Annotated in this window: 55 protein-coding genes and 3 pseudogenes; 11 read left to right on the top strand and 47 right to left on the bottom strand. The window is 28.4% G+C overall.

Annotated elements, in window-relative coordinates; genetic code table 11:
• From AB4Y15_RS10905 to AB4Y15_RS10895, 3 genes are all read right to left on the bottom strand, one after another.
• Positions 1 to 462 (bottom strand): ABC transporter permease (locus AB4Y15_RS10905; protein WP_427340384.1); only part of this gene is annotated, 462 nt, incomplete at its 3' end.
• A 7-nt stretch (positions 463 to 469) separates the two neighbouring features.
• The gene (locus AB4Y15_RS10900; protein ID WP_427340383.1) at positions 470 to 1,381 is read right to left on the bottom strand and encodes an ABC transporter ATP-binding protein; all 912 of its coding nucleotides are present in this window, start codon (positions 1,379 to 1,381) and stop codon (positions 470 to 472) included.
• Between the two features lie 143 nt (positions 1,382 to 1,524).
• Entirely contained in the window at positions 1,525 to 1,818 is a 294-nt protein-coding gene (locus AB4Y15_RS10895; RefSeq protein ID WP_427340382.1) for a radical SAM protein, read from the bottom strand.
• Between the two features lie 325 nt (positions 1,819 to 2,143).
• Here AB4Y15_RS10895 and AB4Y15_RS10890 point away from each other — a divergent pair.
• Positions 2,144 to 2,446: pseudogene (locus tag AB4Y15_RS10890) on the top strand (transposase); the annotation flags it as partial.
• 12 nt (positions 2,447 to 2,458) lie between these two features.
• A pseudogene (locus AB4Y15_RS10885) lies at positions 2,459 to 2,663 on the top strand (transposase); the annotation flags it as partial.
• A 556-nt stretch (positions 2,664 to 3,219) separates the two neighbouring features.
• Here the strand turns inward: AB4Y15_RS10885 and AB4Y15_RS10880 are convergent.
• Positions 3,220 to 3,426, bottom strand: coding sequence for a hypothetical protein (locus tag AB4Y15_RS10880; protein WP_427340381.1), 207 nt, complete (start codon positions 3,424 to 3,426; stop codon positions 3,220 to 3,222).
• 177 nt (positions 3,427 to 3,603) lie between these two features.
• Between AB4Y15_RS10880 and AB4Y15_RS10875 the strand changes: the two genes are divergently transcribed.
• A complete protein-coding gene (locus tag AB4Y15_RS10875; protein WP_427340380.1) occupies positions 3,604 to 4,137 on the top strand; it encodes a transposase in 534 nt (177 codons plus the stop codon).
• A gap of 526 nt (positions 4,138 to 4,663) precedes the next feature.
• Here AB4Y15_RS10875 and AB4Y15_RS10870 read toward each other — a convergent pair.
• The 17 genes from AB4Y15_RS10870 to AB4Y15_RS10790 all read right to left on the bottom strand — a co-directional run bounded on the left by AB4Y15_RS10870 (position 4,664) and on the right by AB4Y15_RS10790 (position 18,558).
• A complete protein-coding gene (locus AB4Y15_RS10870; RefSeq protein ID WP_427340379.1) occupies positions 4,664 to 5,611 on the bottom strand; it encodes a transketolase family protein in 948 nt (315 codons plus the stop codon).
• Positions 5,611 to 6,432, bottom strand: coding sequence for a transketolase (locus tag AB4Y15_RS10865; protein WP_427340378.1), 822 nt, complete (start codon positions 6,430 to 6,432; stop codon positions 5,611 to 5,613). The genes AB4Y15_RS10870 and AB4Y15_RS10865 overlap by 1 nt, the downstream gene beginning before the upstream one ends.
• 11 nt (positions 6,433 to 6,443) lie before the next feature.
• Positions 6,444 to 7,310 carry a YitT family protein gene (locus tag AB4Y15_RS10860; RefSeq protein ID WP_427340377.1) on the bottom strand — a complete coding sequence of 289 codons (867 nt, stop codon included), beginning with the start codon at positions 7,308 to 7,310 and terminating at the stop codon, positions 6,444 to 6,446.
• A gap of 28 nt (positions 7,311 to 7,338) precedes the next feature.
• On the bottom strand, positions 7,339 to 8,100 hold the full coding sequence (locus AB4Y15_RS10855) for a WecB/TagA/CpsF family glycosyltransferase (protein ID WP_427340376.1): 762 nt from the start codon (positions 8,098 to 8,100) through the stop codon (positions 7,339 to 7,341).
• An 8-nt stretch (positions 8,101 to 8,108) separates the two neighbouring features.
• Positions 8,109 to 9,209, bottom strand: a complete 1,101-nt coding sequence (csaB, locus tag AB4Y15_RS10850) for a polysaccharide pyruvyl transferase CsaB (RefSeq protein WP_427340375.1) — start codon at positions 9,207 to 9,209, stop codon at positions 8,109 to 8,111.
• Entirely contained in the window at positions 9,206 to 10,477 is a 1,272-nt protein-coding gene (locus AB4Y15_RS10845) for an O-antigen ligase family protein (protein ID WP_427340374.1), read from the bottom strand. The genes csaB and AB4Y15_RS10845 overlap by 4 nt, the downstream gene beginning before the upstream one ends.
• Positions 10,468 to 10,893: a hypothetical protein gene (locus tag AB4Y15_RS10840; protein WP_427340373.1), complete on the bottom strand. Its 426-nt coding sequence runs from the start codon at positions 10,891 to 10,893 to the stop codon at positions 10,468 to 10,470. Before AB4Y15_RS10840 ends, AB4Y15_RS10845 begins: the two co-directional genes overlap by 10 nt.
• Positions 10,894 to 10,907: 14 nt before the next feature.
• Positions 10,908 to 11,402 carry a DUF4330 domain-containing protein gene (locus tag AB4Y15_RS10835; RefSeq protein WP_427340372.1) on the bottom strand — a complete coding sequence of 165 codons (495 nt, stop codon included), beginning with the start codon at positions 11,400 to 11,402 and terminating at the stop codon, positions 10,908 to 10,910.
• 1 nt (position 11,403) lies between these two features.
• Entirely contained in the window at positions 11,404 to 12,525 is a 1,122-nt protein-coding gene (locus AB4Y15_RS10830) for a glycosyltransferase family 4 protein (protein WP_427340371.1), read from the bottom strand.
• Positions 12,526 to 12,691: 166 nt separating this feature from the next.
• Positions 12,692 to 13,276 (bottom strand): hypothetical protein, encoded by a 585-nt coding sequence (locus tag AB4Y15_RS10825; RefSeq protein WP_427340370.1) that lies wholly within the window; start codon positions 13,274 to 13,276, stop codon positions 12,692 to 12,694.
• 269 nt (positions 13,277 to 13,545) lie between these two features.
• Positions 13,546 to 13,896 carry a type II toxin-antitoxin system PemK/MazF family toxin gene (locus AB4Y15_RS10820; RefSeq protein WP_427340369.1) on the bottom strand — a complete coding sequence of 117 codons (351 nt, stop codon included), beginning with the start codon at positions 13,894 to 13,896 and terminating at the stop codon, positions 13,546 to 13,548.
• A gap of 1 nt (position 13,897) precedes the next feature.
• Positions 13,898 to 14,173 carry a CopG family ribbon-helix-helix protein gene (locus AB4Y15_RS10815; RefSeq protein WP_427340368.1) on the bottom strand — a complete coding sequence of 92 codons (276 nt, stop codon included), beginning with the start codon at positions 14,171 to 14,173 and terminating at the stop codon, positions 13,898 to 13,900.
• A 180-nt stretch (positions 14,174 to 14,353) separates the two neighbouring features.
• Positions 14,354 to 15,529, bottom strand: a complete 1,176-nt coding sequence (gene alr, locus AB4Y15_RS10810) for an alanine racemase (RefSeq protein ID WP_427340367.1) — start codon at positions 15,527 to 15,529, stop codon at positions 14,354 to 14,356.
• Between the two features lie 111 nt (positions 15,530 to 15,640).
• Positions 15,641 to 16,270 carry a LolA family protein gene (locus AB4Y15_RS10805; protein WP_427340366.1) on the bottom strand — a complete coding sequence of 210 codons (630 nt, stop codon included), beginning with the start codon at positions 16,268 to 16,270 and terminating at the stop codon, positions 15,641 to 15,643.
• A gap of 24 nt (positions 16,271 to 16,294) precedes the next feature.
• Positions 16,295 to 17,581 (bottom strand): NAD(P)H-hydrate dehydratase, encoded by a 1,287-nt coding sequence (locus tag AB4Y15_RS10800; RefSeq protein ID WP_427340365.1) that lies wholly within the window; start codon positions 17,579 to 17,581, stop codon positions 16,295 to 16,297.
• A 76-nt stretch (positions 17,582 to 17,657) separates the two neighbouring features.
• On the bottom strand, positions 17,658 to 17,918 hold the full coding sequence (locus AB4Y15_RS10795) for a hypothetical protein (protein WP_427340364.1): 261 nt from the start codon (positions 17,916 to 17,918) through the stop codon (positions 17,658 to 17,660).
• A 31-nt stretch (positions 17,919 to 17,949) separates the two neighbouring features.
• Positions 17,950 to 18,558 carry a hypothetical protein gene (locus AB4Y15_RS10790; RefSeq protein ID WP_427340363.1) on the bottom strand — a complete coding sequence of 203 codons (609 nt, stop codon included), beginning with the start codon at positions 18,556 to 18,558 and terminating at the stop codon, positions 17,950 to 17,952.
• A 184-nt stretch (positions 18,559 to 18,742) separates the two neighbouring features.
• Between AB4Y15_RS10790 and AB4Y15_RS10785 the strand changes: the two genes are divergently transcribed.
• Entirely contained in the window at positions 18,743 to 20,464 is a 1,722-nt protein-coding gene (locus AB4Y15_RS10785) for a 5'-nucleotidase C-terminal domain-containing protein (RefSeq protein ID WP_427340362.1), read from the top strand.
• Positions 20,465 to 20,492: 28 nt separating this feature from the next.
• Here AB4Y15_RS10785 and AB4Y15_RS10780 read toward each other — a convergent pair whose 3' ends face one another.
• The 8 genes from AB4Y15_RS10780 to xylF all read right to left on the bottom strand — a co-directional run bounded on the left by AB4Y15_RS10780 (position 20,493) and on the right by xylF (position 30,683).
• On the bottom strand, positions 20,493 to 21,062 hold the full coding sequence (locus AB4Y15_RS10780; RefSeq protein ID WP_427340361.1) for an ANTAR domain-containing response regulator: 570 nt from the start codon (positions 21,060 to 21,062) through the stop codon (positions 20,493 to 20,495).
• Between the two features lie 195 nt (positions 21,063 to 21,257).
• Entirely contained in the window at positions 21,258 to 22,592 is a 1,335-nt protein-coding gene (glnA, locus tag AB4Y15_RS10775) for a type I glutamate--ammonia ligase (protein ID WP_427340360.1), read from the bottom strand.
• A gap of 244 nt (positions 22,593 to 22,836) precedes the next feature.
• On the bottom strand, positions 22,837 to 24,369 hold the full coding sequence (locus AB4Y15_RS10770; protein WP_427340359.1) for a response regulator transcription factor: 1,533 nt from the start codon (positions 24,367 to 24,369) through the stop codon (positions 22,837 to 22,839).
• Position 24,370: 1 nt separating this feature from the next.
• Entirely contained in the window at positions 24,371 to 25,768 is a 1,398-nt protein-coding gene (locus AB4Y15_RS10765; RefSeq protein ID WP_427340358.1) for a sensor histidine kinase, read from the bottom strand.
• The gene (locus AB4Y15_RS10760; protein WP_427340357.1) at positions 25,758 to 26,717 is read right to left on the bottom strand and encodes a substrate-binding domain-containing protein; all 960 of its coding nucleotides are present in this window, start codon (positions 26,715 to 26,717) and stop codon (positions 25,758 to 25,760) included. Before AB4Y15_RS10760 ends, AB4Y15_RS10765 begins: the two co-directional genes overlap by 11 nt.
• A gap of 86 nt (positions 26,718 to 26,803) precedes the next feature.
• The gene (locus AB4Y15_RS10755) at positions 26,804 to 27,955 is read right to left on the bottom strand and encodes a sugar ABC transporter permease (RefSeq protein ID WP_427340356.1); all 1,152 of its coding nucleotides are present in this window, start codon (positions 27,953 to 27,955) and stop codon (positions 26,804 to 26,806) included.
• On the bottom strand, positions 27,948 to 29,486 hold the full coding sequence (locus tag AB4Y15_RS10750; RefSeq protein ID WP_427340355.1) for a xylose ABC transporter ATP-binding protein: 1,539 nt from the start codon (positions 29,484 to 29,486) through the stop codon (positions 27,948 to 27,950). Before AB4Y15_RS10750 ends, AB4Y15_RS10755 begins: the two co-directional genes overlap by 8 nt.
• A 105-nt stretch (positions 29,487 to 29,591) precedes the next feature.
• Positions 29,592 to 30,683 carry a D-xylose ABC transporter substrate-binding protein gene (gene xylF, locus AB4Y15_RS10745; RefSeq protein WP_427340354.1) on the bottom strand — a complete coding sequence of 364 codons (1,092 nt, stop codon included), beginning with the start codon at positions 30,681 to 30,683 and terminating at the stop codon, positions 29,592 to 29,594.
• A 263-nt stretch (positions 30,684 to 30,946) separates the two neighbouring features.
• On the opposite strand from xylF, the gene AB4Y15_RS10740 reads away from it, so the two are divergent.
• The gene (locus tag AB4Y15_RS10740; RefSeq protein ID WP_427340353.1) at positions 30,947 to 31,303 is read left to right on the top strand and encodes a hypothetical protein; all 357 of its coding nucleotides are present in this window, start codon (positions 30,947 to 30,949) and stop codon (positions 31,301 to 31,303) included.
• Between the two features lie 17 nt (positions 31,304 to 31,320).
• On the opposite strand, the pseudogene AB4Y15_RS10735 reads toward AB4Y15_RS10740, so the two are convergent.
• From AB4Y15_RS10735 to AB4Y15_RS10715, 5 genes and pseudogenes are all read right to left on the bottom strand, one after another.
• Positions 31,321 to 31,485, bottom strand: a pseudogene (locus tag AB4Y15_RS10735) (cation:dicarboxylate symporter family transporter); the annotation flags it as partial.
• 162 nt (positions 31,486 to 31,647) lie between these two features.
• Positions 31,648 to 33,336, bottom strand: coding sequence for an ABC transporter ATP-binding protein (locus AB4Y15_RS10730; RefSeq protein WP_427340352.1), 1,689 nt, complete (start codon positions 33,334 to 33,336; stop codon positions 31,648 to 31,650).
• A gap of 1,429 nt (positions 33,337 to 34,765) precedes the next feature.
• Positions 34,766 to 36,025, bottom strand: coding sequence for a dicarboxylate/amino acid:cation symporter (locus AB4Y15_RS10725; protein WP_427340351.1), 1,260 nt, complete (start codon positions 36,023 to 36,025; stop codon positions 34,766 to 34,768).
• Between the two features lie 122 nt (positions 36,026 to 36,147).
• On the bottom strand, positions 36,148 to 36,981 hold the full coding sequence (locus AB4Y15_RS10720; protein WP_427340350.1) for a DNA-binding domain-containing protein: 834 nt from the start codon (positions 36,979 to 36,981) through the stop codon (positions 36,148 to 36,150).
• Positions 36,978 to 38,255, bottom strand: coding sequence for an ATP-binding protein (locus tag AB4Y15_RS10715; RefSeq protein WP_427340349.1), 1,278 nt, complete (start codon positions 38,253 to 38,255; stop codon positions 36,978 to 36,980). Before AB4Y15_RS10715 ends, AB4Y15_RS10720 begins: the two co-directional genes overlap by 4 nt.
• A gap of 123 nt (positions 38,256 to 38,378) precedes the next feature.
• Between AB4Y15_RS10715 and AB4Y15_RS10710 the strand changes: the two genes are divergently transcribed.
• Positions 38,379 to 38,609, top strand: a complete 231-nt coding sequence (locus AB4Y15_RS10710) for a DUF1450 domain-containing protein (RefSeq protein WP_427340348.1) — start codon at positions 38,379 to 38,381, stop codon at positions 38,607 to 38,609.
• Positions 38,610 to 38,691: 82 nt separating this feature from the next.
• Here the strand turns inward: AB4Y15_RS10710 and AB4Y15_RS10705 are convergent, their stop codons facing one another.
• The 4 genes from AB4Y15_RS10705 to AB4Y15_RS10690 are packed head-to-tail and all read right to left on the bottom strand — an operon-like array spanning position 38,692 to position 41,137.
• Positions 38,692 to 38,940, bottom strand: coding sequence for a FeoA family protein (locus AB4Y15_RS10705; RefSeq protein ID WP_427340347.1), 249 nt, complete (start codon positions 38,938 to 38,940; stop codon positions 38,692 to 38,694).
• Positions 38,933 to 39,112: a hypothetical protein gene (locus tag AB4Y15_RS10700; protein ID WP_427340346.1), complete on the bottom strand. Its 180-nt coding sequence runs from the start codon at positions 39,110 to 39,112 to the stop codon at positions 38,933 to 38,935. The genes AB4Y15_RS10705 and AB4Y15_RS10700 overlap by 8 nt, the downstream gene beginning before the upstream one ends.
• Positions 39,109 to 40,560, bottom strand: a complete 1,452-nt coding sequence (locus tag AB4Y15_RS10695; RefSeq protein ID WP_427340345.1) for a nucleoside recognition domain-containing protein — start codon at positions 40,558 to 40,560, stop codon at positions 39,109 to 39,111. The genes AB4Y15_RS10700 and AB4Y15_RS10695 overlap by 4 nt, the downstream gene beginning before the upstream one ends.
• Positions 40,544 to 41,137, bottom strand: a complete 594-nt coding sequence (locus AB4Y15_RS10690) for a FeoB small GTPase domain-containing protein (protein WP_427340344.1) — start codon at positions 41,135 to 41,137, stop codon at positions 40,544 to 40,546. The genes AB4Y15_RS10695 and AB4Y15_RS10690 overlap by 17 nt, the downstream gene beginning before the upstream one ends.
• Before the next feature lie 712 nt (positions 41,138 to 41,849).
• Here AB4Y15_RS10690 and AB4Y15_RS10685 point away from each other — a divergent pair.
• On the top strand, positions 41,850 to 42,110 hold the full coding sequence (locus AB4Y15_RS10685; RefSeq protein ID WP_427340343.1) for a hypothetical protein: 261 nt from the start codon (positions 41,850 to 41,852) through the stop codon (positions 42,108 to 42,110).
• A gap of 114 nt (positions 42,111 to 42,224) precedes the next feature.
• Here AB4Y15_RS10685 and AB4Y15_RS10680 read toward each other — a convergent pair whose 3' ends face one another.
• Positions 42,225 to 42,722, bottom strand: a complete 498-nt coding sequence (locus tag AB4Y15_RS10680) for a Csac_0668 family 2Fe-2S cluster-binding (seleno)protein (RefSeq protein WP_427340342.1) — start codon at positions 42,720 to 42,722, stop codon at positions 42,225 to 42,227.
• Positions 42,723 to 42,865: 143 nt separating this feature from the next.
• On the opposite strand from AB4Y15_RS10680, the gene AB4Y15_RS10675 reads away from it, so the two are divergent.
• Genes AB4Y15_RS10675 through AB4Y15_RS10665 form a run of 3 tightly spaced genes read left to right on the top strand, consistent with a single transcriptional unit; the run spans position 42,866 to position 47,107 of the window.
• The gene (locus AB4Y15_RS10675) at positions 42,866 to 43,378 is read left to right on the top strand and encodes an NADH-quinone oxidoreductase subunit NuoE family protein (RefSeq protein ID WP_427340341.1); all 513 of its coding nucleotides are present in this window, start codon (positions 42,866 to 42,868) and stop codon (positions 43,376 to 43,378) included.
• A gap of 12 nt (positions 43,379 to 43,390) precedes the next feature.
• Complete coding sequence (locus tag AB4Y15_RS10670) at positions 43,391 to 45,289, top strand: NADH-ubiquinone oxidoreductase-F iron-sulfur binding region domain-containing protein (protein ID WP_427340340.1); 1,899 nt, start codon at positions 43,391 to 43,393, stop codon at positions 45,287 to 45,289.
• A gap of 15 nt (positions 45,290 to 45,304) precedes the next feature.
• Positions 45,305 to 47,107, top strand: a complete 1,803-nt coding sequence (locus AB4Y15_RS10665) for an NADH-dependent [FeFe] hydrogenase, group A6 (protein ID WP_427340339.1) — start codon at positions 45,305 to 45,307, stop codon at positions 47,105 to 47,107.
• Between the two features lie 127 nt (positions 47,108 to 47,234).
• Here the strand turns inward: AB4Y15_RS10665 and AB4Y15_RS10660 are convergent, their stop codons facing one another.
• Positions 47,235 to 48,026 carry a hypothetical protein gene (locus tag AB4Y15_RS10660; protein ID WP_427340338.1) on the bottom strand — a complete coding sequence of 264 codons (792 nt, stop codon included), beginning with the start codon at positions 48,024 to 48,026 and terminating at the stop codon, positions 47,235 to 47,237.
• Between the two features lie 425 nt (positions 48,027 to 48,451).
• On the opposite strand from AB4Y15_RS10660, the gene AB4Y15_RS10655 reads away from it, so the two are divergent.
• Positions 48,452 to 48,763, top strand: coding sequence for a hypothetical protein (locus tag AB4Y15_RS10655; RefSeq protein WP_163234915.1), 312 nt, complete (start codon positions 48,452 to 48,454; stop codon positions 48,761 to 48,763).
• A gap of 318 nt (positions 48,764 to 49,081) precedes the next feature.
• Here AB4Y15_RS10655 and AB4Y15_RS10650 read toward each other — a convergent pair whose 3' ends face one another.
• From AB4Y15_RS10650 to AB4Y15_RS10620, 7 genes are all read right to left on the bottom strand, one after another.
• Complete coding sequence (locus AB4Y15_RS10650) at positions 49,082 to 49,633, bottom strand: hypothetical protein (protein ID WP_427340337.1); 552 nt, start codon at positions 49,631 to 49,633, stop codon at positions 49,082 to 49,084.
• Positions 49,634 to 49,945: 312 nt separating this feature from the next.
• A complete protein-coding gene (locus tag AB4Y15_RS10645; protein WP_427340336.1) occupies positions 49,946 to 50,287 on the bottom strand; it encodes a hypothetical protein in 342 nt (113 codons plus the stop codon).
• Positions 50,288 to 50,479: 192 nt separating this feature from the next.
• Complete coding sequence (locus AB4Y15_RS10640) at positions 50,480 to 51,811, bottom strand: O-antigen ligase family protein (protein ID WP_427340335.1); 1,332 nt, start codon at positions 51,809 to 51,811, stop codon at positions 50,480 to 50,482.
• A gap of 2 nt (positions 51,812 to 51,813) precedes the next feature.
• Entirely contained in the window at positions 51,814 to 52,356 is a 543-nt protein-coding gene (locus AB4Y15_RS10635) for a hypothetical protein (RefSeq protein ID WP_427340334.1), read from the bottom strand.
• Positions 52,357 to 52,373: 17 nt separating this feature from the next.
• Entirely contained in the window at positions 52,374 to 52,865 is a 492-nt protein-coding gene (locus AB4Y15_RS10630) for a DUF4330 domain-containing protein (RefSeq protein ID WP_427340333.1), read from the bottom strand.
• 52 nt (positions 52,866 to 52,917) lie between these two features.
• Positions 52,918 to 53,697 (bottom strand): GNAT family N-acetyltransferase, encoded by a 780-nt coding sequence (locus AB4Y15_RS10625; protein ID WP_427340332.1) that lies wholly within the window; start codon positions 53,695 to 53,697, stop codon positions 52,918 to 52,920.
• The gene (locus AB4Y15_RS10620; protein ID WP_427340331.1) at positions 53,681 to 54,628 is read right to left on the bottom strand and encodes a PIG-L deacetylase family protein; all 948 of its coding nucleotides are present in this window, start codon (positions 54,626 to 54,628) and stop codon (positions 53,681 to 53,683) included. The genes AB4Y15_RS10625 and AB4Y15_RS10620 overlap by 17 nt, the downstream gene beginning before the upstream one ends.
• Positions 54,629 to 54,971 lie beyond the last annotated feature (343 nt).

The following is a 54,971-nucleotide window of genomic DNA, read 5'->3' as shown; positions in this document are numbered from 1 at the left end:
TGTCAATCCAGATAATATTAATCCTAGTCCATATAAACCAACTAGAGTTACAAAAAGAATTGGCAAAATTTTAATGTTAAAAGGTAGAATAATTCCTATTGTCAACATTACAATAATCATAAGTATAGTAACCTTGACTAAGGATACTATAAACCATACTAATGTTTTTACAGATAATATACATAATATATGTGTTGGTTTTAGTAATAGTTGTTCAAATGTACCTGTCTGTTTTTCATACGAAATTGAAATTGATGCTTCTGAAATGATTGTTGATGCAAAAAACCAAAATATAAATCCTATATGTAAATTTTCTTGTCCGAGTTCAGTTTTAGATAATCCAATGAAAAAACCCATAAAAAAAATATATGTTACAATCAAGCTAACAATTTGGTCAGGATAATAGCTCTTTATTTCAGCTAAATATTTATGTAATTCTGCTTTAAAAGTATTTATAATCATAACAACCTCATCTCCATATTTTTGTAATAATATCTTCCAATGATGAACCTTGCCTATTAATACTATATATAGTGCATTCATTTTTCGCTAAGTAGTTAGAAACTTCCATAACAACTTTAAAATTGTCTGACACTTCAATTGTAGACCATCCATTATTTAACTCTTCTATTACATTTATAGGTACATCCAATTTTGTTAAATCAACACTACCAAAAAAACTAATTTTATAAGAACCTCCTGCATGTAGCTTTTTCAATTCACCAATTGAATCTAAAAATGCAATCTTCCCTTGTTCAAGCAATAAAACTCTATCAGCTAATTCTTCAACTACATCTAACTGATGTGAAGTTAATATTATTGTAATTTTTTCTTCCTTTGATAGCGTTTTAATTTCTTCTATCAAAATATTTTTAGATAAAACATCTAAACCTAATGTTGGTTCATCTAAGAAAAGTACTTCAGGTTTGTGTAACATTCCAATTATGATAGATAATTTTTGATGCATTCCTCTTGAATAGTGAGCTACCTTTTCATTTCTTGCATCAAAGAGATTAAATTTTGCTAAAAGTTCTTCTGCTCTTGTTAAAATCTCACTTTTACTTAATCCATATAACATACCAAAATATTTTATATTTTCTATGCCTGTCATGTACCAATATGTATTCCTTTCCCCTTCTAAAACTACTCCAATATTTTTAAAGTACGAGTTCCCTAAAGATTTTATATTACTATTTTTAAAAAACACATCCCCTGAGTTAGCTATCAAACAATTTGACATAATCTTAATTAATGTAGTCTTACCTGCACCATTATTACCAAGAATACTAAATATTTCACCCTTATTTATTTCAAAACTCAAACCTTTTAATACTTCTTTATTTCCATATCTCTTTTTTAAATTTTCAACTCTATATATCATATACATCCCTCTCAAATTGTTTTGCAATAATTGGTATATCATTTGTTTCTATTTCTTTTTTATAGCAATCTTTTTAATGTCATCATGTTTAAATTGACATTGTACTCCACAAATCACCTTATAAGTACACATTAAACATTTATCTAAAATAATGTATGTTGATATCTTTGTTTGGCATGATCGAATACTAAGCTAAAACCTAAATGTCCTAAAATACAACTAACACTATCTTTATTAATACTATTCAAGTTAATATTTAATACTATAGGCAATTTATAAGAATACATTTTTAATGTCCTATAAACATCCTCATAACTTCCTCTATCATTTTTATATATTCTTAACTTGTCATGCGTATTTTTATCATCATCTAATGTTATTTGTATGCTTGAAAAATTTTGTTCAATAAAATATCTACACATTTCATCATTTAACAAAATACCATTTGTAACAACTGATTTATTAACATGTTTAACAAACCGACAATCAACCTCATTAACAATTTTCTGAATAGTTTTAAATTCAATCAGTGGTTCAACACCAATAAAGCATAATTCTATAGATATTATTGATAAAGCATGTACACACGCTTTTGAATAAATTTACTATATTTAAAATTTTATCTTTATAAAACTATATTTGTCAACAATGTTTTTCTACAATTTTCTATTTTCTTCTACATATTGGTTTTTGATTGGGTAATGTAAATTGAGTAAAAAACTTTTTCTGGTAAGAATGAAAAAAACAGAAATAAGTTTTTCAATGAGTACATTAAAAAAAGAATTATTAAGAGCAATGATTAATGAGGGTAATTAACTACAGCACAAGATCTTCATTCTTTTTTAAAAGACCTTTTTAAAGATGCACTTCAAAAAATATTTGAAGCAGAATTAGAAGTAGAACTAGGTTATGCTAAAGAAGATAAAAAAACAAACAAATAATCGAAAAAATGTATATACAGATAAGAAAGTAAAAACTCAGTTTGGAGAAATACAAATAGAAGTTTCAAGAGATAGAAATGGAGGATTTGAACCAATAGTAGCACTTAGAAATAAAAGAGATATATTGGAATAAAAAAAATGGATAAAAAAATACCCTTTTGCAATAAAAAAGCTGATATACTAACCGAAAAGCATTATCACCTTTCTTTAAATTTCCAGCAAAAATTAGAAAGATAATGTATACTACAAACATCATAAAAAGTTTACATTGACAATTTAGAAAAGTTACAAAAACAAAGGCTATTTTCCCTTCAGACAAGGCTTTATACAAGATACTTTTTTAGCAAGTCAAAGGGGACAAACTTTCTCTATATAAGAATTATTGCCAAAATTATACAATTTTATGTATAATAGCATATAATTTTAGCAAACATAAAAGTAAGTTTAAAAGTTTTTGTTAATATCTAGTTAATTACTTCTTGCCAGATTGGAGTTTAAAGCACAAATTTATTATAGACTCAATTTGTAGATAAAATCGTTTATGACGAAAAAAACTGGAAATTAATGCGATATAATCGAACAAGAGAGATGATCTTGTCCGTCTTTTAGTACATATAGCAGAAGCTATGTATACTAAAAGACAGAAAAATTAAATAGTTGCTTATTGACAATATTGTCATAAGCTTTTAACATACAATCTAGCTAATATCACATCAATATACAGATTCTTATACATAGTAGAAATATGTCCCTTTATATTATATTGGTACTTATTTCTTCAATAATACAAATCAAGACATATGAATCTATTAAATAACTACATTAGCATAACATATCACATTATATCTAATAAAATATAAAACATTATAACTGAAACTAATAAAAATAAAAACATCTTTAGTCATTTTTTATTATTTTTTTAAAAAATATATAATGATTTAATAAAAATAAACATATTGCTACTATCAAAATCAATAAAACAACTGTTATTTTACTAGTTAACTCATATGCTTTTTCTATAGTTATAATTCCAATTAACAATATTATTTCGTCTAACATTTTTTTTATAAATAAAGTTAACTTCCTTTTAAAACTTGTATTCATTTCCTCCCCCTATACCTAATATCGTTCTTAGTTTGTTGCAAAACTCTGCAACTATTGAAAAAACTATAATTATTCAAGTTCATTTCAAAGGGTTTCCCCCAGTAGTTATAAAATATATATTATATACCCCAAACCTAAAAGAAAGATAACTTAAATCTAAAAGAAAGGAGAAACCCTATGAGAGCCCTTGCTAAACAAATACATTTTAGCGATTTCTTTGAAGAATTCGATAATTTAACTCAAAAACCAAATATACTTAAACTTTTTGAACAATATATCGATGTTAGATCTTTTATCCCTTATGAATTTTATCAAAAATACTATAGCTTAACTGGTCATCCTAGAAAATATCCTCTTGAAGCTTTTGTTTCAGCTTTCATTTTTAAAATGTTCTTTTCTATCCCTACTGTTTCTCTATTAATAACTCTTTTGAATATTTCTAAAGATTTACGTGAAGCTTGTGATTTTACTTCTGTCCCTCATAAGTCTCAATTCTCTCGTTTTTTAATTGATTTTTACGATGAAATTTATCTTATGTTCCATAGGTTAGTCGACATTACTGACCTAATTTGTAGAAAAATTAACTCTTTTAAAGCTTCTATATTAATTTCTGATACTACTGGTTTTGAAGGTTATGTTAAAGAAAATAATCCTAAATTCTTTGAATCTTTCCTTAAAGCTAGTAATAAAATCTTCTATTTTTCTAAATAAGGTAGATTTTATTGAAATTCAGTACGGAAATTATATCTAAAATCATCTCTTTTAAAGAGGAATATAATTTCCTGTGAATTATAAAAAATATGCTAAAATGCTTAAAAAACAAAATCAAGATGATAATTTTGATGTACATAAACATGCATACTCTAAAATGCCTAAAGCATCCTCTTATTTAATTTTTATAAATATCAAACCTTATATTCCTACACTTATTTTTATTTAATATACTTATCAACTAATATTCAGTACTTAACAAAACTTTTATGTAAATAATATAAAATTATGACTGTATGATATTTTAATCCCTAATATGTAAATTAATTTTTAATATTACAATAATTATTGTATATAATTGTACATATATAATATATGGTGTGTCAACTATTTTTTTCCGTTTTTACTGTAAAAAATAAATTATCCTAAAAATATTAAATATAAAATAGAAGTATATAATTCCCTGTTCTCGCAAAAAAAATCTGGCAGATATCCCGAAGAATATCTGCCCAACATTAAATTATAATTATCCTCTTTTTCTTGCTATAACTCTCTTAACAGCCTCTACTATATTTTCTGCTGTCAATCCATATTTAACTAATAACTCATCACTATTACCAGACTCTCCAAATGTATCTTTAATTCCTATTCTTTCTACTACTACAGGATAATTTTCTACTAATACTTCAGATACTGCACTGCCTAAACCACCAATTATACTATGCTCCTCTGCTGTAACAATAGCACCTGTATCCTGTGCCGCCTTTATAATAATATCTTTATCTATCGGCTTTATAGTGTGTATATTTATCACTCTAACTTTAATTCCTTCTTCTTCTAATTTCTTTCTTGCTTCTAAAGCAGCTGACACCATCACACCTGTTGCAATAATTGTCGCATCTGTTCCATCTTCTAACATTATACCTTTACCAATTTCAAATTTGTAATCATCTTCATTAAATATTACAGGTACTTTGCTTCTACCTAATCTTATATAAACTGGTCCATAATACTTAGCAGCTTCTAATACTGCTGCTTTTGCCTCAACACCGTCAGCAGGATTTATAACAACCATATTAGGGATTGTTCTCATCAAACTCAAATCTTCAACTGATTGATGTGAAGCACCATCTTCTCCAACTGTTATTCCAGCATGAGTTGCTGCTATTTTAACATTTAATTTAGGATAAGCAACTGAGTTTCTTATTATCTCATATGCTCTTCCAGTAGCAAACATAGCAAATGAGCTAGCAAAAGGTATTTTACCTGCTGCTGCTAGTCCAGCAGCTGTTCCTATTAAATTTTGTTCAGCTATTCCAACATTTATAAATCTCTCAGGGAATTCTTCTTTAAACCAATTAGTTCTAGTAGATTTTGATAAGTCTGCATCTAATACAACAACATCTTTATTGATCTTGCCTAATTCTTTCAACGCTTCACCATAAGCATCTCTAGTAGCCATTTTCTTACTCATTACATTTCACCTCCAAGTTCAGCTAGTGCTTTTTCTGTTTCTTCATCATTAGGTGCAGTACCGTGCCAGCCTACCTTGTTTTCCATAAATGAAACGCCTTTTCCTTTAACAGTTTTAGCAATGATTATTGTAGGTTTACCCTTAGTCTCTCTAGCTTTATCTAAAGCTTCAAATATTTCTTCGAAATTATGTCCATCTATTTTTATTACATTCCAACCAAAAGCTTCCCATTTTTTATCTATAGGTTCTATATTCATAACTTCTTTATTTTCCCCATCTATTTGAAGTCCATTATGGTCCAAGAAAACTGTTAAATTATCTAATTTATAATGTGCAGCAAACATAGCTGCTTCCCAAATCATACCTTCTTGAACCTCGCCATCACCTAATAGAGCATAAACTCTATAATCTTTATTACTTAATTTAGCTGCTAAAGCCATACCATTTGCTGCTGCTAATCCCTGTCCTAGAGAACCTGTTGACATATCAACACCAGGAGTCCCTTTCATATCAGGATGTCCTTGAAGCATTTGTCCTGTTTTTCTAAGTTTCATTAACTCTTCTTTAGCAAAATATCCCTTTTCAGCTAATGCTGCATATAAAACAGGAGCCGCATGTCCTTTTGACAATACAAATCTGTCTCTATCTTCCCATTTAGGCTGTTTAGGATCAATTCTCATTTCTTTAAAATATAAAGCTGTAACAATTTCACAAGCTGAAAGAGAACCGCCAGGATGTCCTGAACCTGACTCATTTAACATTTTAATAATATTCTTTCTTAATGTTGTAGCAATTTTTTTAAACTCAGTATATTTTTCCATATAATTACCTCCTATCCAGTAGTTTTTATTTCTTTAAAACCTTCTCCTAGCACCTCATATATGTCTGCTACCATTACAAAGGCATTTTTATCTATTTGGTGAACTATTTCTTTTAATTTAGTAACTTGAGATCTGTTTACCACGCACAATAATACATCTCTATCTTTGCCTGTATACATACCTCTTCCTTTAAGAACTGTAACTCCTCTATTTAATTTCTCAAGTATAGTATTTCCAATTTTATCAGGATACTGCGAAATAATAAAGAAAGCTTTGGCATATCCTAACCCTTCTAATATTAAGTCTATTACTTTTACAATAATATATAATGCTATTACTGAATATAATGAAGTTTCTAGCTTCTTGTCAACTATACCAGCAATAGCTACAACACACAAGTCTATACTCATCATAAAAGTAGCAGTACTAAAACCAGGGAAGTATTTATTAAGAATTGCACCAGCTAAATCAGTCCCACCAGTAGTACCGCCAAATCTAAAAACTATACCTAAACCTATTCCCATCAATACTCCACCAAATATTGCAGCCAATAATAATTCATTTACTAAATTCCCATTTGGCAATGTTCTAATAAAAAATGATAAAGCTAATGTTCCATATAAAGTCTTAGCACCAAATGCCTTTCCTAAAACTATAAGCCCAAAAATAAATAAAGGTATATTTATAGCTAAGTTTGTAATATCAACATCTATGCCAACAATTTTCTTTATTACAATAGCTAGACCAGTTACACCACCTGGTGCTATAGTATTAGGTTCTAAAAATAAGTTTAAAGATAGTGCCATAATTATTGTACCAATTGTTATACCTATATATTCAACTACATATCTATACCAATTCTTCTTGATACCTTCCATAAGTAACCTCCTCCTTTCTATTTTTTATTTATTCTACAATATCATCTCTAGAAAACAATACCAGTATTGCAAATAAAGGTAATACCATCTGCCTTTTATATCTCCAAGGTTCTTTCAATAATCTATATAACCATTCTAATCCTAATGTCTGAAAAATTTTAGGAGCTCTTTTGACATTACCTGCTAAAATATCCAGAGTCCCTCCATTTCCTATTATAACCTTACAATTCAATTTATCTTTATTTTCATGAATCCATTTCTCCTGTCTTGGTGCTCCAAATCCGACAAAAAGAATATCAGGTTTAGCATCATTGATTTTTTTAATAACTTCCATTTCTTCTTTATGCTCTTTATACCCAATATGCGTCCCCTTAAAATATCCATGATGAAAACCTGCTATTTTAACGTTACTATATTTTTCTTTTATATTTTCACAAGCTTTGAGCGCAACCCCTTGTTTACCACCAAGCAAAAATAAACTAAGTCCTTCTTTATTAGCCATCTCAATTATTTTTATTGAAAGGTCATATCCAGTTACTCTTTCTTTAAGAGGTTTTTTCTTTATTCTTGACGCATAAACTAAACCTATACCATCTGGTATAACTAAGTCTCCTTCATTTAATAAGGCCTTTAATTCATCATCTTTTCTTGCTGCCATTACAATTTCGGTATTCGGAGTATATATAACATTTGTTTTGTTACTTTTTACAAATTCATACACTTTATCTACAGCAGAATCTAAAGTTACTTTATCTATTCTTATACCCATTATTTTAATAGTGTCCTTCACTATTTCACCTACTTTTTTAATAATTCTAAAGCCATAGATATATTATCTTTTGCCTTTTTTTCAAGTACATATTTTACCTCTGTAAGTAATTTATTGTACTCACTTCTATTTCTCCATACTTTTTCAACCTGTGTACATAAATCAACAATCTCAAGTGAATCTACATAACATCTAGCATCAACATTAAGCATATCTAAAAAACCTTCAACTTTAGGGTCGTATATTAAACCAACCATCGGAACTGCTTGTGTAGCAGCATATATAAGTGAATGTAACCTCATGGCTATAATCATATCTAAGTATTTAATTATTCCCATTATATCTTCAACATTATAACTATTCTTTAATATATAACAGTCTGCCTTAGTACTTTTCTTAATCTCTTGACTTATTTTTAAATCTTCAGGATAATGCATTGGAATAAGTAAAAATTTCATCCCGTAACTACTGCTTAGAAAATCTAATGTTTTAGCTAAGGTTTCCTTTAGTTTCTCTGAATTTCTCCACTCTCTAACTGCTAATCCAACTAGAGGTTTATCCTGAGGTATTCCCTCTTTTATAAATATCTCCTTTACTCTTTTTTCATTTGATGCTTCCAAAGTAAAAACTGGATCAGCTGTCACAAATATATTATCAATGTTTACACCTATATTTTTTAATGTCTCTTTTGAATTAGAATCTCTTAGAGTTATCATATCCACTTTATTTAGTATAATCTTAGTCAACAATCTATTCAACCTTTTATTTATTGGTCCAATACCATTAGCATAGATCATTACAGGTTTTCTGAATAATTTTGCTAAAAAAATTATAAATAAATAGTAAATTATAGACCTAGTACTTGTAACGTCTTGTAGTAAACTACCACCACCACTAATCAACATATCAGTATTACGCATCTCTAAAAGTATATCAATTATATTAAATCTGTTTATCGCCCTTACATTATAAGTTTTTTGTGTACTTAATGGATTCTTTGATAATACAACAATATCAATATCCTTATTAATACACTTAAAATCTTTGACAATAGCTTTTAAAATTGCATCATCACCACTATTATTAAACCCATAATATCCAGAAATCAAAACACTTTTTCTCTTTTTCATAGATATACTCCCTTATCTATATTATCAAGATTTGTCTTTTCACTCTCATTTTTAGATAATCTAACAGCAACTAATATAAAAGATATTAACAACCAAAATGTTATTATTATTCTTGGTAAATACAATATATTTTCAAATAAACCATGAAATAAAACAGATGATAGCCCTGCCAATACACCTGCAATTATAGTTTTTAAATACCTATCATTATTTTTTATCAAAGTTATTATAGCATATTTGTAAATAATAAAAATAAATAATATAAATAAGACAAATCCACCTATTCCCATCTCAGCTAATGTTTCAAGATACATATTATGAGCATGATATACATTCATAGTCCTTATATATTTTACAAATGTTTCTCTAAAAGGAATATAACCAAAACCAACTCCAGTAATTAGGTTGTCTCTAATAATATCTAATGTTATTGTCCATACCTTTATTCTATAAGCATTTGATGAATCACTTAAATTTCCAATAGTTGTAATCCTATGAATTACAGAAGATGGCATTATAAAAATCGCCAAAACTCCAGCAGGTATTAATGATAATAATAATCTCTTTTCTACTAATATAACAAATATTAATAAACCAAAAGCAAACCCTAACCATCCACCTCTAGAAAATGTTAATATCAATGTTACAATTAAAATCAAACTACTCACTAAAAAAATCAATTTCTTCAAAAGCTTTTTTGTAAACCAAAATAAAGATATTGAAATAGGAATTGACATTATTAGATATTCTGCTAATATATTAGGATTGCCAAAAACTGAAAATACTCTTGTATTTATATCAGGATTGATAGAAACATCAACCCAAGCTTTATCTAGCTTAATACCAGCTTTATATTGATACAAACCATATATAGCTACTAAAACAGCAGTAAAAACGAATAAAGTCAAAATAGAATTTAACTGCTTCTTATTTTCGATATTATTAACTACCACAATAAGAAATCCTAATGAACTAAAATGTATAACTAAATCTCTAAAACTCCCTTGCGGATTATAAGAAGTTAAAGTAGATATTAACATCACAAATGCCAAAACAAAGATAAATACACCGAATACACTTTTTTTAAAATCCTGCCTAACTATAAATATTTGTCTAAATATAAAAACCATAAATAAACATATCAAATATACAAGTGAATAGGCTTTTGGTATAAAAGGTAATATAAAAATGGCTAGGCCTATTCCAATTTTTATATCAATTATTGACAGCAATATGGCAATAGACATAGCCAATGCTTTTACCACCATTTTTCCCCTCCATTATCTTCATCTAAAGTAAATATATAAGTGATAAATCTAACAAAATAACTATTTTTAGTTATAATTTCTAAATCTAAGTTTGAGTCTCTAAAACATTTAGTATGAATTTTGCTAATCAACTTATAGCTAGAACTTTCTTTTAGACTTTTAACAAAAAAAGTATTAAGCTTTCTAAGTAAATTATTAATTATGTCAACTACTAAATAATACATTCTACACAAAAAACTACTTTCTAGTATTTCACTCTCCTGTGTTAAAAAAGCTACTAATAACGAACCACTTAACAGCCTCTTAAGAAAATTTTTTATCTTTATATAAGTCCTTTTAAACAAACTATATTCATAAAATCTATTGGCTTTTTCCCAAATTTTAGATAAAACAGTAAATGTGTAACTAGCATACACAATATCATCTCCTACTAATCTGCTTTAGTTTCAACACCTAATACAGTAGCAAAAACAGCAATATTTTTATTTTTTAATCTAAATTGAGTTCCTATTCTCGTATGTTCTCCACCAATAATAATAACTTGATCTGTTATAACAGCGTCAGCTTCAACAACTAGATCAACGACATATTTACCAGGTACATCAGCCATAACTATTCTACCATCACTTGTAGTTACCGCTTCTTTATAATTCTTAACTTTTTTCTCGACTATCTTACCAAAAATTTGACCCCTATCATAGTGATACAATAGTGCACCTTCCTTTATTCCATCTACTGTAGGTTTCCTTACATTTCTTATTTCAAGTTTAACTAAAACTTTTTGCCCTTCTGCTACTACATTAGGTTTAGATTTGAAAAGTTTATACCATCCACCTACTATTAAAAGTGCAAATATTAATAAAACCGCTAAATCAATTATATTTATTAATCCGAAAATTCTACCTTTACTATCAATAATTTTCATTTTACAACCTCCTACCTAAAATTTCTTCATATATTTTCAAATGGTCATTAGTCATTTTCTCTAATGAAAATTTCTCAACAACGTCTTTATAAAGATTTTCTCCTAATTCTTCAATTTTACTTCTATTATCTAGAAGAAAATTTATATGATTACTTAAAGATAAAATATCCCCTACTTCAAACAAATAACCATTAACACCATCTATTACTAAATCACCTAATCCACCAACATTAGTACATAAAATCGGTTTTTTCATTCTAGCACCTTCAAGCACAACATATGGAAAGCTCTCGCTTTTTGAAGTTAAAACATTGATATCAATAGCATTAAAAAATGAATATGGTTCTTTAACAAAACCTAAAAAATAGATACTCTCCTGTAGCCCATGTTCCTTAACTAATTGAAAAAGTCTTTTTTCTTCTGCTCCTGAACCAGCAACTAAAAAAATTACATCATCCCTATCCTCTAACACCTTTATAGCAGCTTTAATAAAAGTATCGTGATCTTTTACCATTTCAAGTCTACCCATTATTCCTACTATTATCTTATCTTTTGAGTCTATCCCAAAACTCTTTAAAAATAATTCCTTAGGTGTAATTTTAATTTCACTATCAAAGTCTATTCCATTATATACTGTAAAAATTTTATTTGCATTAAATCCTCTATCTACAAGCATCTTTTTAAAATTTGTAGAAATAGCTATATAATAGTCAAAAAATCTTAATGCTAGAGAATTTATAGTTGTATACACTATGTGTTTATATAAATTATCCTTAAAGTCAAGTTTATAGTCACTGTGTATAGTTGTAATAAAAGGTTTTTTAACGATTTTCTTTAATATCATGCCAACAAAATTTGCTCTAGCTCCATGACAATGTATTATATCATAATCATGATTTATAATAATATTCCTTAATCTCTTAATAACAGACAAATCATATCTCTTTTTCTGCTTAAAGACATCTATATCTATGCCTAAAGATTTACCTTCATAATAAAATTCGTCTTCTAAAAAACAAATCAATTTTACATCTATCTTTTTACTTAACTCCTTAACTAAAGACAGTACATGGGTTTTGGCTCCACCAGTGTCACCGCCACTTATCAAATGAAGTACTTTCATATATCAGTAGCTCTCAGCGAGAGCTTCCTCCTTTCAGGTAATATCTTAAATATCTATATTATTATAACACAATAGCATAACACTTTCTATTATAAACTTAACCTACAATTTTTCATATTAAAAGAGCTGCATACTTCACAGCTCCAGAACAACCCATAAAAACAAATTACTTTATCTCATACTCTCCTCTAACCATAAATATAGCATATTTCTCTACATAAACGCCTCTTCCATCATCTCTTGGAATTATCAAAAGATGATTTGGTGGAATATTTTGATCCATTTTTATGTCTACTGCTCCAGTAACATCAGATAATCCTCCTAGCTCTCCAGCTATAGCTTTAGCCTTTCCACCTCTTAAAATGATTTCCGTTCCAGCTTTACCTATAAGTTTTTGACCATTCCTTAATTCAACAACTTCCAGTTTAGGAATTGCTACATTTTTATTTTCTTCTGATTTATTTTTTTCTAATTCTGATAATCTCCTCTTTAATTCTTGATTTTCTTTAATTAAATCTTGTATATTTGTAGTATTCAAGCTCACATTTTCATAAACTTCTTGAATTTTCTGGTCTATGTAATATTTTATCTGCTCAATACGCTTTTCAATATAACTCTGTGTAACTAACGGATCTTCTAATGTTCCCGGTTCATTCAATGCAGCTTTCCCTATCCCAATAAATACAAAAAAAGCTGTTCCAACAGTTATCGCATATATTAAAGTTTTTCTTTTCTTTATTTTTTGCAGCATTAAAATCCCTCCCTTATTATACATTCGACTATTTCCTCAAGAATCCTGTCATAATATATTTTATTTTTCGATTTCCCAGGAAATATTGTCGATAGCAAATAAAATTTTCGATTTAAGTAAATGAACAAAATCTTCGATTTAAATAAATTAAAGAAGATTTTGCCTATATCCATTACGGAAATTATATTTAAAATTATCCACAAATTAATACAGTTTATAATTTCATACTTAATATAAAAAAAGCGACTGAAAGCCGCTTGATTACTATTCTAAAAGTCAATCAGTCCTAAGCTGATTTTTAAACATTCATTAACTTTTTCCATCATATCTTCATCAAAAAAACCAATTTTTTCTCTAAGCCTTTTCTTATCAATTGTTCTAATTTGTTCTAATAAAACTACTGAATCTTTGGGAAGTCCATAATCTGTAGCACTAATTTCTATATGAGTTGGCAATTTGGCTTTATTGATTTGAGAAGTTATTGCCGCTACTATAACAGTAGGGCTATACTTATTGCCTATATCATTTTGGATAATCAAAACAGGCCTTACTCCCCCCTGTTCCGAACCTATAACAGGGCTAAGGTCAGCATAATATATATCTCCTCTCTTTACAATCATTCTATTCACTTCCTGTCAATTTAGCCTCATAATTAAACAACTCTCTAACATCTTCTTCAAAACCAACTTCAGCTAAATTCAAGTTAATATGACTCATTTCCATGTACCCAGATTTAAGTTTTTCTCTTATCTCCATTTTTTTTCTTTCTCTAATGTAAAGTCTCATGGCCTCCCTTATAAACTCACTTCTATTCTTTTTCTCAATTGAAATAATACAATCAATTTCCTCTAATAAACTATTAGGTAAACTTATCATAATTCTTTTTGTTTCGGCCATTTGAGCACCTCCATACCTAGGGACCTCTATATTCATATGTCTTTAAAAGTATCTATATTTTAATATATTCTTATATAAAGCAATATATACTAGATTATATATTATTATTTATAAAAGTGTCAATAAACTATTATAGCAAGTTTCAAATAAATAAGTCTATAGCAATCAGAAAAAATATGTTTATTTCTCTAACAGATAATCAATTACTTCTACTATTTCGCCATTTTTTACATAAACTCTAGGAACTCTTCTGCTTACCATGCATACAATTTCATAGTTTATTGTACCAAGTTTTTTAGCTACTTCATCAATATGTAGAGAATTTATACCGTCACCAAATAATACTACTTCATCTCCTACATTCACATCTTCCACTTCAGTTAAATCTATCATACATTGATCCATACATATTCTACCAACAACTTTAACTTTTTTATCTTTCACCATAACTTCTGCTTTTCCTGTAAGAATTCTAGTAAATCCATCAGCATATCCTATTGGTAATGTTCCTATCTTAGATTCTTTTTCTGTAACATAGGTAAGCCCATAACTAATACCTGTCCCCTTAGGTACCGTTTTTAAATGTGATATTTTTGTTTTTAAAGTCATAGCAGGTTTTAAATCGACATTTGATTTATTAACATAATCTGACGGATAAAGGCCATATAACATAATTCCCGCTCTAACCATATCAAGATTATACTCTGGTAAATCTATTATTGCAGCACTATTCGACACATGCTTAATAGGTATTTTTATACCGTTTTTCTCTAGTTCTTCAATCAATTTTTGAAACCTACTAAACTGTTTTCTTGTAAAAGTTTTATCTTTTTCATCAGCAACTGCAAAATGTGTAAAAATTCCTTCTACTTCAATATAAGGAAGTTCACAGATTTCACTTATCTGATTTACAGTATGTTCGTTAACTTCAAAACCCAATCTGTTCATACCAGTATCAATTTTAATATGTACTATACCTGTTTTACCCAATTTTTCAGCAGCTTTAGAAAATGCTACTCCTTGCTCATAGGTATAAATTGTCTGAATTATATCATATTCAATAACTTTTTCAAATTGATATTCAGGAGTATAACCTAATATAAGTATAGGTACTTCAAATCCAGCATTTCTCAACTCCATAGCTTCTGATAATGTAGCTACAGCTAATCTATCAGCATCATTATTAAGAAAAGTTTCTGCTGCTTTAATAGCTCCATGCCCATAAGCATCTGCTTTAACTACTGCAGTTATTAAAGTACCATCTTTAACTACTCTTTTTACTTCCTTCATATTATGTGCTAAGTTATCTAGGTTAATCTCGGCCCATACTGGCCTTATATTAGTTAAAGATAGCATTTATTGTCCCCCTTTATCTGTACTTAACCGAACCTTTTTGTATTTTGTAGAATTTTGAAAATTTATAGAAAATTCTTATTAAAATCTTCTAATTAAATTTTATCACTTTTATCAATTTTTCAAAACATAAACTTCAAATTTTTCATCTTTTATATCAAGATTATATAAAAAATCTGAATAATAAATTTCAACTGTAATATATTCATCTTTGTCTAATATGTATAATTTATATGGTAAGTAAGTTTTTTTATCTACCCATAGTTTTTGATACATTCTGTATTTATTATTGCCTGGAATCATAGTTGTAATTATTAAGTAATCATTATTATCTATATTTTCCGATTCAAGATTAACCATTTCTGTTGTGTTAAGATTTCTTAAAAAGTAACCTACAAACATATTTTCATCTGGAGAATCTTTATAGTCTCTTATCAATATAGATTGGTCTATTTGTGGATGATAAATCCAAGCCTGTTCTCCATTATATATTGTCGTTATTCCTTTACTTTCTTCAGGTTCTATAATTTGTATTATATACTTATTTGGTCTCTTAAAAACTTGTTTCGCCTTATATTCTTTTGGTTCTTTACCGCCATTAATTATTATTTTAGCAAAACAACTGTAACTTTCCATTCTATTATACTTCTTTTGTATTTGATAGAAAATTTCCTCATCAGTTATTTCACTACATGCAGTTAAAAACAAAATACTTAACAGTAACAATAAGACAATACGTTTCATTCCACCAACTCCAGGCAAATTTTTTTAATTTAAAGATTTTATAGAATAAGGAACATACTCTAAAATATCCGTAGCAATCAAACCGTATTCGCCTTTATCATATTTTGCCAAATCACCAGCCAAACCATGTATATAAACTCCTGCAATAGTTGCATCTAAACATTCAATTCCTTGACCTATAAAACTTGTAATTATACCTGTTAAAACGTCTCCGCTACCTGCTGTTGCCATACCTGGGTTGCCAGTAGTATTGATATAAATTTTACCTTCTTCACTACTGATTACTGTATTAGCTCCTTTTAAAACTGTAATAACTCCAAATTTTTTTGAAGTTAATTGGGCATACCTTACTCTATCAGATTCTATTTCTTTAATACTTATGCCAAGTAATCTAGAAAGTTCTCCTGGATGAGGAGTTATAACTGTTTTTCCCTTTCTTTGTTTAAATACTTCTGTATTATTAACTAGACAATTAATTCCATCAGCATCTAAAACAACAGTTTTTTTATAGTTTAATAATATTTGTTTAACTAATTCAGTCCTCTCAGAATCTACTCCTAGTCCTGGACCTATAGCTAATACATCCATTTTTTCTATAGTTTTTAAAATGTATCCCAATTCTTCTATGCAAAAATGTCCTTTATCATTGTCTTCAACTGGAATAGTTATTACTTCTGTAGTTTTTATTTCTAGGATTTTATTTAAAGATTTTGGAATGAACAGATATACCAGCCCACTTCCACTTCTTAAACATGCAGTAGAAGTTAAATATGCTGCCCCAGTCATACCTAAACTTCCTGCTAATACACCTACTCTCCCATATGTACCTTTATGCGAATAAGCTTTTCTTCTTGGAATAATTCTAGATATCATGTCTTTATCAGTCATTATTATCCCATTTTTAACTCCTTCTTCTATTTTTACCATATCTTCATACTCTCTTTTACCTTCTGCAACAGCAAAAGCTATGGCATATGCATCACAATGACTTATTGAAAGTTGAATATTCTCTATTCCCAATTTCCTTGCTATATCTTCAGCATTGCCTGACAGAACAACAAATGGTTTACCTAAACTGTCATGTAATATCTTAATGTCAGTCCATTTATAGTTTCTGATCCCTTGACCTAATGCTTTACTGACTGCTTCTTTTCCAGCAAACATACCTGCTATTGTTTTTATATTCATATTTCTTTTTAAAAAGTACTCTCTTTCCTCTTCACAAAATATTCTTTCAATAAATTTTTCATTCTTCATAGCTTCTTTTATTCTATCTATCTCTATTATATCTATTCCATTACCTTTAATCATTATTCCATCCCCTTAAAATTTATTTAAATCGAAAATTTTGTTCTTATTGAAAGAAGCGGCATAAGCCGCTTTAAGTCTATTTAAAAATATCCAATATACCTTTGTCTAATGGGATGTTAAACAATTTTGCCATCACTTTTACAAATTCTAATAAAAAATAGAATACAGATACCATGAAAATCGCTACTGATACTAACTTAATAGCATCTTTCATTTTCTGGCTCATACTATAATTTTTTTTGAACATAGAAATAATAAAACTTATTAAATATGTAAAAATGCTAAAAAATATTTCTAAACCACTAATCAATATCAAAATCAACATAATAGATTTCATAAATCATAACTCCTTTTCTTAACAGAATATTTTATTTGTTTTCCAACAATTCAGTATCCAGTTTTTCCATTTCTTTACTGCCTAAAATTCCATGTAAAAAGCTATAAGTCTTATTTATTGCTTCCTCCTTTTCATGTTTAGTTTCAATTAATTTCTTCAATTTTTCCCTCAATTCATCTATTTGACTACATAACGAATTTAATTCTTCTTGATTAGATTTTATGTCCTTATATGCAACTTTTATAGTAGCCTTTAATAAACTTAAGTTCGCTGCTCTAATTTCTTTAGGCAACATTTCTAATTTAAATGTACAAGTTTCTATCTCTTCATTTATTGCATGTATCTCGCTTTGACATTCATCTAATTTTTCTACTGCTCTATTATTACTTTTATTATTGATTTCATGTGATAAATTTAGAATCATTGCCATAAGTCTTTTTTTCTTAGTTTTTAATTGTACTAATTTCCTACTTAACTCTCTTTGCTCTTTAATTAAATCATTCAAAATATTTTTATAATTATTGATATCTTTATTCTTAGAATTACCGAATATTTTCTTCCAATCATTATCCATTGTTAATATCGGTACTTTATTTTTAATGATTACTTCATAATCTATGTCAATATCTTTTTCGAACATAAAAATTCCTCCCAGATTGATTATACAATATTTTGCCTATTTTGTTAAATAGGTTACTGCTACTAAATAGTTAAAATATTTAACCTTAAAAAATAACCTAATTTATTGAAGGATTTTATTTGTTTTTGAAGAATTTACTAAATAATTAAATTCTAAATGACTAAATTAAAAAGGAGGATTTTGCATGAAAAGACTTAAAAGACTCAATTTAATCCTAGTACTTACTCTTCTAGTAACTCTAATAGTACCTTTAAATCTAATCAATGCTGAAGGATTTGATACAAATCCGAAAACTTACACAGTTAAACCTGGAGATGTTCTTTGGAAAATAGCAAGAAGTTATGGATTTGACTGGAAAGAAATTGCTGAATATAATAAAATGAAAAATCCACATCTTATTTTCCCTGGACAAAAAATACTTATTCCATCAACTATTAAAAGAATTGACATTCTAACTTCTAACGATTTTCATGGAAAGTTAGAAGGTGGATATGAAGCAGGTGCAGCTAAATTCGCAGCTTATATGCAGTATTACAAAAATATGAACCCTGAAGGAACAGTTATATTAAATGCAGGTGATGCTTTCCAAGGAACTCCAATGTCTAACCTATTGAGAGGTAAACCTGTAGTTGAAATGATGAATATGATAGGCTTTGACGCAATGACAATAGGTAACCATGAATTCGACTGGGGTATTGAAGCAATATTAGATACATTAAAAAATGCCAATTTTGATCTTGTAGTTGCAAATATTTATGAAAACGGAAAACCAGTTGATTGGGCTAAACCATATACTATTATCGAAAAAAATGGTGTGAAAATAGGTATTATAGGTTTAGCAACTCCTGAAACTGCAATTACAGCTCATGCTGATTATGTTGGCTCATATGAATTTAAAGATCCTGTTGAAATCTGCAATAAATTAATACCTGAAGTTAAACAGCAAGGTGCTGAAATAATAATACTTCTAGGCCATTTACCAGCAACACAAGATAAAGAGACAAAAGAAATAACTGGTGAATTAGCTGATTTAGCAAAAGGTGTAACTGGAGCTGATGCAGCTATTGGTGGACACAGCCATAGTCAAGTTGCAGGTATTATAAATGGTATACCTGTTATTCAAGCTTATAAACATGGTAGAATGATTGGTCATATAACTCTATACTATGACACTAAAGCAAAGAAAGTTGTTGGCAATAATATAGAATTAATAGAAGTAAGAAAAGGTAATCTTAATATTGAACCAGATGCTAAGGTTCAAGCTATGGTAGATAAATATAATGAAGAATTAAAACCTATTTTCGGAGAAGTAATAGGTAAAACTGAAACTGATATTGTAAGAGACTATAATAACGAATCAGCTATGGGTAACTGGATAACTGATGTAATGAGAGAAAAAGCTGGTGTTCAAATAGCTTTTACAAACGCAGGTGGTATTAGAACTGATCTTACTGCTGGAGATATAACTGTGGGTGACATTTTTGAAGTTATGCCTTTTGATAATACAATTGTTACTGGCGAAATGACTGGTGCTCAAATAAAAGCTATATTAGAGCAAAGCGTTACTCTATATAAAGGAATGTTGCAAATATCAGGAATGAAATTCACTTATGATTCAACTAAACCAGAAGGTGAAAGAGTAATTGACATTTATCTAGAAGATGGTACTCCTATTGAAATGGATAAAACTTACACAGTTGCAACAAATGATTTCCTAGCTGGAGGACAAGATGGATTTGTTACATTAAAAGAAGTTAAGTGGACTAATACTTTCATACTACTAAGAGATGCTTTAATTGAAAACGTAAGAAATAATAAAACAATCTCACCAAAAGTTGAAGGTAGAATTACTGATGTTAGTAAAAATGTAAGCTCAGTTATATTTGAACTACCTAAGATTGCTTAAAACTATGGCAGCCTAAAAAAGGCTGCCTTTACTCATTATTCTTTAATATTTCTTCTGCTAATTGCTCCATAGTAATACATCTATCCATACTTCTTTTTCTCATATATGTATATGCTTCATTTTCACTAATATTATATGTCTGCATAATAATCCCTTTGGCTTTTTCTATTTTCTTTCTCGCTCTTAGTTTATTTTCGAGCTTATCCACTTTTATCTTCAGTTCCTTAATCTTACTAGAATTAATAAGTGAAAACTCAACTATTTGATATAATTGAGATGGATTTATAGGCTTAGTAATATAAGCATAAATAGTCATGTTTTTAAGTAATTCTATAAAATTTTTATCTGGATTTGCTGTAATAAAAATAACTGATGATAAATTATCATCCTCTATTATTCTAGCTGTATTATAGGCTCCTGCTCCCAGCAAATTAAAATCCATTAAAACAAGATGAGGTTTTAAACTTCTAGCTAACCTTATTGCACTCGCACCATCACTAGCTTCATAAACAGAATATCCCCTTTTTTTTAACAGTCCACTAAGTACATTTCTAAGTTTATCATTGCTACTAACAACAACAATACTTTGCCTTACCATATTTCCACCTCATCAAAACCTTTATAATTAATTATTATACCATTATATTAGAACAAAATCTTCGATTCAAATAGATTTAGGAAGATTTTGCCCATATCCATTACGGAAATTATATTTAAAATTATCTACAATTCAATAAAGTATATAATTTCGTATGGATTATTAGAAATAGGAGCGCAATTGCGCTCCTTTAAATTAGAACTTTGTTAAATATTTTTTAATTTCCCATTGAGTAACACGAGTCATATACTCTTTCCACTCTAATTCTACTGCTTCAACAAATCTATCATATATATGTTCTCCTAAAGCTTCTTTAATTATTTCATCATTAGATAACTCATTTACAGCTTCATATATATTTGAAGGTAGACTTAATATTCCTTGTTCTTTTCTCTCTTTTTCATTCATATTATATATATTTCCATTAACTGGAGCAGGCGGTTTAATTTCTTTCTTTATTCCATCTAATCCAGCCTTCAAAATAGTAGCCAAAGCTAAATAAGGATTTGCTGAAGGGTCTGGACTTCTCAATTCTAATCTAGTAGAATTACCTCTTTTAGCTGGTATTCTAATTAATGGACTTCTATTGCTGGCTGACCATGCTACATATACTGGAGCCTCATAACCTGGCACTAATCTCTTGTATGAATTAATTGTTGGGTTTGTAATTGCTGTAAAAGCTCTACTGTGTTTAATTAAACCTCCAAGAAAATTATATGCAACTTTTGATAGCCCTAGTTCGTTATTTTCATCATAAAATACATTTTTACCATCTAGTGTTGCTAAAGACATATTTGTATGCATACCTGAACCATTTATTCCTACTATAGGCTTAGGCATAAATGTCGCATGTAGTCCATGTCTTTGTGCTATAATTCTAACTACCATTTTAAAAGTCATAATATTATCTGCTGTCGTCAAAGCATCATCATATTTAAAATCAATTTCATGTTGTCCTGGAGCAACTTCATGATGTGAAGCTTCTATTTCAAATCCCATATCTTTCAATGTTAAAACCATATCTCTTCTTGCACTTTCACCTAAATCTACAGGTGCTAAATCAAAATAGCCTGCATTATCATGTGTAATTAATGAAGGATTTCCCTTTTCATCGGTATAAAAAAGGAAAAACTCACATTCTGGCCCTACATTAAATTTATATCCCATTTCTTCAGCTTCTTTTAACACTCTTTTTAATGCATTCCTTGGACATCCTTCAAAAGGATTTCCATTTTTATCATAAATATCGCAAATTAGCCTTGCTTCTCTTACTTGAGTAGCCCATGGAAAAACTACAAAAGTTGAAGGGTCTGGTCTTAAATACATATCTGACTCTTCGATTCTTACAAATCCATCAATAGAAGATCCATCAAACATAATCTCATTGTTCAAAGCTTTTTCTAACTGTTCTATAGTTATAGCCACACTCTTCATTACCCCAAAAATATCTGTAAATTGTAGGTGTATAAACTCAACTCCTAGGTCTTTTGAAATTTTTAATACATCTTCTTTACTATATCTTCTCTTCATTTTACCCACTCCTTTATTGTTTTTTAATATATAAAATATAAAAGGCGTCAACAAATAAAAGGTCAATAACCTCCTATTTGTAGACGCCTTTGCCTACTAATCTAGTATATCTTTTTAAATATGTTTTGATATTATCAAAATAAAAATATTTTGTCAATATCTATTAAGAAATTTTTTAAACAGTTTCTATACCTTACTTATTAATGTCTAATTCTCCAGTTAAAACCAATAATAAAGTTGCAATTTATTTTTTTAAATTTTTCTTATAACTATTCGGACTCATTCCAGTTATTTTTTTGAAAACTCTGCTAAAATAATTAGGATCATTGTATCCTATGCATCTAGCTACTGCTTTAATAGACATACCTGTATCTAATTTTTTCTTAGCTTCTTCTATTCTTAATTCAGTTAAAAAATCAATAAAATTCTTACCCGTTTCTTTTTTAAAAAGCTTACTAAAATAATAAGGACTAACTGATACTTTCTCAGCTACATCTTCTAATTTTATATCTCTATTATAGTTCTTATAAATATATTCCTTTGCTTTTTCTACAATCTCATGTGATTGGTTACTAATCTCAATAAAATACTTGTTTAATTCCTCAATTATAACCCTTTTTACATTACATAAATCCAAATCGATATCTTTATCTTTTGATAATAAATCGCAAAAATACATCTTTCCTCTCTTCTCAAATATTAAAAATCTTAAAATACTTACAATTTCATATAAATTTATTATTTTATTATTCTCTGAAATGCACAATATTTCTAATAAATTGTCTAACTCTATTAAAGATTCCCTATCTCCATTAACTATTCCTTTAATTATATTTAACATTTTTTGATATTCTTCTTTTATTTCAATCAAATCTTCTTCATTTTTATCATAAAAATCACTTACAATATTTTTATTTTTTGTACTAATGATAAGCTTATTTACTTCTATGATTGCTTTTTTAAGGCTATTTAATCCTCTACCTATTTTTACACCGATTCTAATGTCTATATCATATTTTTCAATAAGCCTGTTATATATTTTATTAGCTCTCTCATAAGATATTTTCTTAATTTCAATCTCATTTGTAGTCTCTACTTCTACTAACACATAGATATTATTGTTATATTTCGATATTATAGATTTTTCTCTATGTTTAAAATACCTAAAAACCTCATCATAAAGATTTGATACCACATCACTATTTATCCTAGATTCTATACTTATCACTAATACATAATACGAATCAAATGTCATATCTAATATTTCAATTCTATTCTTTATATTTTCTTCATATTTCAATCCATCCTCTAGAATAATAGTTACGAATTTCTCTTCAAGCATATTCTTTATATCAGATAATTCTTCTCTTAATTTTAACTTTTCTTGCCTTTCAATCCTTTCTTTTTCAATTTCTTTAATAACGTTTTCCAGAGTTTCAATCAATTTTACCCTTCTTACTGGTTTTAAAAGATAATCATAAACACCTAAACTAAAACTTTCCTTAGCATAAGCAAAATAGTCATAAGCCGACAGTATAATTATTTTTAAATTCTTATATTTCCTTCTTATCTCTTTAGCTGCTTCTATACCATTTATTCCTGGCATCTTTATATCTAAAAGTAAAATATCGGGGCTTAATTCCTCAACTAACTCTATTGCTTCCCTACCATTCTTTGCTTCTCCTACAACTTGAATATCAGGTAAATTCTTATTTATAATAAGTTTTAATCCTTCCCTCTCTATAGGCTCATCATCTGCTATTAGCAATCTATACATTTTACTGTCCCACCTTTGGTATTAGTATCCCTATAACAGCTCCTTGCTCTCTATTTTTCATATACATTTGACTTCTGCCTTTAAAAAATATATTTAATCTCTCTTTAACATTCTTTAAACCAATCCCAGTTGTATGCCCTTTAGTTTTCTCAATACCTTTATCAAAATCGAAACCCTTACCATTATCTCTTACTTCTATCCTGATAAACTCATTTTCATCTTTTATTAATAACTCAATTATTCCTTTATCTTCTTTCCCTTCCAATCCGTGAATAAAAGCGTTTTCTACTAAAGGCTGTATTGTTAAAGCGGGAATATAATATTTAAGCACGTTTTCATCAATATCTTTATAAAAATCTATCCTATCTAAAAACCTAGTTCTCTGTATATTTATGTATTCTTCAACATTCTTTAACTCTTCATATATTCTAACACTACTATCAATTTTTCTTAAATTATACCTTAGTATATCAGATAGAGATTCAATTAAATCACATGTCTTTTCTCCACCTTCTAATAACGACATCTTTGCAATAACATTTAATGTATTAAATAAAAAATGAGGATTAATCTGTGATTGAAGAGCCAAAAAATGTGCTTCTTTTTCTAACTCTGCTTTTTTCTTAATTTCTTCCAGAAGAAAACTAATATTGCTAATCATCTTATTAAAAGCTTTTGCCAAAATACTTAACTCATCATTACTCTCTATTTCAATAACTCCTATGTCAAAATTCCCTTTAGAAACCTCTTTTGCCGCTTCAGTTAGTTTATTTATACTTTTAACCATATTAACAGAAAATATATAAGAAAATACCAAACTCCCAAATAGAACTATTCCCAACATAAATATCAATATATTAAATAATTTATTATTGTGCTGAATCATAATACTGTAATTTTCAAATCCACTTTTCGATATATTATAATTAATCTCTTCTAAGGCTTTGAATATATAACCATATACTTTATTTGAATTATTATAATTTTCAATGTATCTTTCATCAGCAGAAGATAGTGCTATCCTAAAAGTTTCTTCACTATATTTTTCATAACTATTTAGCAAATTCAACAAGTCCTTAGTAATCATATAATTATCTTCTGTAATATTAGTTTTTTGAAATTTTTTTATCCTCTCTCTAGCTTCGTCAATAGATGAATATATTAAATCAATATAATTTGTAGACCTAGTCAACAATAGTTTGTCCAAATTTTTTTTACTATCTCCTAAATAGCTCTGTATTTCGTTTAACATTAATATACTTTCAATAAAACTGTTATATGTTTTAGTAAGAATAGAATTGGTATATAAAATATAGCCACTCAGACAAGTTAAAATAGTAATTATTATTACATAACTAATAATTAATTTTTTCTTAATAGAAACATAGCTACTCTTCATCTAATAATAACCCCTTACTAATATATTTCAATTCAATAAAAATAGTATCATCTATAAATTCTCCTTCCTTTATCTTATACATAGTTTCTACAGCTTTATAACCCATTTTATATGGATCTCTAACTACTGTTCCTTCTATTATCCCTTTCTTAATAAATCTTAAAGTACCCTCTAAATCTCCCGTCCCAACTAATTTAATTTTACCAACTTTGTTTTGCCTAACAATAACCTGTCCAGCCATATAAGTTGCATAAGGATCAATACATATAATCCCTTTTAATTCTCTATTATTTATAACCATATCTTCTATAACTTTATAAGTATTAACTCTTTTTGTATCAATGTAACGTGTATCTACAATTGACACACCATCATGTCTTGAAACTTCACCATATATCCCTGTAAGCATAAAACTATTTTCCTCGTTGTTCATTACGATACCTATATAACCTTTGTTATCTATCGCTTTAATTATCTTTTTTGCAAGTACTATTCCTGTATAATAATTATTTGTACCTATAAAAGCATCTCTTTTACTTTTTAAAACATCAACATCTAAAGTTATAAAAGGTATTTTTTTATCTATTGAACGATTTACAATGTTTTCATATTTTTTATCGTTTAATGTATAAGAAATAATCCCATCAGGAGAAGATTCTATAGCTCTATCAATTAAATCTAAATGACTATCTATATCAAAATAATCTTCTTTTAATATACTTAGTGTCACATTATATTTTTTAGCTGCTTTTTTTGCACCATCTACCACCTTATTCCAAAATACATCATCTTCTTTTAATACAAGAATAAAATGATATTTTCCTTCTTTTACAAAATCATAGTCCTGATATTTAAAAGTTAAATAATAGCACTTTACCAGAGATGTTAAACTTATAAAACCTATTACTAATGATAAAAATATGGAAATAATTATAAAATATCTTTTCATAACATCCTCCAGAATATATACTAAAGACCCTGAAAAATACCAGGGTCTATTGAATCTCTCTCTATATATTATAACACTCATTCTATTTATTTGCTTTTCTTTTTAGTGTATATATCAACAAAAACTGCCACTACTAATATAAGACCTTTTACTATTAGTTGCCAATAAGCCTCTGTATTTAATATACTCATACCATTATCAATTGAAGCCATAACTAAAGCTCCTAATACTGCACCAAGTACAGTACCCTCACCACCTAATAATGAAGTACCTCCTATAACGCATGAAGCAACAGCATCTAACTCAAACCCATTACCTGCATCAGTTGTTGCTGTTCCTAATCTAGCAGTTAATAAAATACCTGCTATAGAAGCCATGAGCCCTGATATTATAAATATCTGAAGCGTTCTTCTCTTGATATTTATACCAGAAAGCTTCGCTGCTTCTTTATTGCCACCTATTGCAAATACCTGTCTACCGAACCTAGTTTTTGTCGTTACAAAATTCAAAACAAGTGCAAGTGCTAATACTATCATAATAGGTACAGGTATTCCTTTATATGAATTCATAACCAAAACAAATAACATAATAGCTATCACATATATTGTTAAATATATTAATTCTACTGCTAATGGTTTTACTTTAAATCCAAATTTCATTCTATCTTTTCTCTTTTTAAAAGTACTCAATATTACTACTATACAAGCAATAATTCCAAGCACAAGTCCAATAGACTTAGGCAAATATGCAGTCCCTAAAAATCTAAAAGAAGCTTGACTTACCGGTATAGACTCTCCTCTTGTAAGTCCCATTATAGCTCCTCTATATGCAAGCATTCCTCCTAATGAAGCTATAAAAGCTGGTACTCCTGCATTAACCCAAGAACCTGTTATTGCACCTAATATCGCTCCTAATAATAATGTCAATATTATTGCTAAGAACGGATTTAGACCAACTTTATACATTAATAATGCAGCAACTCCACCTGTTAAACCAACTAAAGAACCAAGTGATAAGTCTATATGCAAATCTACTAATATCATAAACATACCCATAGCCAATACAGCTGTTACAGCCATTTGCCTAAATAAATTCGATAAGTTTCTAGGTGTCAAAAATGTCCCACTTTTATCTAAAAACGTAAACAATACCCATATAGCCACAAGAGCTATTACCATTGTATACTTTCTTATATTTATATGTTTTTTCTCTTTTTTCTTTGTTAAAACATCACTCATTTACCGCTCGTCCCCTTCCTGTTGCATAATACATTATCTCTTCTTGTGTAACATTTTCATTAACAAGTTCTCCCTTAATCTTACCTTCGTGCATTACCAATATTCTATCTGACATTCCTAATATTTCTGGAAGCTCTGATGAAATCATAACTACAGCTACACCATTTTCAACTAATTTGTTCATAATATTATATATTTCATATTTAGCACCTACATCTATACCTCTTGTAGGCTCATCTAAGAACAATACCTTAGGATTAGTCATTAGCCATTTAGCTAAAACTACTTTCTGTTGATTCCCTCCAGACAGATTACCTACTTTCTGCTCTAATGATGGAGTTTTTACTTTTAGCTCTTCTACATATTTCTTTGAATAAAATATTTCTTTGTTTTCATCTAATATCCCTTTTGTCATTATCTTATCTAATGCTGCCAATGTAGTATTCATCATAATACTTTGGTCTAAAATAAGCCCGTTACCTTTTCTATCTTCAGTAACTAATGCTAAACCATGCTTTATTGCATCACTTGGAGATTTTTTTTCAACTTTTTTACTCTCTAAAAATATTTCCCCTTCAACTAAATCATCATAAGCACCAAAAATACCCATAACTAATTCTGTTCTACCTGCTCCTACCAATCCCGAAATACCCAATATCTCTCCTTTTTTAACTTTAAAAGATACATTATCAACAAGCTTTCTGTAAGGCATATTAGGATCATAAACAGTAAAATTCTTTACTTCTAAAATAACTTCCTCACCCTTGTGAGAAACTTTAGGATATCTCTCAGTCAGTTCTCTACCAACCATACCTTTAATAATAGTATCTTCATCTAATTCTTCAATAGGATAAGTGTCTATAGTTTGACCATCTCTTAATATAGTAACCGTATCCGCTATCTGAAAAATTTCTTCTAATTTATGAGTAATTATTATAAAAGTTATACCTTTTTTCTTAAGTTCTTTAATTATTCTGAAAAGAGTTTCTACTTCTGTTTCAGTCAAAGCCGCTGTCGGTTCATCAAGAATTAAAACCTCAACATCTTTAGATAAAGCCTTCGCTATTTCCACTAACTGCTGTTTCCCTACTCCTAAAGAACCTACTCTAGTTACAGGATTTATATCAATCCCTAATCTATCTAATAACTCTTTTGCCATATAATTCAATTTATCATCATCTATAGTAGTGCCTTTAAATTTCAAAGGCTCATTAGCTAAATAAATATTTTCGGCTACTGTCATTTGAGGAACTAATGCAAGTTCTTGGTATACTATAGCTATTTTCTTTCTCTCTGAATCTCTTATCCCATAAAATTTCTGAACTTCGCCTTTCAAAATTATATCGCCCTTATAAGTACCGTATGGATATACCCCACTTAAAATCTTCATAAGAGTAGATTTTCCAGCTCCATTTTCTCCACACAGTGCATGTACTTCTCCCTTTTTTACTTTAAAATTAACATTATCCAGTGCTTTAACTCCAGGAAATTCTTTAGTAATTCCTCTCATTTCCAAAATATATTCGCTCATAATTTAAGGACACCTCCAAAATAGAAAAGAAAAACTATAAGCTATAAACTTTAATCTTTTGTATTATAAAAGAGGTTAATAGTATAACCTCTTTTATTTTTCAAATTATTTTTGTTTTGGTCTTTGGTCTTCAGGCACATTTTTGTATACTTCTTCGTATGGATGATATCCATCTTTAATGATAGTATCCATCATATTGTCTTTATCAACTACTATTGGCTCAAGAAGTACTGATGGAACATCTATCTTACCATTATTTACAGTAGCATTAGTTTCAATCTTTTCTTTTTTAGCTAATTTAATAGCAACATCTAATGCGGTTTCAGCTAATTTTGGTATTGGCTTATAAACAGTCATTGTTTGCAAACCTTCAACTATTCTTTGACAAGCTGCTAATTCTGCGTCCTGTCCAGTTACAGGCACTTTTCCTGCTAATTGCTGTTCTGCCAACGCAGATATTGCACCACCAGCTGTACCATCATTAGCACAAATTACTGCATCAATATTATTTTTATTTGCTGTTAAAGCATTTTCCATATGCTTTTGTGCTTCTGAAGGCTGCCAGTCCTTAGACATCTGATCATATACTAATTTTATGTCTCCTTTTTCAATAAGTGGCTTTAAAACATTCATTGCACCTTTTTTAAATAAATGTGCATTATTATCTGTTGGAGCACCACCTATATAAACATAATTTCCTTTTGGTACTAATTTAGTTATATATTCAGCTTGTAATTCTCCAACTTTCTCATTGTCAAAAGATACATAAACATCAACATCTGAATTTTTGATTAATCTATCATATGAAAGAACTGGTATACCTTCTTCATGTGCTGCTTCAACAATAGTTGCCGCAACTTCAGCATTATGAGGTGCAACCATAAGTACATCTACACCTTGTGAAATTAAGTTCTCAGCTTGTGCAATTTGCTTATTATCATCTCCATTAGCTGCTTGGATTAAAATTTTAACTCCTAATTCTTTAGCTCTTGCCATTAAAGTATCTCTGTCTTTTTGCCATCTTTCCTCTTTTAATGTATCCATTGAAAATCCTATTACTATTTCATCATCTTTGCCATCTTTGTTCGCATCTGATGGATTATTCGTATTGCCACTTGAACATCCTGCAAAAATACCTGTAGTTAAAACTAAAACACCAACAAGAGCAGTAGCTCTCTTAAGTTTTTTTAATATCATCTAATCCCCTCCTCAATGTTTTTGAAAATGTTTTCCTCGTGATTAATTATAGCATGGTATATCAGCAAATATTTGTCCAGTTTCTTCATAATAAAGCTGATATTAATTTTTTTAAAAAATAGTTTCTTAACTTTTTTGACTTGCTAATTAATATAACAACAAAAAAAGTAAGAACATTATCATTTCTCTCTTTTTAAGTAACATTAATTTCCATTATAAATATTATATTAATTAACAGAGCTCAATCTATGGGGGAATATTAAATGTTTCTTAGAAATTTATTTAGAAAGAAAGAAGCTGTACATAAATACGAAGTCAACAATGCAATTTTAACACTTGAAAAAAAGATAAAAATACTAAAAAAAGCGAGTAACAATATGGATACTAGAAAAAAATATATCCTCCAAACCATGGAGGATATAATAGAAATATTTAAAGAAATCGATTATGAAATATATAAAATGAGCTGTCAGCTTAAAGATTTCGATAAGAAAACATATTACCATGTATTTATTGATTTTATCTATAAATACTTAAATAACATTGAAATAGAAGACTCTGAAAAATTATCAAAAGACTTAAAAAAGCTTTTAGCAATACTAATTGTACTTAAAAAATAGCTTTATACTACTTCAACTTATTCATTTTTAGCACAATATACTTCTTTATCAAATTCTCCTTCTAATTTTGAAACAACTATCGTACAAACTGCATCTCCAGTAATATTTACAACCGTTCTACACATATCCAATAATCTATCTATTCCCATTATTAATGCAATACCTTCGACTGGTAAACCTACAAGATTGAAGTACCATTAATTTTACCAAGACAAGCAACAGAGGTTTTCTTATGCCAAATTTATAAATAAATATGTATATTTAAACTAAATTATTATGTATATAAATAAAATATTACATATAATAAACTGTCTCAAAAATATGATAATATACTCAAGCAAGATTCATCTAACTGTATTATATAATGAATAAAATAACGTTTTCCTTTTCATTAACTCATCAAATGAACCTCGTTCATAAATACTACCTTTATGCATTACTATAATTTCATCATATCTTTTTAAAATGGATTCATACAGTTTATGAGTAACTGAAATAACCATAACATCATCTAGTGAAACCAAAATATTTTCAATCATTTGATAAGTTATATTATCGAGTGATGCTGTAGCTTCATCAAGCAGCAATACTTTTGAATTTTTAAGTAATGCTCTTGCGATAGAAATTCTCTGTTTTTCTCCACCTGAAATTATATTACCTCCATTTCGCAAATCAAGATTAAATCCATCATTCCTCAATTTAAGATGTTCAAGTTTAACTTGTTTTATCACATTATCTATTTCTGATTTATCGTATTCTTGATATAATGTTATATTATTCTCAAGAGTATCATTAAAGATAAATGTATCTTGATGAATCATCGTCACAATATTATGATAATTAGCTTGATTAATACTATTAATATTAAAGTTATTTAATTTTATAAAACCATCAAATTCATGTAAACTCCCGTTAATCAACTTCAATAAAGTTGATTTGCCGCTTCCACTTAACCCTACAATAGCATATTTTTTGCCTCTTTCTAGCTTAAGGTTTATATCTTTAAGAATTAAATTGTTATCATAATAAAATGATTTAATAAATACAGTTAAGTTTTTAAAATCATCTACATCTATATTATTTTGCTTATTATTCTCTTCTGTATTTTTTATTTTAGTAAAACTCTCTATAGACTTCTTTACATCTCTAATTGAGTTAATACGATTAATTTGTCCAGAAATACTCATAATAGGATTTACTAATAATTCTGAAATCTGAATCGCTGCTAAAAGTGTCCCTACAGAACTTTTACCATTTATAATTAAAATTATCCCAAAAATAATTAATGTTATATAACCTACAAATGAAAACAGCCCCGCTAACATGTCACTAAAAATCTCAGTCTTAGAATATTCATAGACGGCATTTACCGAATTATTATTTTTAGTAATAAATAAATTTTTAATTCGTGATTGAATATTATAACTTTTGATTAACTCAAATCCTTCTAGAATATCCTTAACGTTTTCACTAAACCTTTTTAATTCTAAAGAAACTTGATTCTTTTTAACCTTAAGTATTTTTCTGTAAAAGTATGGTGTTATTAATGGAATAAAACTAGAAACTATAACTATAAATGCAAGATAGACATCTAGTTTTATCATTGCTACAAAACTAAAAAATATCGAAATAATACTCTGAAATAACCTAAGTTTCATAATATAATAATCATTTGTTACTAATTCAATATCATTATTAATCATAGACATGTATTCACCAGTACTTGTTTTGCTATAATCTTTGTAATTCATTCTTAAAATCCCTGCTAGAACACTATTGCGAAGATTTTTCACGATGTTTTTACGATAATTTGCTTCAATCAGTCTCCTAAAAAATTCGCTCAATAATAAAGCAACTGTAACAACTAATAAAAAAACTATATTTTGACTTATTGACTTAATGTTTAAACTAATGCTCTCATCTATTAATTCTTTAATCAAAACTGGATATAATGTATTCAAAAAAGCTGTAATTGTAAGAAGAACAATAATTGCAGTTAATTCAAGTCCCATTGACTTCCTATTTTCGGTCATCTTCATTCTCCTATATATCTCAATCAAATTCAAACTATTTTTATTGTCAGTAATTCATAATATCTCTTATAATTAAGGAATTTAGTGCATAGCTTTTGACATAAATTGCGCTAAAAATATATTCAAAATTCGTATTTACAAAGGTTTAGGGCTTATCTCCCTTATGTTTTGACTTTCTACCTGTTAGTTGCTTAAATATCTGCATCATAATCTTTGTCAAGGTCAGACTGTAAACCTATTCATTTCAACCTTGACAAAGATTATATAAGCAAATTATAATTCTCTATTATTAGGTATAAATAGTGAATCTTCAGAATATTCTTTATGTAATTCATTTTACAATTAACATATTTTTTGTTCTTTTAGTTCCACAACCATTTAATGTAATTGGAGAAACTGGCTTGTAGTTTGTCATTTTTGTCATCCATCCTTTTTCTAGGTATTTAGTTTGCTGCAGAACTCTGCAACCATTGAAAAAACTATAATTATTTATATTTATTTCAAAGGGTTTCTCCCAGTAGTTATAAAAATACTGGTCATCCTAGAAATTATCCTCTTGAATCTTTTGTCTCCGCTTTCATTTTTTAAATATTCTTTTCTATCCCAATTATCTCTTTATTAATTACTCTTTTGAATATTTGTAAAGATTTACGTGAAGCTTACTAACCCTTTCAAAGCATCTATCTTGATTTCTGATACTATTGGCTTTAAAGACTATGTTAAAAAAATAATCCTAAATTCTTTGAATCTTTTCTTAAAGCTAGTAATAAAATCTTCTATTTTTCAAAAACTTAGTTTTTCTTTTTATATTAATCCCTCAATTAATAAAATACACCCAAGCAAGCAAAGAAAATATTATAGTTATATAGCCTAATATTATAATACTGATAACTGCAAAAAGATTAATAAAAATATTAATAACAACCTCCCATATCCCCACTTTTTTATTCCTATTTTTTAAAATACTTTTTATAAAATAACTAAGATAATTGAAATAATTAACAAGTAACACTATTAGTAGAGTTAAAAATATTATTGACGAATGCTTGGGTTTAATTTCAAGCAGGCTATTTTTCAAAATATAATTAACTAAAATAAGCACTACTGCTAGATCAATGAGAATTACTCTAATAAAACTTCTAGTCTCAATACTTAATTTTTGTAACATATTAATCATCCTCAAAATAGATTTCATCTGATAAAGATAAAAAACAATTTATAGGAAATTATATCGTTATATGGTTAATTATAGTATTTATGTATGAATAATATCATAACTTCCCCAAAATGTAAATAAAATATTTTCATTTTTAATTTATTATAGAAATCCCATTTTTTCTTTTATAAATAATTTAAGTTTCCCCAAAATCTTGTAAGTATACAATGAATATGGGGAAACTTAAATAAATGTGTTTTGTGCTACCTTATCTTATTCATTTTTAGCATAATATACTTCTTTATCAAATTCTCCTTCTGATTTTGAAACAACTATCGTACAAACTGCATCTCCAGTAATATTTACAACCGTTCTACACATATCCAATAATCTATCTATTCCCATTATTAATGCAATACCTTCGACTGGTAAACCTACAGATTGAAGTACCATTGATAGAGTAATAAGCCCTACTCCTGGCACTCCAGCAGTACCTATTGAAGCTAATGTTGCAGTCAATATTACCGTTAGAAATGCCTGTAATGAAAGATTAATACCATATACTTGAGAAATAAAAACTACAGCAATCCCCTGCATTATAGCAGTTCCGTCCATATTTATTGTCGCACCTAATGGTAATGTAAATGAAGCTATATTTTTAGAAACTCCACACCTCTGTTCTATCGTTTCAATAGTAACTGGCAATGTACCATTACTTGAAGCCGTTGAAAATGCAACACTCATCGCAGGAGCAAAATTCTTTAAAAATTGTATAGGATTTAATTTACCCAATCCACCTAGTATGCCCATATATGTTAAACCTGCATGTATAATAAGCGCTATGATAACAGCTGCCATATATTTTAACAATGGAACCATTGCCTTAAATCCAACAGTTGCAAAAGTATTAGTAATAAGCGCAAAAACTCCATATGGTGCTATCAACATTATTATCATTACCATTTTCATCATTATTTCATTTAGAGAATTAAAAATATCAATAACTGGCTGTGCTTTTTCTCTTATAAGAGCCATAGTTACGCCAGTCAATAATGCAAATACTATTATTTGAAGCATAGTGCCATTCGCAAGTGAAGCTATTGGGTTTATAGGAACCATATCAATTACAACATCAACAAATGATTTAGCAGTTCCAATTGTAGGCTCTTTTTTAATTATATTAGATAAATCTAATCCTATACCAGGATCTATTATGTTTGCCACAATCAATGCAAGTGTTATTGCAATACATGTAGTTATTAAATAAAAGGCTATAGTTTTAACACCAACTCTTCCAAGTTTATTTATATCTCCTATAGATGAAGCCCCAACAACTAATGAAACAAATACCAAAGGTACAACTAACATCTTAATAGAATTAATAAAAATTCCACCGACTAGTTTTAAAATTCCATCGATAATTATTGTATCTTTAATAAACCCTGATGGCAGTTTGTTTAAAATTATCCCAAAAAATACACCAAGTATTAAACCAATTAGTATTTTTTGAGTAAGACTAGTTTTATCTTTCATGTATTTTCCCTCCTTTTGTAATATTAATATTCTGTAATAATTATAGAGGGTAACTATCGCTAAAATACAAAATAATACAAAAATATACACAGAATTTTCTAAATAATGAATGTGTGAGTTGATTATAATTCACTATACAATAATAATCCTTCTATAAATTTAAGAACCTTAATCTTGCCGCCTATAGTTTTTTTGCCTCTTATAAGATCCATCTCTGCTTTTACATCTTCAAAATCAAATAGCGTATTTGAATATCTGATAAAGGTATCATTCATATTATCTTCTAATCCTAAATTCACAATGTTAACTAATGCTTTATTAATCGCTCTCCTAATTCTTTGTTCCATAGCCTTTGGACTATTGCTTAAACTATTGCAAATATCTCTAATCTTAATGTCCGAAGGTTTTAAATTATTGCTAATTATATAATTGCAAACATTAATTATATCTTCACTTCCCTTTTCTCCTAAAATCCCTAATTGGCTCAATATAAGTCTTATCTTTACTTCTCTATCTTTCTTCTTATATCTTTGGCTATTTAATTCTAAATTATCAAACATACGCTTGATTCTATTTAATGTTCTCTCCATCTTTATTTTTTCCGAAACATTTTTTATTACTTTAACTATCTCAATAACATTAACTGGTTTATTTATAAAAAAATCAATCCCTGCATCATAAGCTTTACCTATCATTTCTTTTGAAGACACTTGTGAAATCATAATAAATTTAATATGGTTATTATAACCTTTAATTTCCTTTACCATTTGTATTCCATCTTTACCAGGCATTAGTAAATCTATCAAAACAATATCTGGTCTTTTTAAAAGTATTTCATTTATTACATTATCTACTTTTAGTGAATATCCGACTAATTCACCTAATTCATTATCTTCTATAATGTTTTCAATAACTCTAATTACACTATAATCATCTTCAACAATGTAAAATTTCAATTTTCATCAACCTCCAATAATTTTTCTGGTATTGAGATTTGAAAAACAGTACCACCTTTATATTTTGAGCTTACTGTTATTTTACCTTTAAAATAATTCTCTACCATATCTTTAACTAATGTAAGCCCTATACTTCTATTTAAGTCACCTGTTTCTGGGTTGAATTTAGTGGAAAAACCTGGGTCAAAAATGTTCTTTATATCTCTTTCTCTAATCCCTTCACCATTGTCATAAACTTTAAATATATGATGACCATCTTTTTTATAATGAATTACCATTATAAATCCATTCTTTTCTGTCTTGTTAATCGCTTCAATAGAATTATTAATTAAATTTCTAAGTAGTGAAATAATATGATAATGCTCTTTGGTTTTAAAATTATCCCCTACTTGAAATATTAGATTTATATTCAAATTCTCATTTTCTAAGTATCGCTTAGTACTTTCTTGTAATATATAAAAAATATCTTTAAGACTCATACTTGAATATTCAATCTTTTTTACAGCAATTTCCTCTATCCCCTTTATAACTCGAATATAATCCTTTTTAATCTCATGTACATCTTTAGCTATAGAAAGTGATAAATTTTTCAAATGACTCAATGTTTTATCATTAGAAATTGCTTCATATAGCTTAAATGAATTATTCATTACTTTTTCTATATAATCAATATTTTTTTTCATGAAATATATCTCACTTTTAAGACTAGATGTTAATAAAACCAATTTCCTGTATCTATCTTCATGCTCTTCTTTTATCAGCAATAGTTTATAATACTTTATAAATGATAATAATGATATCGAAATAAACGTTCTAATTAAAGCAACTAAAAACAATATTTTTACAACTGATGCAATATTATTTAAAGTTATCTTATCTAATCTCAACAATATTTCACAAAAATTTGCGATGAAATCGCAAGCCAATATTCCTACAAACAATGACAAGAGATTATTTTCCTTATTTCTCAAATCAAATATATGAAAGCAAATTCCAAATATCATATAAAAAAATAACACAGGATAATTTGCAGCAAAACTCTGCTCAAAACTTAAATGATTAATTGAAAATAGAAAATATCTAAATAAAAATACAACTAAACTTGTAACTACTGATATAATAATAGGGTCTAAACTTTTATACCAAAAAAGTCCAAAAGTAAAGATTATTACTGCAAGAGATATTCTAAAATTTTCTACTATAAAACTAAAATAAAATTGCGATATAAGTGCAATACTAAGAGCTAAAAAAAACATTTTTTTAATTTTCGCCATACAATCACCTCTATATATATAATTTCATATTAACACAAATTTTAAATCTTGAAAAAATCAGACTGGTATAGTTTTAAATTGTTTAGCCATACTAGTACTATAATCTTTTTAGGAGGTAATATAATGGCTGACTACAAAATTCAATTCTGTGAAAATAATTTCGGATTTGGCACAGATAAAACTATAGAAATGTTAGAAAATGAAATAGATGATGATATTGAAATTGAAATTGTCTCATGCCTTGGATTTTGTGATGACTGCTTAACTTCACCTTTTGCTCTAATAAATGGAGAGATAATTCAGGCTGATACACCAGAAGAGTTGTTTGAAGAGATAAAATCTTATATTTTATAATTTCAATCATTTACTATTATGCAATAAAATCAACTATCAACTAAAAAAGTCCCTTAGTCAAAAGCTAAGAGACTTCTAAAATCTAGTTTTTATTTATCAAAATAACAGAGGCAATTTCTTTATCAACAGCAACCTGCGTATAACCTACTTGAAATACATAAGATGGAAATGTCTGTATCATTTTTATTTTCATCCCAGGTAAAATACCCATGGCCATAAGCTTTCTTAATATAGACTTACTGTCTGTATTTAACTCTGCAATAATACCTTCTTCACCGCTCTTCATTTTAACTGCAGGGATTGTTTTAGAATCATCTTGAGCTTTAGCCATTCCTTTTCCTCCATTTCTTAATAAGTTGTATTAGTTTAGGCTCTTTAGGTATTTCAAAACCACAATTAGGACATTTATATTTATTACAATTTTTATTTAAAGGACAGCTCTGGCATCCTTTTTTACTTTCATTTTCATCAAATTCGTACCCACAAAAGCTACATTTTATCATGCTAACACCCCAAACGTACCTAACATCCAATTAAGTACAAAACCTGCAACAAAAGAGAATATCAATATAAATACGCCCATTAAAACAGCAGTTTTTGTACCTCTTTCTTTAATCATCATTGCAAATTGAGCAACACAAGGAACAAATAAAGTTAATGTTGCGGCTGCAACTACAAGCTGTCTAGGGGATAAAATACCTGCCTGCTGCAAGTCATAAAGTCCTGCTGCCCCATAATCTCTTCTAAAGAATCCAAAAAGAAATACTTTAGCCACATCATCTGGTAACCCTATCATATTTACAGCAGGTTTAAGCATATTTATTAAAACATCAAATAGTCCAGTTATATTTCCAAACCAAATTAAAACACTAGCAAATATAAACAGAGGTACTATTTCAATAAAATACCATTGCATTCTAGTATAAGTTTTTATTAATATATTTGTCAATTTTGGTAATCTAAGCGGTGGTACTTCCATATAAAAACTTGGTCCTTCACCTGGCATAATCTTAGATGTCAAATAACCTATAAATAAGAATACAAATACCATAAATATTATCCAAACTAATAGTGCCTTAGGTTCCCCTGACAGTAGTGCTAAAATTACACCTAACTGCGCAGAACATGGTATTGCCAAAGCTAATAATAAAGTAGCAATAATCCTCTCTCTTTTAGTCTCTAAAGTTCTACTTACCATAGTCGCCATAGTATCGCAACCAAACCCTAAAGTCATAGGTATAACTGCACGGCCGTTTAATCCTATTTTTTTAAATACTCTGTCTACAAGCATTGCTAATCTAGGTAAATACCCACTGTCCTCTATAATAGAAAATGCAAAGAAAAATGTTCCGACTATAGGTAAGACAATAGCAGCAGCATATCTAATACCAAGTGTTATTATTCCGTAATCATTAGCGATTAAATCTTGAAGCCATTTCCAAGGTATAACCGAATTTACTATTCCATTAACCCATGGATTTACATATGCTTCAAATATTTGAGATTCTAAAAAATCTACTACTGTCCCTGCTCCAAATTCACCTACAAATTTGTATAATCCAAAATATATAACAAGCAATAAAATTGGAATACCCGTAACAGGATTCATAGTTAATTTGCTAAGAAAGTTAGATATACTACTTCTATTTTTCTCATTTTCGGTAACAACCTCGCTTGTAATATCTTCAACAACTTTTTGTCTAGAAAGAGCTATAACATAACTTAACGGTTTATCATATTTCTCCTTAGTTTTATTGATTATTTCACTTATTTTAATATAGTTACTTCCCTCTGTCTCCTTTACTTTTTCAATAATATCTTCATCTTCCTGTAATAACAGTAAAGCTATAGACCTCTTCGAAAGTACATATTCACCTTTTAAATTATCAATAATATTACTTATTGAATTTTCTATAGTTTCATCATATTTAAAATTAAGCTGCTTCAACATACCTTCCAATCCTTTCTTTTAAAGTGTCTATTCCTTTGTTTAAAGCTGCTACAGTAGGTATAACTGGTATTCCTAAATCTCTTTCCAACTTAGCAATATCTATCTTAAGTCCCATTCTCTCTGCTTCATCCATAATATTTAGAACTAATATAACAGGTAATCCACTCTCTATTAACTGAATAGTCAATGGTAACATTCTCTGTATATTTTTAGCATCTATAACATGAATTACAGCTTTAGGCTTTTCTCTAAGCAAAAGCTCTCTTGTTACTTTTTCTTCTTCTGTAATACACATAAGAGAATACATACCAGGAGTATCTATTATTTCATATTCTGTATTTCCAATTTTCCCTCTTCCTCTTGAAACCTCAACTGTCGTACCAGGATAATTTGAAACTGTAACATAAGCTCCAGTTAATATATTGAATAATACACTTTTACCAACATTTGGACTTCCAACTAAAGCAATCTTTTCTAATCCTTGTGTGTTTTGATTAACCTCACCATCACAACTATTAATCCCTAATAACGTAGAAATTAGCTTTTTATACCATGGTCTATTTTGGCAGCATTCCATATGAGAACCCCCTAAAGTTTATATTGATAATCATTATCAGTTTAAGGTTTAAATTTAGGCCCTCCTGTCTTATAAAAATACAGAGAGAGCTTTTTAAATACCATTTCTTTCTAATACATCATATGCATATATAATAAGAACTATTATCAATCTCAATAGTATTATATAATACATATTTTAATATCGCAAGTAATATTTATTTCTAATAGTATCAAAAAACTAGCAACTCTAAATTTAACTTATACATTGTATGTGTTTTTTAATACTTATTCTATTTCTCTCAAAAAATCTTGTAATTGCCTAACCAATTATATATTTTTTCTAAAGCTACAGCCTTTTCCTTTATTGATATTGGCTTATTTTTTATGATAACTTTCAGTATACAAGGAAGTTACATATATATGATACCCCTTGCCTTGAAATCCAACTTGATAATATGGATTTAATAATATGTCTTTATATTCATCAGTTACAGCTTCAGATTTTATTTTTTCGTAATAATCAACTATAAAATAACACCTCTTTTTTATTTAATAAGGAACATATAGGTCATTTGCATTGCAAAATAAATTTACTTACCTAGGCATTGAAGCTTTACCTTTGAATGCATTACTATATCACATTATTCTAAAATCTAAAATACTTTTAGTAATTTCACGCAATACACCATATTAAACATATAATATTATGAGTAAATGTAGGGGAGATTGAAATGACTACAATAAATAAAGATGTACTTAATATCCTTTCGACAGGAGTATTTAAAAAAATACTAGACTGTGATGTTATTGAAATTGCACAGCTTAATGCAGTAATAGCTTTGCTCATTAAAGCTAATATTGATTTTGATGTGTCTTTTACATCAGGTACAAGGCGTTCTTCTCCTACTGCAACTTTAACAATTTATATTAATCCTACTGCTCGTATAAGATTTTCTTTTGTATTTGATTCTAATATTATTAATATTTTCTAATTATAAAAGGGGCTTAAAACCCCTTTTATCATAAGGAAATTATATTCCTTTTAAACTGTAGATAATTTAAAATATAATTTCCGTTTATAGGTATAGGCAAAATCCTCCTTAATTTTAAATCGAAGATTTTTGTTCTATTTTCTCTAATATTCTATCAACTGTTTTCTTTACTACATCATAGCAACATTTACCTGTTGGATTCTTTATCTTGCATTGACCATTCTTCATAGCACCAGTAAATTCTATTACCTCTTTAACATTTCTAGCTCCATCTTCAATTATCGCCTTCTCTATCTGCTCTTCTGTAACCTTATTACAATAGCAGATATATTTTGGTTCAGTACCTATTTTAAACCAAATAGGCACTTTTACATCTTTCTTAGTAAACATTTTACCTTCTTTATTGTAATAAGCTATATCACATACTTCATTCATACAAATATAGTAATCGCTTTCTCCAATTTCTTTCATTTTACATTCAATTATCATGTTCCTAACAGTAATATTCTCAACATATTGCCCTTCTTTACCACATTTAGGACATATCTTATTATCTACTATCCCAGTAGATTGTGTATCATTGTCTCAACATAAATTCTTATTAAGCTTCATCATATCCACTCCCTTAATTTTTTCATTTTTATATTTTTAGTATATAAATATTATCCTCTATTTTAACGGTTTTTTGAATAATATGTTTACTTTAACAAATAATAAAATTAAATTTTGACTGATAAAGCGAGGTGTCTAAATAAATGGATTTAAAAATTGAAAAAAATTTAGAAGTAAAATATAAAAAATTAGATGAAATAATTGAAAAATACAAAAAACAAGAAGGAATGCTAATACGTATTTTACAAAAATCACAAGATATTTTCGGATATCTACCCATAGAAGTCCAATCATATATATCAGATAAACTAAACATACCTATCTCAACTATCAATGGCGTTGTTAGTTTTTATTCTTTATTTTCTCAGAAACCACAAGGTAAATATACTATTGGTGTTTGTCTAGGAACTGCCTGCTATGTAAAAGGAGCACAAGAAGTATTAGAAGCTATAAAAAAAGAATTGCAAATAGATGTAGGAGAAACAACTATGGACGGACTTTTTACATTAAAAGCAACTAGATGCATAGGTGCTTGTGGGCTAGCTCCAGTCATATCTATAAATGATGAAGTTTACGGTAGGCTAACCCCATCAGATATACCCGCAATACTTTATAAATACATAAAAACTCATAAAGAAACCATATTATCAAAATAGGAGTTGGTGAATATGGAACTACGTCCGTTAAAAACAATTTATGATATAGAAACATTAAAAGAAGAAACCTTAAAAGATATAAACTTACGTTTCAAAGAATATAAAGTAGAAAATGAAATAAAAAAATATCATATTTTAGTCTGTACAGGAACTGGCTGTACTTCTTCTAAAAGCAATATCGTAAGACAGAAACTAGAAAAAGAGATTAAAAAACGAAATCTACAAGATAAAGTCAAAGTTTTTAAAACTGGATGTTTTGGTTTTTGTAAATTAGGACCTATTATTGTAGTCCATCCTGACAGAACTTTCTATATTAAAGTAGATCAAAATGATATTGATGAGATTTTAGATAAACATATTATGAATGGGCAAATTGTCGAAAAATTACTATACAAATCGCCATCTAATAATGAAATTCAAGAAACTATTGATGAAATAGATTTTTTCAATCATCAAATGCGAATAGCATTAAGAAATTGTGGATTAATAAATCCTGAAGATATAAGAGAATACATAGCTTTAGATGGATATTTAGCTTTAGCTAATATACTAGAAAATAAAACTAATCCTGAAGAAATAATAAAAACCTTAAAAGAATCAGGTTTAAGAGGTAGAGGCGGCGGTGGATTTCTGACAGGACTTAAGTGGGAATATGCAAGAAATTATGAAGGTAATAAAAAGTATGTATTGTGTAATGCAGATGAAGGCGATCCTGGTGCTTTTATGGATCGTTCTATCCTAGAAGGCGATCCTCATAGTGTAATTGAAGCAATGATAATAGCAGGATACACTATAGGTGCTTCTCAAGGATATATTTATGTACGAGCTGAATACCCAATCGCTGTTGAAAGACTTGAAATTGCAATTGAGCAAGCTAGAAAACTAGGCCTTTTAGGAAAAAATATTTTAGGCTCATCATTTAGCTTTGACCTTGATATTAGGCTAGGTGCTGGTGCATTCGTCTGTGGAGAAGAAACTGCCCTTATACAGTCTGTAATGGGATTAAGAGGCGAACCTAGACCAAGACCTCCTTTCCCTGCTGAAGTAGGTTTATGGGAAATGCCAACATTAAATAACAATGTAGAAACTTATGCTAATATTCCAATTATATTGAGAAAAGGTGCAAAATGGTATTCGAGTATTGGAACTGAAGATAGTAAAGGTACTAAAGTTTTTGCACTTGCAGGGCAAATAAATAACACAGGATTAATCGAAGTCCCAATGGGAACTACATTAAGAACCATTATATACGAAATAGGCGGAGGAATTCATGATAATAAGAAATTTAAAGCCGTTCAAACTGGTGGTCCTTCTGGTGGGTGTATCCCAGAATCTCTATTAGATACAAAAATAGATTTCAAATCTTTAACAGATATCGGTTCTATGATGGGTTCTGGCGGTATGATTATTATGGATGAAACAGACTGTATGGTTGATATAGCAAGGTTTTATCTTCAGTTTGCCCAAGATGAATCATGTGGAAAATGTGTACCATGCAGAATAGGCACTAAACGATTATTAGAAATATTAAATAAAATAACTTCTGGCAAAGGAGAAATGGAAGATTTAGAAATTCTCGAAAACTTATGCTATGACATAAAAGACTCTTCACTATGTGGATTAGGCCAAACAGCTCCAAATCCAATATTGAGTACATTAAAATACTTTAGAGATGAGTATATAGCACATATTAAAGATAAAACTTGCCCAGCAGGCGTGTGTAATGACTTGCTTAAAGTTGTAATATCTGAAGAAAAATGCATTGCATGTGGCATTTGTGCGAGAGTTTGTCCTGTTAATGCAATAACGGGCGAACATAAAAAACCTCCATTTTATATAAATCAGGATATTTGTATAAAATGCGGTGCATGTATTCCAAAATGCCCTGTAAATGCAATTTACAAACGATAAAGGTAGGTGAAGATAATGGAAAACATTAGAGAAAAAGAAGATGCTAAACTTTCTGATAAAACTGTAACCATAAATATAGATGGTAGAGATTATCAAGTTCCTGACGGTATTACTGTTTTAGATGCTGCAAGACTTGTTAATATAGAAATTCCAAGTCTATGCTATTTAAAAGATATAAATGAAATAGGAATTTGTAGAGTTTGTGTAGTAGAAATTGAAGGTTCAAGAACTCTACAGGCATCATGTGTATATCCAGTAAGAGAAGGACTTAAAATAAGGACTAATACAGAAAGAGTTCGCAGAGCCAGAAAAACTGCTGTAACTTTACTTTTATCGAATCATCATAGAGAATGCCTAACTTGTATCAGAAACCTAAACTGTGAACTTCAAAATATAGCAGATAATCTTGGAATTAGAAATATACCATATACAGGTGAAATGAAAGATTACGGTTTCTTTGATAATAACCCTGCAATACAGAGAGATTACAACAAATGTATTAATTGTAGAAGATGTATGGCAATATGTAATAAAATACAGGAATGTTATGTATATTCTCCTATCAATCGTGGATTAGATACAATTATTGCCCCAGCATTTCAAAAAGATTTATCTGATGTAACATGTATAATGTGCGGTCAATGTGTACTCGCATGTCCTACCGCTTCATTAACAGAAAAAGAATCTATAACTGAAGTATGGGCGGCAATATCTGATCCAAATAAACATGTTATTGCACAAACTGCCCCTTCAATACAGGTTACAATAGGAGAAATTTTTGGTATGCCTATAGGCTCTTTTGTAGCTGGTAAATTAATTGCTGCTTTAAGAAGGATAGGATTCGACAAGGTTTTTGCAACTGATGTAACAGCCGATTTGACTATAATGGAAGAAGCTAGTGAGTTAGTCGAAAGACTTTTAAAACATCCTGATCATTTACCACTATTGTCATCTTGCTGTCCTGGTTGGGTAAAATTTGCTGAACATTTTTATCCTGAATTTTTACCGCACCTTTCAACTACTAAATCACCTCATGAAATGTGTGGCGCCTTGACTAAAACCTGGTATGCTAAAAAATATGGTATAGACCCTAAAAATATTGTGAATGTAGCAATAATGCCTTGCACAGCTAAAAAATATGAAGCAATGCGCCCTGAAATGCAATCAGATGGATTTAGAAATGTTGATTATGTTCTAACAACAAGAGAATTAGGTAGAATGATTAGACAAGTAGGAATTGATTTCGTCAACCTACCAGATGAAGAATATGATGAACCTTTTGACCAATATAGTGGTGCAGGAATGATTTTTGGGGCTACAGGCGGAGTTTTAGAAGCTGCCGTAAGAACTGCCCATAAATTAATAACAGGAAAAGAAATGCCCGTTCCTGATTACAAAGAAGCTAGAGGTCAAAGCGGACTTAAATATGGAAAAGTTACACTTGGAGATAAAACAATAACTATTGCTATTGCACACGGTACTGGAAATGCTAAAAGAGCTTTAGAAATGTATAAAAGTGGAGAAAAGAAATTTGACTATATGGAAGTTATGGCATGCCCTGGAGGATGTGTCGGAGGTGGAGGGCAACCTATACTAGGCAGTAGAGATCATAAATATATTTCTTTAAGTTATCGACATAACAGAAGTGATACGTTATATAATATTGAAAAGGGTAAAAAAATTAGACGCTCTCATGAAAATCCTAGAGTTAAACAGATATATAAAGAATTTTTAGGGCATCCTCTATCAGAAGTATCAAAAAAATATCTTCACACAAGTTATGTAGAAAGAGGAAAATATCCTTATTTAAAAGCGTAGCAAGAAAATTGCTACGCTTTATGTCATAGATATATATTGGTTTATGTTAGTCGAAAAATTCCCACAATATTAATTACAAGATATATATATCATACCTGTCTACTTACAGAAACCATTAAAATATTTTTTACCAACCAAAATTCTCATGCTCATCACAAAAATAATTTTTTACCGACATAGATTTACCACAACAACAATTATAGTTAACTGTGTAACAGCCACAACCTCCTGGGCAATAAAAAGTTTCTTTTTCGCACTTTTTATGTTCTAATCCGGTATGACATGGATGTATAGCCTCATACATTAGTGTTATATTTTTTGCTTCTATTGATTTAGGTAAAATAAAATGCTCGTCACAATATTCAACTTCAGAACTTACCCTTTTACCACAACAACAATGATACTCTGTATTTACACAGCCACATTTATATGAAAATTTCCACCATTCACATTCTCTATGGTCTGGTCCAGTATGACATATATGTATGACCTTATACATTGGTGAAATAATTTTTGAATTTTGTATTTCGTCTATTGTATTCTGAATTTCTTGTAGTAAAGTTTCAGACTTAAATATTGATTTAGTTGAAATATATTCTGAATCTTTATTGTATGGGGCATGAGTAGGACAAAGTTTCACTAAATCCTTAACTCTTAGAGGCATCTCCTTACCACAGCAACACTTATATAAATGATATTCGCAGCCACAACTTCTTGTAACTATGCAATATCGGTCACAATAAGCACAACTAATTCCGGAATGACATGGATGTGGTATGTATGTTGGATTAACAGTGTCTTTTTCATTCTCATGTTCATGTGTTTCATGATTATTTTGTACATCATCAACTGCATAAATTAATGACGTACTGCCAATTATTAATAATAAAATCAATAGTACTACTAAAGTTCTCTTCATTTAAAACCCTCCCTTAATAATATATTCGGTATAATATATGGGTATGTAAAGTACTTATCTACATAGGCTTCCCCCCCTTTTGTTCATACGTAGTGTCAAAAGTTTAGAGCAAATTTGACACCCAAAAATGAAATCTTTAATTATCAACTTAATAAATATTATTAGAATACTTTATGTTAATGTTAAATTACATATTATTTGATATTTATGCTATTTTGGGTAAATTTCTTAAAAATAGCACCTTAAACCATTTCCAATTTCTTTTATATTTTTTTATATTTTTTTACACTACCTATTTATATTTTAACAAACATATAATAAAAAAAATGTAAAAATTTATCGGTAAAATTTTGTATATTTTTAACTATTAATGAAGGAAAAGTGAAATTTATTGTAGAATGTATAATAGATAGGAGGTGTTTTAATTGAACAGAATAAAAATAATAATTATTATATGTATAATATTGATAACATCTGTCTGTATTCAAAACAAAGAAAATATTATTTCTCATCAAATTAAAAATCTGTTTAATAAAGAAAAAAACAACAAACTATCAGTACAAAAACTAACTAAAGATGAAAATAAGTCTAAAACAAACTATCAGTTGACAAGTGAAGATAGGGAAAAACTTGAACAGTTACTTGAGCAATTAGAAAAAGAAATACGTGAAAAGCAAAACCAAGAGAAATACGAATATCATAAAGCAAACATGCCTGAAAAAGAAAACTCGAATTAACCTAGTTTATAAAAAGGGATTACTCTTCTCTCCCATATATCCTTTAGATTCCACCTTATGATAGTTCCCCTTGCCTTTGGCTAGTAGTTGGGCATGGTCAATCCCCACAGTGCGCTTTCTCCATCTAGTTGTTACGCATGCCCGACGCACATCCATACCAAATCACTTGCGAAACAAAATTAGTGCAGTCATTAGGAGCAGCATAAACATAGTATTACGATTTTTAGTATAGTCATCCAAATATTGTACCGCTCTATTATTATCATAGGGATACTTATCATAACGAATATAAAAGATTGTAGCCTCATCTGTTTCTGATTATTTTATATTCTTAGTTCTAAATCTATCTAATCTCGTTTTATAATCTTTTCTAAGATTTTCAACATCTTTTAGTTTTTTATTAGATTTATGTCCTAGTATATCGGTATATAAATCATTTTGTATTATCCATTTACCTTCTTTTTTTATCATAATAATCTCATGTTGTCCCCAATCTAAAAATGCAGGATATATATGTTCTATTACACCATCATCTTCAACATTAATATCAACCTCTGCTTTATTTTTATTAACATCTATCTTATTAAAATAAATATTTAACGGATACTTTTCAAAACTATAATCCTTTTGATAATTCATTGCATCAATTTCATACTTTAAAAATTCTACCTCATATTGATTCCCTTCTATAGCCATATCCAATAAATGTGATATGTCTTTATATTCACCTTCAACATAAGAACTATATTTCAAATCAAAATATTGTTTTATAACCTGCTTAATATTCCTTTCTTCAATATTTTCTTTTTCACAACCAAAACTTCCAAAACTTATTATCAAAATTAAAATTAATAATAATTTTCTCTTCATGATTTAAACTTTCCCTCACTAATACTCATTTATATATCAGAAATTTATGACATTCTTATATAGCCTAAATTCCCAATCTATTTACTATATCCCTATATCAAACAGCTTATTAACTCTATTAAATTTGCTTACCAGTATCAATTTGAATTTAGTAAGCTTTTTATTTGGTGGTCTTGGATACAACATATTTCTCGCCATGCTTTTTTCTTTATTCTACTTAAAATCATCATCAATCTATGGTGTTATATCTCTATATTCCATAATTTATGCACTTACTCCAAATTCAACTAATTTCCAATCTCCATCTATTTTTTAAAATATCATTTCGTGAAATAATATACTTTTAAAATGTCTCTCCTCAATAGAAACATATACACTTATAGTATTATCATCATTTATATTATATGAATTAACTTTGATTTCTACTATTTCTACTCTCTTCTTCTTATTAATATTCATAGTGCACATTATGTAATCTAAAGCCGTATCTGTTGAGTTTTTTATCAAAATATCTTTTGCGCCATTATAAGTACATAAACTCATAGTAATTGCCTTCTGCTTAATATATTCTTCTTGCATATGTTTAAGTTGCTTATTTTTATCAAAATAAGCATAACTCGTAATTAAACACAAAACCGTTATCACTATTAACAAAGAAAATATTTTATTTCTTATAATTTTTAATCACCTCTTTCAAAATACAGTATTATCAAAAGATTAGAGCAAATCCGATGCATTAACTCTACCAAACATATCTCTATAGCATCATGGCATACTTTCCGCCATGCTTTTATCTTTATTCAGCAATATTTTTCTGTATTTACTGCCAAATATTCTTGACAATATTTAAGATCTTACATCATCACGCTTTTCAGATAATCTGATTGTAACAAAAATAAAAGCAATTACAGTCCAAAATGTAATTATTATTTTAGGCATATATAATATGTTTTCAACTAATCCATGACATAACACAGAAGATAATCCTGCTAAAAGACCTGCTGTAATAACTCTCAAATATTTATCCTGTTGCTTTGTTAAATTTTTTATTGAATATTTGTAAGTTACAAATAATATTGTTAATAAAATAATTAATCCTATAATTCCCATTTCCGCAGTTATTTCTAAAAATGTATTATGAGCATGATATGTCGGCATAGTTCTTATATATGTCTCAAATGTCTGTTTGAATGGAAGATGACCAAAACCTACTCCTACTACCCAATTATCCCGAATAACATCTAAAGTTATTTTCCATAACCTAATCCTATATGAATTCGAAGTATCATTTAAATTAACTATACTCATTATTCTATTCAAGACTGAAGTTGGAATGATAAAAACAGATATTATACCTATTGGAATTAAAGACAACAATAGTCTTTTTTCAACTAATAAAATAAATATAAATATACCAAAAACGAAACCTACCCATCCACCTCTTGAAAATGTCAAAATTAAAGCAATAGTTAATATTAAAGATGTCAAAAGAAAAATCAGCTTTTTCAAAATCTTTTTAGAAGTCCAAAATAATGATATTGATATTGGAATAGACATAATAAGATATTCAGCAAAAATATTAGGATTCCCAAAAACAGAAAAAATTCTAGTGGTAATATCAGGATTACTAGCTTTATCTACCCATTTAGCCTCAATGTTTATACCTATTTTATATTGATACAATCCATATAGTGCAACAAGAGTCGCTACAAAAGTAAACGTTGTAAGCAATACATTCAATTCGTTTTTATTCTTTACGCTATTTACAATAATAAAAAGAAAACCTAAAGCTGATAAATGTATTGCTAAATCTCTAAAACTTCCAGTAGGATTAGTTGATGTAATTGTAGATATGATTATTGCAAGCACAAAAATAATTATTGGTATACCCATAAAACTTCCTCTGATAGAATAATCCTCTCTATACAATTGGTTAAAAAGAAATACCCCAACTAAAAATATAATAAATATTAATGATAATTCATCAGGAATGAACGGTAATCCGATTATTGATATGGCTATTCCAATATTAATGTTGTATATTGATAATATTCCAACCAAAATTCCTCCAAATATTAAAATAAATAACTTCAATGGGATATTAAATAATAAAATACAAGTTATTATCGCAAGACACAAAGGAATAATAGTCTGCATCTTTTTCGATGTTTTTACCATAATTATTCTCCTCCATCATCTATCATAAATAGATTCCTGATTATATTAACAAAAAAACTGTTTCGTATAATATCTGCAAAATATTTCCTTGTCTTAAACATAAATATACCAATTATCAATAAAATTAATAAAAGTAGATTGGAAATAATAACTCCACCTCTAATAATGTTTATTGTTATGGTAACTAAACTAAAAGTTATTATAAATATTGAAACTGAATAAAAACCCTCTTGTTCATTTTGAAATAAACTCGAAACTGCTTTATATAAAAAACTATTATCTTTGTACTTCTTAACAACTTTCCTAGAACAATAAAAAATACACATTAATTTATCTATAAGGTGTGTATATACTTTATAAAACAAGCTCGATTGAAAAAGGCTCTTTTCATTAGTAAAAAAATGAATAACTACAGAACCATTAGATAAAAATTTAAAATAGTTTCCAATTCTACAATTTATAGCTTTTAAGCAACTATTATCATAAAAAATACATATATTATCCCATATTCTATGTAACATGTTTAAAACAAAGCTATTAGACATAGCACCCTCCTAATCCTCTATTCTAATAAATCTATCCCCAATACTGTTCCAAACACAGCTATTTTCCTATTCTTTAATTTAAACCTAGAACCTATTCTAGTATGCTCTCCTCCAATTATAATAACGTTAGAAGTATTTATGGCATTAGCTTCAACGCTTAAAATAACATCATATTTCCCTGGAATATCTGCCAATACTATTTTACCATCACTCGTTGCAACTGCTTCTTTACTATTTATAACCTCTTTACTAATAATCTTGCCAAATACTCGACCTTTATCATAATGATACAAAATATCTCCCTCTTTAATCCCATCTACAGTAGGCTGTCTAACTTTACTGATTTCAACCTTTACTATAGCTTTTTGACTTTCTTTGATTACTTGAGGAGTTACTCTCGTAAATCTATTAATACCTCCAACTATTAATACAACTAATATAATAATAACAGAAATATCAATTATATTTATCGTACCAAAAATTTTACCCTTATTATCTATTAGCTTCATTTTTTTACTTCCTCCCTTTATCGATATCCCCTTATACATTTATTTATAACAATTAAATAGTATCATTTTTTATTATCGATATGTATCCTATATTATCACTATCACAGTTTTTCATAACAAGATTAGATTTGTTGTTAAGAATAGACAACTTACTCTTTTTGTCCGAATAATAAAACATAATAGGTGCTTTAGCTTTTTCAAACTTATTAATAAATTCTTTGTTAAACTTTCCTAAAACATAATAAATATTATTTTTTCTTCTTACCAACAGATAATACCTGCCATCATACTCATAATAATAATATTTTTTTATCGGACAATCTGCAAATCGCCAGTTTAAATATTTATCATCAATTTCTACAATACTTTCTGAATTTTTAAGAACCTTTTTACTAAAAATCGGATGGAGATGATATTTGTATTTCAATTTCCATCCTAATTTTATATATCCTGGAAATGAATTTTGGTTAGGATAATTATAGATAATACTATCGCCTATTTCACTTAATACCAGCTTTGTCATATTACTGAATATCCCTTTTCCCCTATACTCTTGTAAAACCGATGTATCTGCAGGCTGATACGATTCCGTTTTATCTTTGATATCATTTCTCCAGAAACTTCTTACAGCTATTGGCTTGTCCTTATCATAAACTATTACAATAAAAGAATCACCATAAATATTGTCAATATACTTCCATATGAACCAATCCATTCCATAATTTTTATTAAAAACATTATTAAATACATCAATAAAGTGTTTTGCTTCTTCTTCTGAAATCTCCGAGCTCTTTTTTAAAACATATCTAAACCCATTAATAATTTTTTCCAAGACTTGCCACCCCTTTTTGTCCTTGATTTATAATCTTATGTACAATTTTACTATATTTCTTTTTTAATGAATACGATTTTATAAGGCTTATCAAAAGATTATATCGTGAACTTAATTGTCTAAATTGTTCAGGTTTAAAACCTTCATTCTCAAGTTCTTTACAAATCGCTTTAAGCTTTTTCACATCTGTTTTAATAAAAACTTCTGCTCCGTAACATTTTCCATTTAATAAACGCTCCATACGATTCAACAAAAGAAATACGTCAAAATCCATCACACTTTGTGATTTAAATTGATTAAGTAATTCTTTCTTTTGTTTAAATAACTCTACATCCAAAATATTTATAATATTTATTATGTTAGGTATTATCGGACAATTAACCTCATATAAATATATATTTGAAAAATCAGTATTATATTGTTCTAATGCATATAATAAAGATTTTGTCGTCTCTACATGATCGGTATGACCATCTATAATAAATGGAACATAGATTACATCAGGATTTATTCTATATAATATTTCATATATTTTATTTACAAGATTTTGATTTGAACTGACATTACCGTCCTGTTCATCTAAAAAAATTATTTCTTTTAATCCAATAAACTCTTTTACTTTCTCTGCTTCTTCTTTTCTTGCTGCAATAATTGTATCTCTAGAAAAATCAGTGTTACAAGCACTTCCATCAGTTATATAAACACACGTTATTTCATCTCCACTTCTTGCATGCTTTAATAAAGCAGCACCAGCTCCTATGCTCTCATCATCAACATGTGGTGCTAATATAACCACTCTTTGAGTAGACTGGTTAAGTACCTCTTTGACTTCATACCTTCCTTTTTTACTCAACTTATAGTAAAAATACAAAAATATACTATTTGCAATTTTCATCGGGTAATTTAATAATTGTTTTATTATTCCCTTCATAATAATTCATCCCCCAGCCCCATATCATAATTATAAAACTTAAATAAAAATTACCCCCAATGCCAATACCTATACTTTATCTCATATTCGACTTTTAATTTCAAAATCCTTCATTATTTCAAATATTTTCATATTTAAAAAGCATGGCAGATTTTTCTGCCATGCTTTTCTCTTTATTCAGCAATATTTTTCTGTATTTGCAGCCAAATATCCAAATAAAATTCTTGATTTCCTGGATTATAATAATCAGGTATATTACCTAACCTCCATAATGAAATTCCACCTATTTTAAATTCTTTAGCCAAGTTTATTTTCTCTATAACACTTCTACTGTCCTCATACC

It is taken from the genome of Caloranaerobacter longqiensis (genome assembly GCF_050286925.1).
GTDB lineage: Bacteria > Bacillota > Clostridia > Tissierellales > Thermohalobacteraceae > Caloranaerobacter.
This window is presented reverse-complemented; position numbering and strand designations above follow the sequence as displayed.

Excerpts from the sequence above, each read along its gene's own strand:
- AB4Y15_RS10660 (WP_427340338.1), bottom strand. The coding sequence starts at position 48,026 with ATGAAGAGAACTTTAGTAGTACTATTGATTTTATTATTAATAATTGGC.
- AB4Y15_RS10830 (WP_427340371.1), bottom strand. The coding sequence starts at position 12,525 with ATGAAAGTACTTCATTTGATAAGTGGCGGTGACACTGGTGGAGCCAAA.
- AB4Y15_RS10730 (WP_427340352.1), bottom strand. The coding sequence starts at position 33,336 with ATGACCGAAAATAGGAAGTCAATGGGACTTGAATTAACTGCAATTATT.
- AB4Y15_RS10835 (WP_427340372.1), bottom strand. The coding sequence starts at position 11,402 with ATGAAAATTATTGATAGTAAAGGTAGAATTTTCGGATTAATAAATATA.
- AB4Y15_RS10795 (WP_427340364.1), bottom strand. The coding sequence starts at position 17,918 with ATGAAATCTATTATGTTGATTTTGATATTGATTAGTGGTTTAGAAATA.
- AB4Y15_RS10650 (WP_427340337.1), bottom strand. The coding sequence starts at position 49,633 with ATGAAGAGAAAATTATTATTAATTTTAATTTTGATAATAAGTTTTGGA.
- AB4Y15_RS10630 (WP_427340333.1), bottom strand. The coding sequence starts at position 52,865 with ATGAAGCTAATAGATAATAAGGGTAAAATTTTTGGTACGATAAATATA.
- AB4Y15_RS10700 (WP_427340346.1), bottom strand. The coding sequence starts at position 39,112 with ATGATAAAATGTAGCTTTTGTGGGTACGAATTTGATGAAAATGAAAGT.
- AB4Y15_RS10820 (WP_427340369.1), bottom strand. The coding sequence starts at position 13,896 with ATGATTGTAAAGAGAGGAGATATATATTATGCTGACCTTAGCCCTGTT.
- AB4Y15_RS10740 (WP_427340353.1), top strand. The coding sequence starts at position 30,947 with ATGTTTCTTAGAAATTTATTTAGAAAGAAAGAAGCTGTACATAAATAC.
- AB4Y15_RS10675 (WP_427340341.1), top strand. The coding sequence starts at position 42,866 with ATGGATTTAAAAATTGAAAAAAATTTAGAAGTAAAATATAAAAAATTA.
- AB4Y15_RS10770 (WP_427340359.1), bottom strand. The coding sequence starts at position 24,369 with ATGTATAGATTGCTAATAGCAGATGATGAGCCTATAGAGAGGGAAGGA.
- AB4Y15_RS10750 (WP_427340355.1), bottom strand. The coding sequence starts at position 29,486 with ATGAGCGAATATATTTTGGAAATGAGAGGAATTACTAAAGAATTTCCT.
- AB4Y15_RS10825 (WP_427340370.1), bottom strand. The coding sequence starts at position 13,276 with ATGCTGCAAAAAATAAAGAAAAGAAAAACTTTAATATATGCGATAACT.
- AB4Y15_RS10845 (WP_427340374.1), bottom strand. The coding sequence starts at position 10,477 with ATGGTGGTAAAAGCATTGGCTATGTCTATTGCCATATTGCTGTCAATA.
- AB4Y15_RS10800 (WP_427340365.1), bottom strand. The coding sequence starts at position 17,581 with ATGATTAAAGGTAATGGAATAGATATAATAGAGATAGATAGAATAAAA.
- AB4Y15_RS10710 (WP_427340348.1), top strand. The coding sequence starts at position 38,379 with ATGGCTGACTACAAAATTCAATTCTGTGAAAATAATTTCGGATTTGGC.
- AB4Y15_RS10695 (WP_427340345.1), bottom strand. The coding sequence starts at position 40,560 with ATGTTGAAGCAGCTTAATTTTAAATATGATGAAACTATAGAAAATTCA.
- AB4Y15_RS10785 (WP_427340362.1), top strand. The coding sequence starts at position 18,743 with ATGAAAAGACTTAAAAGACTCAATTTAATCCTAGTACTTACTCTTCTA.
- AB4Y15_RS10870 (WP_427340379.1), bottom strand. The coding sequence starts at position 5,611 with ATGAGTAAGAAAATGGCTACTAGAGATGCTTATGGTGAAGCGTTGAAA.
- AB4Y15_RS10875 (WP_427340380.1), top strand. The coding sequence starts at position 3,604 with ATGAGAGCCCTTGCTAAACAAATACATTTTAGCGATTTCTTTGAAGAA.
- AB4Y15_RS10635 (WP_427340334.1), bottom strand. The coding sequence starts at position 52,356 with ATGTCTAATAGCTTTGTTTTAAACATGTTACATAGAATATGGGATAAT.
- AB4Y15_RS10790 (WP_427340363.1), bottom strand. The coding sequence starts at position 18,558 with ATGTTCGAAAAAGATATTGACATAGATTATGAAGTAATCATTAAAAAT.
- AB4Y15_RS10685 (WP_427340343.1), top strand. The coding sequence starts at position 41,850 with ATGACTACAATAAATAAAGATGTACTTAATATCCTTTCGACAGGAGTA.
- xylF (WP_427340354.1), bottom strand. The coding sequence starts at position 30,683 with ATGATATTAAAAAAACTTAAGAGAGCTACTGCTCTTGTTGGTGTTTTA.
- AB4Y15_RS10860 (WP_427340377.1), bottom strand. The coding sequence starts at position 7,310 with ATGGAAGGTATCAAGAAGAATTGGTATAGATATGTAGTTGAATATATA.
- AB4Y15_RS10765 (WP_427340358.1), bottom strand. The coding sequence starts at position 25,768 with ATGAAGAGTAGCTATGTTTCTATTAAGAAAAAATTAATTATTAGTTAT.
- AB4Y15_RS10705 (WP_427340347.1), bottom strand. The coding sequence starts at position 38,940 with ATGGCTAAAGCTCAAGATGATTCTAAAACAATCCCTGCAGTTAAAATG.
- glnA (WP_427340360.1), bottom strand. The coding sequence starts at position 22,592 with ATGAAGAGAAGATATAGTAAAGAAGATGTATTAAAAATTTCAAAAGAC.
- AB4Y15_RS10690 (WP_427340344.1), bottom strand. The coding sequence starts at position 41,137 with ATGGAATGCTGCCAAAATAGACCATGGTATAAAAAGCTAATTTCTACG.
- AB4Y15_RS10640 (WP_427340335.1), bottom strand. The coding sequence starts at position 51,811 with ATGGTAAAAACATCGAAAAAGATGCAGACTATTATTCCTTTGTGTCTT.
- AB4Y15_RS10670 (WP_427340340.1), top strand. The coding sequence starts at position 43,391 with ATGGAACTACGTCCGTTAAAAACAATTTATGATATAGAAACATTAAAA.
- AB4Y15_RS10755 (WP_427340356.1), bottom strand. The coding sequence starts at position 27,955 with ATGAGTGATGTTTTAACAAAGAAAAAAGAGAAAAAACATATAAATATA.
- AB4Y15_RS10725 (WP_427340351.1), bottom strand. The coding sequence starts at position 36,025 with ATGAAAGATAAAACTAGTCTTACTCAAAAAATACTAATTGGTTTAATA.
- AB4Y15_RS10880 (WP_427340381.1), bottom strand. The coding sequence starts at position 3,426 with ATGAATACAAGTTTTAAAAGGAAGTTAACTTTATTTATAAAAAAAATG.
- AB4Y15_RS10900 (WP_427340383.1), bottom strand. The coding sequence starts at position 1,381 with ATGATATATAGAGTTGAAAATTTAAAAAAGAGATATGGAAATAAAGAA.
- AB4Y15_RS10815 (WP_427340368.1), bottom strand. The coding sequence starts at position 14,173 with ATGGCCGAAACAAAAAGAATTATGATAAGTTTACCTAATAGTTTATTA.
- csaB (WP_427340375.1), bottom strand. The coding sequence starts at position 9,209 with ATGAAAAAGAGAAAAAGTGTTTTGATTTCTGGATATTATGGGTTTAAT.
- AB4Y15_RS10620 (WP_427340331.1), bottom strand. The coding sequence starts at position 54,628 with ATGAAGGGAATAATAAAACAATTATTAAATTACCCGATGAAAATTGCA.
- AB4Y15_RS10805 (WP_427340366.1), bottom strand. The coding sequence starts at position 16,270 with ATGAAACGTATTGTCTTATTGTTACTGTTAAGTATTTTGTTTTTAACT.
- AB4Y15_RS10865 (WP_427340378.1), bottom strand. The coding sequence starts at position 6,432 with ATGGAAAAATATACTGAGTTTAAAAAAATTGCTACAACATTAAGAAAG.
- AB4Y15_RS10665 (WP_427340339.1), top strand. The coding sequence starts at position 45,305 with ATGGAAAACATTAGAGAAAAAGAAGATGCTAAACTTTCTGATAAAACT.
- alr (WP_427340367.1), bottom strand. The coding sequence starts at position 15,529 with ATGCTATCTTTAACTAATATAAGGCCAGTATGGGCCGAGATTAACCTA.
- AB4Y15_RS10715 (WP_427340349.1), bottom strand. The coding sequence starts at position 38,255 with ATGGCGAAAATTAAAAAAATGTTTTTTTTAGCTCTTAGTATTGCACTT.
- AB4Y15_RS10780 (WP_427340361.1), bottom strand. The coding sequence starts at position 21,062 with ATGGTAAGGCAAAGTATTGTTGTTGTTAGTAGCAATGATAAACTTAGA.
- AB4Y15_RS10760 (WP_427340357.1), bottom strand. The coding sequence starts at position 26,717 with ATGAAAAGATATTTTATAATTATTTCCATATTTTTATCATTAGTAATA.